We start from the raw sequence: 57,671 nt of genomic DNA on the forward strand, positions 1-57,671 counted from the left end.
CTGATAGCTGATAGCTGATAGCTGATAGCTGATAGCTGATAGCTGATAGCTTAAAACTATTGGGTTGAAACACCTAACAACAAACTGATATCTCTGGTTATTTCATCAATACGAGTAATATCTGTTGGTGCAATAAATATGGTGTCGTCACCTGCTAACGTACCTAAAATACCGGTTGATTCACCTAAACTATCTAGCATTCTTGAAATTAATGGTGCGCCACCAATCCCTGTTTTTAAAATAATCTGCATATTATTATGTTTGACACTCATCACCACAGATTGAATAGCTTGCTTTGATTTGGGTACGGCTAACTCATCTGGCAGAATATAGACCACTTGATCATTCGCATTTCGCATTTTCACTGCGCCAAGTTTAGATAACAAGCGCGAAATTTTCGCCTGCGACATGTTCTTAAAGCCTTGCTCGGCTAATGCCTCAGCAAGTTGACTTTGTGAGCCATAGCACTGTTCTTTTAGTAATGCTTTAAACGCGAGTACTAACTCTGCTTCATTTTTTTTACGGCTTGTGATCATTAATTAACTCGAAACGGAAATTGCTTTTGTCTATTGTATAAAATAAATATTTTTTCGGCTATTTTATTTTACACAAAAATTGTAAACGCTACTTATCTTCCAATAATATCTGTCGAAATAAGGCTTATGTTAAAACCTTTGTACGTTGTTCTGCTAAACCCATAGCGAGTATAAAGGGATCTTGTTTTTGCTGAGCGATAAAGTCAGCCTTACTTTGTAAGTTAAGCCAATGATGACTGATCAAGCTTTGCGCTACAGCGCCACCTAAGGTCGCACCAGGGCCTAAAATAATCAGCTTATCTGGCGCAAACTCTTTAATGGCCACTTCTATCGCTTTTGAAAAGTTATAAGGCTCAACCACTTGGGTAGCAAGCGTATAGTGATATAACTGCTCAGCATCACAACTATAAGGTTGCCATACCTGTCCTAAACCATCAATCAAGGGTATTTCAGGGGCATTAAACAGTTCAGCTGACATTAACGACATCGCACGTTTTGACACTTCATCAAGCAGCGGCGTATGAAAAGCCGCATGGTTAAACAAATGCATAGGGTAGCGGTCTTGCATCACAGGCAGTAAATTTTCTAAGGCTTTTAAACCCGCTTTATTACCACCAAAAACAAGGTAGCCACCGAGCTTAATTGACAGATAAACTTCACAATCACTTTGTTGATTGGCTTGTGCCAACCATTGCATTACTTTTTGCTCTTGCGCTGGATCAACTTGCCAATCTTCGTTAATGATCGGGTAAATCATTTGCCCGCCAATAAGCCCTTTTGTCATCATCGAGCCCATGGTATTAATTAACTCGATAGCTTTATCTGGCTTTAAAGCGCCGGCAACCGCTAACGCAATATACCAACCCATAGAGTTTCCTGTCACCGCAACAATATCAAACTGGTCTTTATTAATCGCTTGAAAGTCGGCTAGCGCACAAGCATAAATAAGCGCAGAGGCATTTTCGCCAGCCGTATGTGTACGCATGCTGTAATTTTCCATACCGTCAAGTTCAGCGACTTTTATTTGTCCTTGGCGCTCACGAAAATCATCAATCAATGAAATTATTTCAGTTTTATCACTATGTAAACGCTGCAAATAACCCAATTCTTCTTTATTGTAGGTACCACGGCCAGGACAAATAACTACCGCTCTTTGCTTGCTGTTATGCTTTTTTTTGACGCTTGTTTCAGCGCTATTTTTAACTGACGAACTCATTGGCAAATCTCCTTGGCAGCATCGACAATATTTTCCACCGACGGCAACACTTCATAAGCCGCCGCGCCAAGAGGAATAAAGCTGTCACTGGCGGTAACACGTTTAATTTTAGCGATCTTGCTTGCTTGTTCATGAATTAAGGTCACTAAGGCTTCGCTAATTGAGCCCGTTTGACGACATTCATCGACAATAAGCACATGCTCACAAGCATTTACTTGCGCCAAAATACCTTGTTCATCTAGCGGTGCTAACCAACGTAAATCAACCACGCGCGCTTCAATACCCTGCTTGGCTAGTTTTGCTTGTGCTTGGCGCGATAAATAATTGCCATTGCCATAAGTTAAAATACACACTTGCTTACCTGAGCCGGCAACCTTAACGCCTAAATCAATGCGCTTGTCTGCCAATGCTGGCGTTTGGTATTCAAAAGTCCATAAGCCATCACCTTCTTGATGTAGGTCTTTCGCCATGTATAAGGCTATCGGCTCTAAAAATATCACCATGCGTTGCTGCTCTTGCGCTAAGCGCACACTGGCGCGCATCATTTCAACCGCATCTGCGCCATTTGACGGACAAGCGATGATCAAGCCAGGAATATCGCGAAATACAGCAAAAGAGTTATCATTATGAAAATGACCACCAAAACCTTTTTGGTAAGCTAAACCCGCAATGCGGATCACCATAGGGTTAGTAAATTGGCCATTGGAGAAAAATGGCAAGGTGGCCGCTTCACCACGAATTTGATCTTCCGCGTTATGCACATAAGCCAAAAATTGAATTTCAGGGATAGGTAAAAACCCGTTATGCGCTAAACCAATCGCGGTACCTAAAATCGTTTGCTCATCTAATAGGGTATTGATCACTCGGTTCTTGCTAAAACGTTCGCATAGTTTAGCCGTCACGTTATAAACACCACCTTTTTTGCCAATATCTTCACCGCACATCACAATATTAGGGTATTCAGCCATCAAGTCCATCAAGGTCCAATTAATCAATTTTGCTAAATGCTGTTTTTTAGGCAGATTATGTTGTTCATGCTTAAAAATTTCTTTGCGCGTTTCCTCGCTCACCGCGATTGAACTTGGTGCTTTATGCACCTGAGGTACAATGCTCGCCATTATCGCCTCAGCGCTCGTCAGCTTGTCTTTGCTAGCGGCATTTTCAGCAATCACCGCAATACGACTTTCAACATCTTGGTAAATTTCAATCAGCTCTTCTGGATTTAACAGATTGTTTTCTAGAATAATACGCGCCGTGTGTAATAGCGGGTCTTGAAATTCTGTTGCGGTAATATCCGCCATATCACGGTAAACAAACTCAGCGTCAGACCCCGCATGGCCCAGTATACGCACGGTGCGAATATGTAAAAACACCGGTTTACGCAATTCTCGAGCAATACGTTCAGCTTTTTTGGCGGTTTGGTAAGTATCTAAAATATTCAAGCCATCACAATAGAGATAAGTTAAACCGGCTCTGTTTTCATAATTAGCCGCAATCCAACCTTCTGGGGTTGCGGTTGAAATACCAATGCCGTTATCTTCACAGACAAAAACAATCGGCATAGGAATCGACTGATAGGCTGCCCAAGCTGTGCTATTAATTGCCCCTTGTGTAGTGGAATGGTTCGATGATGCATCGCCAAAATTACAAATAATCACGCCATCGTTTGGAATTTCGCCTTGATGGGCTAAACGCTCGGCTAGCGGAATACTAAAAGCAGCACCCATAGCTTTGGGTAAATGTGAAGCTATGGTGCTAGTTTGTGGCGGAATAGCGAGTGCTTTACTACCAAGCACCTTATGACGACCACCAGAAATAGGGTCATCTTTTGAGGCCGCAAATGACAATAACATGTCATATAAAATGGTTTGTCCGGGCACTTGCTTACTACGCTGTATAACAAACGCGGCACTGCGATAATGTAAAAAAGCCATATCTGTTGGGCGAAATGCCTTGGCATAAGCGGCATTACCCTCATGGCCAGAGCTACCAATAGTATAAAAACTTTGACCTTTTTTCTGCATCACGCGTGACTGTAAATCAAGGTGGCGACTCATGACTTGCGTTTCAAATAAGTCAATCACTTCAGCTGAACTTAGTCCAACATCATTAGGGCTTAAAGCACAACTTGATTCAGGTAAAGTTCGTGCTCGAACAAAATTGATAAAATTTTCATTCACCAATTGATTGCGATCAGACATCATATCTCCACGGGGATAGTTATTATGGTTGTAGTTTAAAATTAGTGTTGCCAGACGATTTAAGCTATCAAACAAAAGCTAAAAAAAGGCATGCAAAACAAAGTACAAAAATAATAAGCAAAAATCAGCCAAAGTTAAAATATTCTTTTCCTTTATCTGCTATAGTTTTTTCCTATACCGCTTCTGATAACGTTACCTATGACAGTACCGATAACAACACTAAAGTAACCAAGATTATTATGGATTTAAAATCACTGAATTATTTTATTGCCGTCTACGAGTTAAAAAGCTTTAGTGCGGCGGCAAAAACCTGCTTCATTGCCCAACCGTCAATATCGGCAGCAATCGCACAATTAGAGCAACAACTTAGTGTGCAACTTTTTATTCGTCATGCACGTGGTGTAACGCCGTCAGAGCAAGGGGAAAAACTTTTTCCGTTAGCCAAGCAACTGCTAGGACAAGCGGGGGCAATCAAAAATGTGTTTTCAGAAAAAACCGATAAACAGCCGTTTAACTTAGGCGTAACCCGAGGTTTAGGTGTTGAGCGCATGAGCCTGCTATTAAAAGATTTTACCTCAGCCAATCCTTTGGTTGAGCTGACCTTAGTCCCTCATACCGATAAAGTTGATGCGCGTATTATTTTAAAAGACGAACTCCATGAGAGTGAACAATATATCAAGATGTGGCAAGAAGACTACTTGCTGGTATTGCCTTACGATCACGTATTAGCACTCAAGGATACCGTAACGTTAAAGCAACTCGATGGCTTACCTTTTATTCAACGCACACCTTGCAGTGCTTGGAATAACTTACAAGACACTTTAGCGCTGGCGGGTATTAGTCTTGATGTGCGAGCAAAAATTACCACCATAGATTATGCACTGGGTTTGGTACATGCCGGTTTAGGTTGTGCATTTTTACCGGCACATAGTGAAATTATTAAGCGCAGTGACGTAGTGTTTAGACCGATAGTTGGCTTACAACTGACCAGAGAAATTGTCCTCGCCTATACAAAATCATCTGAAGCTATCGATAATTTAAAGCGTTTAGCGCGAAAACATGCACACTAGCCTTGGTTACCTGTGTTTTTCTGCCTGTAAAAATAAAAAAACATCTCACAGGGAGAAAAGAATGAGAACTGCAGGAGGTAAAGCACGGCTAATATAAAGGCAATATCAATGCAAAAAGTTATCTGTCGCTAGCTTGGCCTCTTTTTTCTCAAACATTAATAGCAAAAGAACACTTTTCATCTTGGCGACTATCTCTTAATATGTCGATAACTTAACATTTCGACTGTTTATATGTCGAACGCTTAATATGTCGAACGCTTTATAGTGATAAGATTTCGCGTATTTATAGCGCCTTATTGTCAATAAAAAACATCCTATGACTTCAGCCTTACCGCATAAATTACTCGCACAGGTATTACCACAATTTGGTTATGCTATAGAAAATTGCAAAATCACTTTGCTCGGCAATGGCCTGATCAATAACACTTACCTAGTGCAAACGCTTGATAAAAATTTTGTTTTACAACATTTAAATCAACAAGTGTTTAATGTACCGCGGCAAGTAACTGATAATGCCGACCTGATTAGCGCACACTTAAAAATTAAGTCTGACAATAAGAGCTACCCTTTAACGCCGATTTATCAGCTGCGCAGCATAGATAATAAAAACCATGTTAAAGTACAAGGGCAATATTGGCGTAGCCTGCATTATATTCCTCAGTGTTATACCTTAGAGTCAATAACTAGCGTCGAGCAAGCCAGTGTAGTCGCCCGCGCCTTTGCACAGTTTACTGCCGCACTTAGTGATTTTAACAGTGCAGAATTAGCTGAAATCATTGCACATTTTCATGACTTATCCATACGAATAAAACAATTTCAACAAGCACTAGCAAGCGCGGCAGATACACTATTAGTAGCTGCTCAGCCAAGTATTGCCTTTATTCAATCTCAGCAAACTTTTATCGACAGTATCGCTGACATCACTAAAAAATTGCCCTTACGTGTTACCCATAACGACACTAAAATTAACAATCTACTTTTTAGCAAAGCAACCAACCAGCCTGTTGCGGTGATTGATCTAGATACCTGTATGCCAGGTTATGTGATGCATGATTTTGGCGATATGGTACGCAGCTGTTGTCCGTCAATTGCCGAAGATAGCCCTGAACTCGATAATATGAGCCTTAATTTTGAGATATTAACCGCGTTAACCAACGCCTACATTGAAGGTTTTAATGGCTCGCTCAGCGAAATTGAACGCAGAAGTTTAATCCTTGGCATTAAATTGATGCCGTTTATGCTCAGTATTCGATTTTTAACTGACTTTTTAAATGGTGATCAGTACTTTAAAACCACTTACGCCAGCCACAATTTAGTCCGAGCAAAAAATCAATTACAGCTTTATCGCTTGTTTTGCCAACAAGAAGCATTATTAACTAAAATAGTATTATCAGCGCCCACATCGAACACACCCGCATAATATAAAAAAGGCACCCTAGTGTTATAGAGGGTCCCTTTTTTATTTACAGGGCTATTTCAATACGCTTTAAAAAGCTCTTTCAAAAGCGCTAAGCAATAATAACCCCCCGACAGGTCAATACAACTTAGTTGTGATAAGTAATACCCAGATAAAGTGCGCGTTCTTGGCTGTTGAAGCTACTCGCTGTTTGATACGATTTATCTAATAAATTAGTAAGACGAGAAGAAACGCTAAAATTTTGAGATACATCGTAGTTCAGCCCTAGGTTAATTAATTGATAACTCGCTAAATCAACCTTACCAATGCCGAATACGGCATCTTCTCTTGCACCAACAAATTGATATTCTGCGTAAACGTCTACTGCACTCACTGTGGTGACAAATTTATAGTTGAATTTTTCTTTTGCGCGACGAATAAGCTGCTCATAGCTTAAGCGGCCAGTATTATCTGTTGTCGATTGATCTTCGGCATCCGTATAAGAAAGATTAACGTCATGCATACCACCAAAGCCAGCATAGTTGGCTGAGAGTTCAACACCATTAATTTCAACTTTTGCGAAATTTGCTGCCACACCATCTTTTTGACCAATTAGGTCATCAATTTTTGAACGGTATAAGCTAACACTGGTGTTAACTTCAGCAATTTTTGTTTCGAAAAACAACTCTACCGTTTCAGAAAGCTCTGAATCAAGTGTTGGCGTGCCAAAACCTGGGTAGAATAAATCATTATAAGTCGGCACTTTAAAGCCAGTACCATAATTAAGTACCACGCGAGTATCTTCATCAGCTCTATGACCGACGCCGAAATTATAAGTATTTTCTGAGTTAACATCTTCAACACTGTCGTGTCTTAATGTTGCTTCAAATGTCCATGCATTTTCAGTATATAAGCTATGGGCGAAAACACCTGTGGTGTCTCTTTCTTCTTTGTCAAAAACAATGCTACTTTTAGAGACATCGTCTTGATAATAATCAACACCAATATTAACTTGCAGATTATCAGAAAGTTGGCTGTTATTAACAATCGAGTATTGATTACGACGGGTTTCAAAAACCCCTTGTGAAAGGCCATCGCTTAAACTGTCGATACTGTCACGACTTTGCCCAACAGAAAAAACGGTGTTGTTATTTACACCTTTAATACGGGTAGCATAATTGGCACGAACTAACCACGCATGATTGTTAAAGTCAGAGCCATTATAATAACCATCATATTCATTGTCGCCGCTATCACTTGATAACAACCACTCTACTGAAAAATCTTCCGTAATTTTTTGCTGGCCCCTAATCGCAACTGAGGTAAAGTCGTAACCGTCGTCATCAGTTTCAGCGCCTTCTTGAACATCATAACCATCACTTTCTTCTTTACTGATGGTGATAGTCGTTTGGCCGTCACCATGGCTAATACCTGCGCCAGCTTTATATTTTTGATAGTTGTCAGTACCAAAACTAGCACCGGCAAACAACTCTCCCGCTGATAACTGACGAGTAAATATTTGAATAACACCGCCAATAGCGTCTGAGCCCCACAATGCTGCACGTGGGCCTTGCACGATTTCGATACGCTCAATCATCTCTGGCGAAATGGTATTTAAACTTGTGCCGCCCGATGTAGCAGAACTCACTCGCACGCCATCAATCAGTACTAAGGTATGATCTGAGTTAGTGCCACGCATAAAAATTGAGGCGTTTTGCCCTCTACCGCCATTAGTGGCAATATCAATACTGGGTACTGTAGATAATAAATCTAAAAATGAAATTGGGTTAGCTAGCTCGATATCTGCACGTGTAATAACCACTTGGCTAGTCAGCGCATCGTCAATATTTAGGTGTGTACGGGTTGCCGTTACGGTTAATACTTCAACATCTTTTGCCTTACTTTCGGTGCTTGCTGAAGCGACAAAAGCTGTTGACATAGCACTGATAACGGCAAGTGATAATAGTGATTTTTTGAAAAAATTGTTTTGTTTAATGTTCATATGACCTCATTAACGATGCCCTCCGCACCATTGGTATTACCGCGCTTAAGCGCAGTTTAATTATGCAAGTTAAAGTGCTCGGACTAACATGGCCAAGCTTTCTATCGATATATATTTATATAAATAAAACGCTTAACACTATGATTACCGTTGCGGGGGCAGTGAAAAAATTTCATTTTCTTCCCTCGAACTTACGATGTAAAACAGTCACTAAAGTGTTCAGTTACTGTCGCTTGTTTAAATTTTTCGTGTTACTGAGTTGACAGCTTATTACTCGGCGTATCGACACCTTGATTAATAATGTCGTAAATTTTATCCATAGCTAAATGCTGCTGACAGACATCAGCTAATCGCTCAAGTTGTATTTCTCGATGTTGATTAATATCAACCATGGCTTGTGCTATATCTTTTATACCCAGCCAATTCAGCACGAGTTGGGTCGGCGCTGGACAATCAAAAAAACCATGAATATAGGTGGCAATAATTTGTCCGTCATTGGAAATACAGCCCTCAGGCATGTTCTGTGCTTTATTTCTTGGCTGATAATGAATGTTAAGTAGTGGCGCATTTAACGCTGGGCCGGTAGAAACACCGCAATGTATTTCATAACCACTTAACTGACAGGTTTCGCCATTAAGCCTCATGGTGGCAGATACTTGGCTTAAGGATTTTTCTTGCGTTAGGGTCGTTGTGAAGTCTAATAAGCCTAAGCCAGAAATCTCTTCAATGTGCGATTCAATATGCTCAGGGTCAAAAATTTGCTTACCTAACATTTGATAACCACCACAAATACCGAGCAACTTTCCACCGTAACGTAAGTGCTGCTCAATTTCTTGCTGCCAACCCTGTTGCTTTAAAAACCTTAAATCAGAAATAACATTTTTACTGCCCGGTAAAATAATTAAATCAGCCCCTTGCAACGACTGACCTATTCTAATGTATTGTAAGTCGATATTCGGTTGTAAGCGCAGCGGATCAAAGTCGGTATGATTGCTCATATGTGGCAACAAGGGCACAAAAATCTTCACCTTGGCTTGCGTGACTTTATTATCAAGCGCTACGGCATCTTCGGCGTCTAACGCTAAGTCATGTAAATAAGGTAAAACCCCTAACACGGGTTTACCTGTGCGTTGTTCAAGCCAATCTAAGCCAGATTCAAGTAGGCTTATATCGCCGCGAAACCGGTTGATAATAAAACCTTTGATTCTGGCTTGTTCTGAATCAGACAATAACGCTAAGGTACCAACAAGGTGAGCAAAGACACCCCCACGGTCAATATCTGCCACTAAAACCACAGGACAGTCAACCGCTTCGGCATAACCCATGTTGGCAATATCATGGGCACGAAGATTAATTTCCGCCGGGCTGCCAGCACCTTCAACTAACAATACCGCATGATCATTGGCTAAACGTTGATGAGATTCGAGCACCGCTTGTATCGCCACTTTTTTGTAGTCGTGATATTTACTAGCTTCCATATTTGATATGGCTTTGCCATGCACAATAACTTGTGCGCCAGTGTCAGTATTAGGTTTTAATAAAATAGGGTTAAAGTCAAAGCGCGCCTCTACTTTTGCGGCAATAGCTTGTAAAGCCTGAGCACGGCCAATTTCGCCACCGTCTTTGGTTACCGCACTATTTAAGGCCATATTTTGTGGCTTAAATGGCGCGACATTATATCCAGCATTCACTAATACCCGACATAAACCGGCAACTAAGGTGCTTTTTCCTGCGTCTGACGTTGTCCCTTGCACCATGAGTGTTTTCACAATATAGCCTTGGGCTTAATTTTTTCAGGCCATTTTAATGTTAAAGATAGTGGTAAAGATAAGTTTGCCATCATAAACTCGACATTATTAACCATGCTAGCAATGCTTGGGTGTAGCCAGCCCGCTTGGTCAAAAGATAGATGAGAAAAATCAACCATTGGCACTATGGCTTGATGCATTGGGTTATTCATTTGCTTGGTAACTTTACTGGGCGCAATAGCAACACTTTCGCTAACAACACCTTAGTCATCAATAAAATGCTTGCTGACAAAGTGCTCGCCAGTAAAAACTTGCTGGCAAAAAGCATTAAATGAGTAGAGTTGAAGGGTAACTTCTGATGAAGATGATTAGGCGCATAACAAACCTTAACCGGTTGAATTTTTTCTGAGTGTTGGTGACTAACAGCTTTTATATCAAACATTTCAACGCCTAACTCGTACCAAACCAAACATCCGTTGGCCGATATATGTGATTAACGTCGATAAGGTTTAGCGATATAGCGAGCAAATTCATCTTCACCACTGAGGCGGTATAAATGAAAATAGATAAAATATCCAATGCCCGAGTAACCCGCTCGACGTGGTAACTAATGATCATAATTCACCTGGTATCCTGACTTACAGCATCTAGATATATCCCTTCCCAAATCACTTTTAGCCAAAAGATTTAGTGGTTAATATATCGCTCTGTTTACAGTTGCGGGTACAGTTGTGGACTTTCACCACATTCCCAGTTTCGTTTTATTACGCTTCCAAAACATAAAAAAGTAAAATTGAATATGACATTATTTAATTAATGACGCGATTATCGACAGCTAGAGCGAAATAGCAAGGTTTATTTTTTATTCACTTGGCTGTTAAGAATATAAATATCCTCACTTTTTCAGCATAATGTCACCGAAATATAACTGGGTTACTAAGCATAAAAGTTAACTTATTAGCTTTATTTCGTCTCCATGGCCGTTAAACTGAACAACTAACAACTTATCGTTAAAGCGTCAATTCAAGCTAAGTTTTACCCCATAATGCCGCAAAATATAGCAAACAAGCTTAGCGCATTAAGCACTTAATGATCAGGCGTAAACATCGAGTGTGCCAATAGGTTAATTAAAAAATTAATCATTGTGTCTCTGTTTTTGATAAAGTAAAAAACACTCAGCCTAATAACAACTAGCTCATGGCGAGACATAGTTCATAGCAAGACGAATACTAGTAACAAAATTGATAATAAGACCACAGCGAGTCAATAAGGAAAACACATGATGCCAGTTGCTGAACCTAAATGGCCAGAGCGAATTATCTGCTTAACAGAAGAAACCACCGAAGCACTTTATCTGATGGAAGAAGATCATCGCATTATTGGCATTTCAGCTTATACCATGCGCCCTGAACGTGCGCGAAAAGAAAAAACCAAAGTGAGTGCTTACATCACCGCAAGAACAGAAAAAATAGTCGCATTAAAACCAGATTTAGTCTTGGCCTTTTCTGATATGCAGGCCGATATTGTTGCCGATTTAATCAAACAAGGTATACAAGTGCATTGCTTTAATCATCGCAGTGTTAGTGAAATTTTTCAGATGATTCGCACCTTATCGGGCTTAATCGGTCAACCAGAAAAAGGCGCAAAGCTAGTCAGCGACTTACAAAATAATTTAAGCAAAATTAAACAACAAGCAGCCACATTGCCTGTGCGCCCAAAAGTTTATTTTGAAGAATGGTTTGACCCTATTATTACCGGCATTGGCTGGGTAAGTGAGCTAATAGAAATTGCCGGTGGCATAGACTGCTATCAAGAGTTTTCCGGCCAGTCCTTAGCCAAAAACCGCATTGTGGCAGACCCCAGTGATGTTATTGCCAAACAGCCTGATATCTACATTGCCTCTTGGTGTGGTCGTAAATTTGATCAAGAAAAAGTTACTTCTAGAGCGGGTTGGCAAGCAATACCCGCGATAAAAAATGGTGACATCTATGAGATAAACTCTACCGATATTTTACAGCCCGGACCCGCAGCATTAACTGACGGTGTTGAACAACTAGCCAACATTATTAAACAATGGGCCGAACGCGCGTAATATGTTAAATTTTTTCAGCATTAAAAACAGCTTAATCACCATAGTCTGTACCTTATCTTTCATGTTTAGTGGCCAAGGTTTAGGGCAAGAGCTGGATAAAGTGTCCATTCAACTCAACTGGCTGCATCAATTTCAATATGCCGGCTATTACGCAGCAAAAGAACAAGGCTTTTATCGAGCATTGGGCTTAGAGGTAGAATTAAGAGAATTCAAAGGTTCAAGCCCCATTGAAGATTATGTCATCGACGGCAGGGCCGATTATGGCATAAATGACTCAAGTTTAATTGTCGCGAAAAATAATGGCAAACCTGTTGTTATTGTCGCACAAATATTTCAACATTCACCAGCGACTATCGCCACATTAAGATCTTCGGGCATTGCCCGTCCATTTGATCTGCTGGGTAAGCGCATCATGATAGATACAAAATTGAAAAATTTTGCCCCTATTACTGCGATGCTTATGCAAGCAGAACAAGATATGTCAGCCTTTACTTGGCAAGAACAAAATGACAAATTTTCAGCGTTAATTTCGGGTAAAGCCGATGCTATTTTAATTTATGACACTAATGAACCCTTTGAATTTGACCAAGCCAATATTGATATATTAACCATTAGCCCAAGAGACTATGGTATTGATTTTTATGGCGACAATCTTTTCACCAGTGAGTCAGAGGTAAAAAACAACCCTCAACGTGTACAGGCAATGCGTCAGGCAACCATTAAAGGTTGGCAATATGCGCTCAACCATAAAGCAGAAATCATTAAATTAATTGCAGAGAAATATAATAGCCAAGACAAGTCTTATCGCCACTTAGCTTTTGAAGCTGACGAAATTAGTAAAATAATTTTAGCTAAATTTATTCCTCTTGGCTCAATCGCCCGCACCCGCATGGAAAAAATAACTGAGATTTATTATCAACTGGGCATGATAGATACGCCTTTCCTCCCCACCAATCTATTACTAGAAGATGCCTTAAGCAGCTTTGCTCCTAAACAACTTGCCATTGATAGCAGCACATCATTAATTTTTGTCATGGTATTAATATCACTGTTATTAATTTTTTCAACACTGCTGCTACCAAGATTAGTTAGCCAACAACACCTAGCCTCCTTTATGGCATCAAAAAAATTCCCCTTTATTGTCCATACCGTATCGATATTAAATATCGTCATTATTTTTAGTGTTATTTACTTATCCTTGCAAGACAATGAAAAAATCAGCCAAGCCAATATCAAAAAAAACCTCGAATTTGTCGTTGAAGCAACAAAAAATAGACTCAATGATTGGCTAAGTGAGCAAGAAAATCTATTAAAAAAAATCGCTAAAGATGAGACATTAGTTAACCTCACTAAAAGCTTACTGTTGCAATCTCAGTTGCACGACACACTCATCACAGCAAAATCACAGCCGAATATTCGCCAATACTTACGCCAAACGAGCATTGAAAGCCAAGGTTTTTCAGTTATTAATCAAAATCTTATAAATATTAGCGCTGATAATAATGACAGCCTAGGTAAAATTAACCTAATAGCCCAACAACACCCCGGTATTATCGCTGCTGTATTTGCTGGAAACAGTCGTTTTTTAACCTCGATAAACTCTGGTGTTAAGCACTCACTTAATAGCCACTCGGTCAATACGATAGATCAATACAATATGTATATGATCACGCCGATCCTCGATGAAAAAAAGCAGGTTATTGCGGCATTATCCATTAGCCTTCAAGTGAGTGGCCAAATCTCTACTATTATACAGCAAGGTCGCATTGGCGCCTCAGGCGAAAGCTACTTAGTCAGTCGATTAGGCCAAATGCTCTCAAAAAGTCGCTTTGATGCTGAATTATCATCACTAAACTATTTTCAAGAACACAGTAAAAACAAGCAACTGATCACCCTTAAAGACCCACAAGTTAATGTCATACAAAACCCTGATGCTGTGATTAACAGCGAGCAATTACCCTTTACTTTTATGGCAAATCAACTGGTCAATAATGCCCGTTCAGACAACATTAGCTTGATCACAGATCATAAAATTTCCAGCAATGTCTTGGGTTATAACGACTATCGCGGTGTCACTGTTTATGGTGCTTGGTTTTGGAACAATCAGTACGGCTTTGGTATTGCAACCGAAATCAATGCAGATGAAGCCATGGGGGGCGTCAGTTCACTGCGTAATGAATTACTGTTAATTGCTGTTATTACCTTACTATTAACCTTAACGTCTAACGTATTTACACTCACGGTTGGCCAACGTTCAACAAAATATATGCGCCACTCGAAAGCAGAATTAGAGCAACTCGTGGCACAACGTACCGCTGAATTACAGCAACGCGAGCGTGCAATGTGGCAGTTATATGAACATGCACCAGTGGCTTATGCGACCTTAAACGCTCAAGGTCAGTTTATTAAACACAATTTTGTCTTCGCTCAAATGTTTAAACGCCCAAGAGGCACGTTTTCCTCCTTAAATTGGCAAAGCTTTGTTGCGCCAGCACATTACGTGCACCAAATATTTCAGACTAAATCTCGGCTTTTAGAGTGTGAAGTTCCAGTCAAAATAAATGACAAAAAAACTATCGACACTATGATGTCTGCCCTGCCAGTTTATGATGAAGATAATAAATTAACCGAAGTGCGGTTAACGTTAATCGATGTTACGCAAAAAAATGCGGCTAAAGCACAATTTGCCGCCTTAATGGAGTCAGCACCTGATGCCATATTGATGTTAGATAAACATCGAGAACACAGCATTGTTAACTCGCAAGTATTAACCATGTTTGGCTACGAAAAAGCTGAGCTTATTGGCGAAAAAATTGAGCGATTATTACCGGAAGAAACCAGCTTACATATTTTTCACCACTTACTGCACGAACCTACCCTAGAGAAAAAGCTCATCGAGCTTAATGGTAGACGCAAAAACGGCAGTGAATTCTCTGCAGAAGTAACCGTCAGCGCCGTTGATATTCATAATGATCGCTTTATTGTTGCCATTATTCGCGACATCACCGAACGAAAAAACCGTGACGCTGCATTGGCTGAGCACACTCTTTTCCAGCAAGCACTGGCTGATACCATTCCATATCCCATTTTTGTTAAAGACCCAGACTCAAAATTTACTAATGTTAACAAAGCGTATGAACAAACCTTTAATGTTAAAAGAGCGGATATTATTGGTAAAACCGTACTAGACCTGGCCTATTTGCCATTAGCAGACCGAAAAGCCTACCAAACAGAAGATACCGCAGTTATTGCCTCAATGGGCATGGTGCGAAAAGAAATACCGCTGGTCTACGCCGATGGCTTAGAACATACCACCATGTATTGGGTAAAAAGCTTTGCAAAGGCTGATGGTAGCCCTGGCGGCTTATTAGGTACCTTTGTCGATATCAGTGAACAAAAAATGGCCGAAAAAACATTAGCCCATGCCAAAGCATTAGCAGAAGATGCGGTTGAAGCTAAGTCTAATTTTTTAGCCAATATGTCACATGAAATTCGCACGCCAATGAACGCCATTATTGGTATGTCAGCGTTAGCATTGAAAACAAACTTAACACCAGAGCAGAACAATCATATTACCAAGGTCAATCTCGCGGCCGAATCCTTGCTAGGTATCGTTAATGATATTTTAGACTTTTCAAAAATTGAAGCCAATAAACTCGACATTGAATCCATCCCCTTTTGCTTAGATGATATTCTCGATAACCTCAGTATGATGTTAGTAGATAAGCTTAACGAGACGCAAACTGAGTTGATTTTTGATGTTGAAAATACTGTCCCCATTAACCTTATTGGAGACCCACTGCGCCTGAGCCAAATATTAACTAACCTTGGCAGTAATGCCGCTAAGTTCACCGAACAAGGGCAAATAAAAATTCACTTATCATGCCTGAGTAAGCATGGCGATAATGTCACCTTAAAGTTCTCTGTTTGTGATACCGGCATAGGGATGAGTGCCCAGCAACAAGAAAAATTATTTCAATCCTTTAGTCAAGCAGATGCCTCAACAACACGAAGATATGGCGGAACCGGTTTAGGATTAGCGATATGTAAACGCCTTGTTGAATTATTGGGTGGTGAAATATGGCTAGACAGCGAAGAAAACAAGGGCAGCAAATTTCATTTCACCCTCAGCTATCAAAGCCAATCGTTAGAAAATATTAAGGCTAACAAACCGAACTTATCCTCGATTGAAGGTTTAAGAATTGCCTTAGTAACAGACAATGAAATTTACAAAGCTATTTTACAGCGGATGTTAAAATCATGGGGCTTTAAAGTCGAACATTATAGCTGTGTTGGAGCCGTACTACCTGAGCTAAAAGGCAAAAACAAGGTTTTTGACGCCTTAATATTCGATCTTATCCATTGCAGTGATAATCAACACTGTAGCGATTTAGGTTTAATTCGAGCGGCTAGCATGGGTTTACCCATATTACATATTCTGCCTAACAAACAAAAAATGTCAAAGCTAGCACTTAAAGGTGATGAAAAATATTCCACTCTTTGTAAACCGATAACTTCTTCTAATTTACTCGACAGCCTATTAATCGCTTTAGGTCACGAAAACCTGCGGAGTGTTAAGTATAATTTTTCTTTACATGATGCTCCCTTGGCAATAAATACCTTACAAGGTGCAAAAATATTACTGGTTGAAGATAATGAAATAAATCAAGAGTTAGCGACTGAGTTATTAACTCATCATGGTATTGAAGTGGTGGTCTCCAGTAACGGACAAGAAGCCATAGAGCGTCTTAATCATGAACATTTTGACTGTGTGTTAATGGACTGCCAAATGCCCATTAAAGACGGCTACACCACTACACGAGAATTGCGTCAAGACCCAAAATTTATCGATTTACCTATCATAGCTATGACCGCTAATGTCATGGCGGGCGATCGTCAAAAAGCCTTAGACTCAGGCATGAATGAACATATTGGCAAACCCATCAATACCGATGAATTATTTGTCAAATTGGCACAGTGGGTAACACCTAGCAAGCCAAATAAACTCAATACGCTAGATAAAGAAAAGCATAAAAACAACGCTAGAGCTCTGCCATTAGCGGATAAAAATCAGCACATTACTATTCCTGAACTCGACGGCATTGACATAAAAGCAGGCTTAGCAATAGCACAAAATAATCACGCACTGTATTTGCGCTTACTGCTTAAATTTAAAGCTAACTATGCCAATGCTATGGGACCCATTACCCTGGCATTAAACAACCATGATTTTGCTCACCTAGCATTACTGGCACATACCTTAAAAGGTGTCGCTGGCAATATTGGCGCAACAGCACTTTACGCGCTTTGCCAAAAGCTAGAAAACAACGCTGTCCAGCGTGATATAAAACCACTGCTTTTAACCCAGTGCCAAGATGAACTTAGTCGTATTGAACTTGCACTAGCACCACTAGCACATCAAGAACCCGCTGATATAAATTTCAATATGCCCGCCTGCAAAGCACTTATGGCGCAATTGATTATTGATGTAGAACATTGTGATGTGGCCGCTATTGATAGCATTCATACCTTGCTAGCAATGACCCAAGAGCAAAGCTATCACCAAGCACTAAAAGACATTATGGCAAAAATTGAAGTTTATGAATTTGACGATGCGGCGGAACTACTGAAGGAAATTAATATTTTTTCATAAACTAACAAACTAATAAACTAATAAACCAACAACACAGTAGGTATAACTTATTGAATTTTAGGTACTGTCAGTAAATTATCGGCTAAAAGTCGTCGTAAAAACGCATTTACTAATGAATAATTCAATCCAAACAGTGACAAGGAGAAGTAAATGATGGTTCGAAAGTTAAGACTTAAATGAGCATGGTCTCAAGAGCAACTAGCCCAGTTCAGTGGCTTAAATATCAGCACTATCCAACGCATTGAGCGTGGCCAAAAAGCAGGTTTGGAGTCACTAAAATCTCTTGCTGCTGTTTTTGAAATTGAACTTGATGAATTGCTGGAGAAAGAAAATATGAATAGCTCAGACAACTATAGTGCAGAAGAAAGTCGTATTATCGACCATGTTAGAGACATTAAAGGATTTTACAGTCACCTGATTAATTATACCGTGGTAATTCTAGCTTTATTTTTAGTTAACTTTTTAACTAGCCCTGGATATTATTGGGCTTGGTGGGCGGCGTTTGGCTAGGGTGTAGGGCTAATATCTCACGGCATTAGTGTCTTTGAGATATATAGCTTTTTTGGTGCTGATTGGGAAAAGAAACAAATTGAAAAAAGACTAGGTAAAAAACTCTAAAGCCCCTAAAAATCAAGTAATGCCCGTTTAGTTTGTGAACTTGTTGTGTGCAGAAATTTGGCTTATAAAAATTTGCCGCAGGTCTTGTGCTTTATCTTAAGTGTACAAAATATCATCTGATATCTGTTATTTAATCGCTCTCATGAGCGAGCGATTAAGCTGAATTCTAGCTTAAGCCAATTCGACTTAATCGGTTAACAACCATACGATTTAAGCTAATAGAGCCAAATCCTATGACTTAACTGTTATTGATTTATAGGCTAATTAGCTTTTATTAGTCAGTGATCAAACCCAGAGTTTATGCCGGATTTCTCACTAAAAATCAGCCGCGACTTCAAACACTAGCTTAGTCTCATTAATTGGATGACAAAATGACAAATACTCGGCATGTAAATGTAAGCGATTGGCTTTTAAACCATAATGGTCATCGCCAACAATGGGTCTATTCAAGCCCATTTTATGGGCGCAATGCACTCTAAGTTGATGCGTTCGCCCAGTTTTGGGGAACAAATGCAGTCGTGTGGTGTTGTTTTTTCGTTCAAGTACTCGCCAAGTGGTTAGCGCGTGTTTGCCGTGTTGATAACAGACCATTTGCCGTGGTTTATCATCAAAATCTAAGGTCAGAGGTAAGTCAATACTGCCACTTTCTGCGACAATATTTCCATCAACCAAAGCGACATAGCGTTTTTCTATGGTGCGTTCAATAAACTGTTTTTGTAGCGCTTTATGGGCTACTTTATTAAGCGCAATAATTAACAAACCTGAAGTCGACATATCTAAACGATGAACAATAATTGGCCCAGTGGCCTGCGGGAATTGGCTTTTAATACGTGAATAAACCGAGTCTTCAATGTTTCTACCTGGCACTGACAAAAATTCGGCTGGCTTATTAACTACTAACATATCTGTGTCTTGATAAACAATCGCTAGCTCTTTACCCAGTGCAGGGTTGATCAACAGCGGATTATCATCAACCTTTAAGCCTTGCAGCATATGAGTCAAAATTGGCTGACACTTACTGTAACAAGACGGATAATAATTTTTGTGTTGTCTAATAGCTGATTTTGGCGCAGCGCCCCACCAAAACTCAGCCATAGCGAGTGGTTTTAAGTTATGTTGATAAGCATATTGTAATAATTTAGGCGCAGCGCAATCGCCTGCGCCAGCCGGTGGTGTATGATCAGGTAGCTCAGCAAAAATGGCATTTAAGTCTTTAGCCTCGCCCTTAGCATTGAGAAATTGGTACTGAGCAAAAAGTTTTTTCTGTAAATTTTTCGAGCGTGATTTTCTCAGTTTTTTTAACTTGGAAATTTCACTGGTCATACTCGCTAGTGCTTGCTGCAATAAGTCGAGTTGGTCTTGCCAAGATTGCTTTAGCGCTTGTAGTTGCTTTTTTTCTTGAATGCTTTGCCCAGCTAAGGTTATTTTTAACTGTTCAAAGTCGTGCTCCGAGAGTCGAGCAATAGCTTCGCTGCGTTGTTGTTTTCTTTGCTGACGACTCGTTACCATTAAACTTTGCTGCGCTATTAACTCTTGCTGATAACTTGCTGTCGCCGCACTCAGTTGATTATTAATAACACTAAGCGATTCGCTATGCGCTAACTGCTCAATTTCGGCATTAATATTATTGATGATGCGATTTTCTGCCAAAAAGGCAGCGTCTTGCCATTGCATATTAGACACGGCGGGCACAAAGTTAATATCCGCAGTGTTGTCCTCAAGTTGCCCAGAATAAGCACTTAAAAAGCCTAACTCTTGCTGGTTGTTTTGCACAACTAACACACCAAACATTTTTCCAACATTGGTTTTTTTTGATTCAACAGACGCATTTTCTACTGTTTTTCCCAACCATTGTGGCAGTATTTCAAGCTGTTGCTGTAACTGCTCAACGGCTTTAACCGCTAAAGGTTGTGGTTGGTAATAAAAGGGGAAAGTAAACTTTTCTGGCAGCGTTATAGAGTCAACAGCTTGGGAGAATAACGTAAAGCAAGGGGCAAGATTTGTCATGGCAATATAATGATGAAATGTTCAATAAGGCAATTAATCAAGATAATAACATAATCAGCCTTATCTCACTCAATAACCTAATCTGGCGTAATCTGGATAAATTGATGTTAAAGACTATGCAGTGCATGGCCAAGTTCGATATTCCAAAGCCTAGCAAGCAGTTATAGCGATAAATGCTGGCTAAATCACTACTGATGCTGCCATAAAAAATTGACCTGTGGCAAAGAATTTTTTAAGTAAAAGGCTGAACACTAAAACCTACTACTGTAACGGCTATCGCAGCCATTAACTTGCAACAAATAGCTTTACCCTAACATGCTCTAACTCTTGCCATTACACACAGCAAACTGTTTTGATGATAATGAGATAGTTGTTGTCTTGGGCTTCATTGTTTTTGTCTGTAAGCTGCCTGCAGCGCTGATATAGGCTAACTTGTGCTGCTATAACTTAGCTTTAACTTAGCTGAAAATTGACTCTAACCGATTGCTGAGCCCTAAGTAAGAGCCGTGCTTTTAGCAATATCACCCTAGCGAACAGTTATCATAATTCACTATTGTTATTTTATTTTTTCCACACCCGCCACTTCTATCACCGTTTTTGCCTCTGCCCGTTCAATAACTTTTACTATAGTCGTTTGAATAGTTTCGTCTTTTCTGATGTCACCTTTGCTAGAAAAACCTTCTTCCTGAGCATCAGCACCGGCTTCTAAGATAAAACTAACCACCACTTGTGTCGCACAATCTTCAGCTTCGCCAAAATATGCCAAGGTAATTTGAGGATAGCCCTGAAAACCTGCCTTAACTTTTTTTGCTATACGTTTTGTTGATTTGTCTAAATTCATAATATCTATCCAGAAAAAATATAGCGCCATTAATGGGCTAATTGTGTTGACTAAAATATACAGCGAAATGAAAATAAGCTAGCAATTAACCAGTTCGCTTGAGTTACTGGCTAGTTTGCATTACTTTTCAGCCATTGACTAATAGAGTTTGTAATATAGTTAATTGATGTTTATCGCCGACTCGTTTTGGCCACAAATTTAAATTCAAGCCAATAGTTTTTTATCTGCCTTATTTAAGTGCATTGTTAAGTTACTATTTCAAACGGATTTAGCCGCGAAAAAACGACAGCAAGGAAAGTTAAATACAACTATGCAGGTCTACTGAATAGTTAAATAAGTGATTGCTAAAGTGGCTAAGTTGTTAATAAATAACTAACTACTAGCCTGACTCATTATTAGCATTCATTAACGCTTAGAAACACTTAACACTGTGTAGATAATACTTGGCCACTTTAGAAACATAGTTTTATATGTGCCATTAAATTGCACCCTCGCAATAAAGGTGTTACAAATTGTAATAGATTTAAAAAAGTATCATTATAATATTTTTTATTTTTAAATATTTGAAGTTATTACATAGTCGATTTTGTCGCATTAACCAAAAATACTATGCATTATAAATATGGGTTAAAGTTTATATTATATGAATACATCAGTTCCGAGTAATAACAAGCAGACTGAAAATAGCGAGAAGTTCTCTCATTTTTTGATGTCGCAATGCTTAAACGTTAGGCGTGGGGCTTTAATCGCTGGATTGTTCTTATACCTAGCATTTGCCATTATGGATGTAGTTAAATTTCCCAGTGAAATATACCTACTAACACTAACATCTAGGCTAGTTTTAGTGATACTGCCCTTATTGTATTTAAATTTCATTTATTGGTTCAACCCCCCGATAACGATACGTTCAAACATATTGTTAATGTTGTTTATCTATTTGGCTGTGGGCTTAAATCACACCCTCATCTATTATCTTTCTGACATACATGGTTTTTCATTTGCTCAGCTTGGTTTAGTGGTCATTATAATGTTTGGCTGCTTACTTATGGTGCTGCCGATTAAACCTACAGCGATAGCCACTGTGATTATTCTCTGCGTATTTGCCGCGGTAAATATTCACTTAAGCCACTCATTAACCGACTTAATATTCATGCTGATACTTTTTATTGTTGTTGCAGGTATTTGTCTTATGGTTAATCTAGCCGGCCAAAAAACGCTCTATAAAAATTATTTATTAATCAATCGCCTTTACAACGAGTCGATAACAGACGGATTAACCAAACTCAACAACAGAAGATCATTTCAAGAGCAAATAGAAAAATTAAACTCGATTGCCGTGCGTGACGATGTGGCACTTGGTTTAATTTTTATTGATGCAGATTATTTTAAAATAGTTAACGACTCTTGCGGACATAGCGTGGGTGATGAGGTTTTACAAAATCTAGCTCGCGTTATAAATGACAAATGTCGTCGTACTGAAGACATTGGCTTTCGCATAGGTGGCGATGAATTTGCAATGATTCTCTACGGTGTAAATAGAGAAAAAATCGAACAAACCTGTTTAGAAATAGTCGACAGTGTGGCAAATTTCAACTTGAATTATAATGGCAAAATTATTAAAACCTCAGTCTCTGTAGGAGCAGCGTTAAAAACTAAAAGTACTAAAATATCCAGTGATAAACTGGTTAAAATAGCTGACGAATATTTATATAAAGCAAAAGAAAATGGCAAAGATCAACACTGTTTAAAAGTTATTTAACAACTATTCCCTAGGCCTTAATGAATAACTTTTAGGTCGCTAGATAACCTATCATTGTAACCTAGGAATTTACTTACCTAGCCAAAGTAAAATCGTCATTAAACTTTACTAGCATAGTTAAGCCTTAGATTTTTTTGCATCAACGCTGCTTGTATTGTGTTGGGCAGTAACCTCTAGTTACATCGTCACTGCGAAGTTGCAGGTGTTTTGTCGTACGACCACCCACCCTTTTACGCCATAACCTAAAGCTTTTTGGCTTTAAGTGACTACGCATAAATTTGATTACTTCGGGCTCTCGTAAGTTGAACTGATGCTCTATCGCTTCAAAGGGAGTTCGGTCTTCCCAGGCCATTTCTATAATTCTTGATTCTTCGTCCATCAAAAATGCCATAAAAGCTATCCTAACATTGCTCAATAAGTTTTCTAGCTATACGGATAACAGATAAGAAAAGACCAATTCGCCGTTATTTATTTTGCCGGTTTGAAGTTGGAATAAGACCTAAGCGATACTGGTGGCAACTTTTTTTGCATTCACTAATATCAATTCACTAAAATAAGCTTAAGAAAACTTATAACGCTAGTGTTAACCCATAGCTTACAATATTTAAACAAATCAATGTGACAAGTGAAAAACAATGAAAGCACAGAGTGAAAATAAACATTAATCGCCCGCTTAACGGTTGACGGACTAAAGTCTGGCCTACAAAAATCGCCAAACGGTGTTGTAGAAAAAAGCGTTTAATTTATGTTACAGCTGCCTTGAAAAACACGGCTACTGAGCAATTCTATAACTTGTCTAAATCATTTAATAACTCGGCCGCTTTTTCTCTAATGGCAATTTTTTGCGCCGGTTCGACTTTATCCCAGTTACGAATAGGGAAGCTCATGCGATGGTTTGCGGCAAACTTGTCATAGTTTTGGTCGATAAAATTCCAATATAAACTATTTAATGGGCAAGCATTTGAGCTGACTTTTTCTTTCACTTTATAATGACAGTTTTTACAATAGTCACTCATTTTATTGACATAATTGCCGCTTGCCGCATAAGGTTTTGTTGCTATCCAACCACCGTCAGCAAAAAGCGCCATGCTGCGAGTATTGGGTAGTTCTACCCATTCAATCGCGTCTATGTAGATGCCTAAATACCAGTCATCAACTTGGCTAGGTGCTATACCGGCTAACAAAGCAAAATTCCCTGTGATCATTAAGCGTTGAATATGGTGAGCATAAGCATGCTCCAGTGATTGTGATATCGCGCTTTTTAAACACTGCATTTTAGTGTCAGCATTCCAGAAAAAAGCAGGTAAGTTGCGCTTAGCGGCTAAAAAATTTTGCTCTGCGTAGTTCGGCATATTAACCCAATACATGCCTCTGACATATTCGCGCCAGCCTAGAATTTGCCGAACAAAACCTTCAATTTGCGCCAGTGTGATCTTACCCTCAGAGTCTTGATAAGCGATAAGCGCGGTGTCGATTACCTCCATGGGGCTGAGCATTTTACAGTTAAGTGAAAAGCTTAGCCGCGAGTGATATAAACTCCAAGCGTAGGGCGAGGCTAGGGTCATTGCATCCTGAAAATTGCCAAAATTAGCCAGCTGATGTTGACAAAAATAATCCAGTAACACTAAGGATTGTTGCCGATTAATGGGGTAAGCCACATTGGCCGACTCATGCCCTATGGTATTAATATTATGCTGTTTTATACGCTGTAGGTATTCCTCTGCTGAGTTGTCAAATACCAAAGGTTTGGGAATAAGTTTGAGATCAGCTTGCTTAAATGATTGACGATTATTAGCGTCAAAATTCCATGCACCACCTGCTGGCTTTAAGCCCGCCATCAAAATAGAAAAGCGCTTACGCATCAAGCGATAAAAGTTCTCCATTCTGACGTGCGTTGCCGCTTTAAAATGATTAGGTAATTCGTCAAAGGGCAGTAAAAAATGTTCACTGTCTACTTCAACCACAGGTAAAGCTAACTGCGCTGACATGCCAGCTAATTGCGCCCGTAAGCGGTATTCGTCAGGCCGTTGAAAGCTAAAGCTTTGACAAGCATAACGTGCAACTAATGCTTTTATCAGCTGTGGAAGATCTTGATATGCTGCACTGTCATCTAAGGTGAGGTAACAAACCCGATGGCCTTTACTTTCAAGGTCTTGAGCAAAATTAGCCATAGCAGCAAAAAATGCAGTTATTTTTTGCACATGGTGCTTGGTATAGTTTGCCTCTTGGTGAAGCTCAGCGATGACATAAACTACATCAGCGTCGATATGTTCAAACCAAGTGTGCATAGGGTTGAGCTGATCACCCAATATAAGCCTGAGATGTTTTGCCGTCATGAATTTACCTTACCTTTATTTGAAAGCCGAGTAGAGCCAGGTTTTAGCGCTTTGCTTAGTTTAAATTTACGTTTAAGTTTAAGTTTAGCTCTTTTTTCGACTATCGATTGTGCTATCAAGTGAACTATTAATCGTGTTTTTATTGCGCCGACATCGCTCTGAGCAATACAACACCTGCGCCCAATTGGCTTGCCATTTTTTGCGCCATATAAAATCTTTTTTACAGGTGAGACAATTTTTATGGGCTAAGAATAATTTTTTATGCATCGTTGATCATATTAACTTTTCTAATGGTTTAGGCTTGCTTGCTTTCGTCGGTTTTTTAGTTGCTCTAACATGCTTTGCTATAATGCGCTGACCTTCTTTTTTACTGTCAAATCGTTTTCTAAAACCCCAGAGTAAATCGCGAGCAATCTTCCCTGTTTCGATGATATCCACTATAGGTAAAGGATAAGTCTCGTCTAATTGACATTGATAAAGCTGCTGCTCCATTGGCGATAATTGCCAAGGGGTATGAATAATTTCATTCGGCAACTCTGATAATTGTGGCAACCATGTTCTAATAAATAAGCCATCTTTATCTTTTTCCAATGACTGTTTCACTGGATTATAAACCCGAATGATATTAGTGCCGGTTACCCCTGACTGCATTTGAAATTGTGGATAGTGAATGCCTGGTTCAAAATCGAGAAATAATTTCGCTAAATACCTCACGCCTAAACGCCAATCTAGCAGTAAATGATGGCATAGAAAGCTGACTAACATGGCGCGCATACGAAAGTTGATATAACCGGTTTTTATTAAACAAAGCATGCAAGCATCAACTAGCGGATAGCCTGTTTGCGCCGTTTTCCATTTATTTAATCGCGTTTCAACACTCAAACCACAGTGAAGGTCAGGATAGCTAAAATCAATGTAAGCTCTATTTACCGGACGCCACTGCATTTGATGTTCGCTTTCAAATTTTTGTATAAAATGGCAATGCCAATGCAGGCGAGATGCCAGTGCATCTATTGGTCTTTTCCAACCACTTTGAGGTCTTTGTATTAGAATACTTTGATAGAACTGCCTTAAGCTTATATTGCCCCAAGCTAAATAAGGCGATAACCGTGAACAACTTTTACGACTTGCCTGCGGTTTAGATATGTCAAAATGATAGTTTTTACCTCGGCCATTCAAAAATGATTGCAGCATTTTTTGCGCCCAAAGCTCACCACCTTTTAACATGAACTCGTCAGGTGTTGACCACGACACAGGTAAAATAAACTCAGGCAACCGCTCTAAACATTGTTTATTGACCAGTGTGTTACAAGACAAGGCTGGCTGACACAACTCAGCTTTCATGATCTTACGCCAATCTTTATCCCAGTTATTTCTATTTTTTTTACCGCGACCTACCGCTCCTGATGCACTTTCATGCCAAACGATATTTTGTGCTTTACACCATTTGTTAACCGCTTTATCACGCTCAAAAGTAGACAACAAGCCGACTTCTTCATGGCTAAATAAACCGGTAATGTTAAAGCGCTGCTGAATTTCATTAAGGCCGGCAAGCGCATCACCAAAGTAAACATAAACCTCGGCATTAAAAGCGCTAAGCTGAGCGTTAATATCTTCAATGGATTGCCAAATAAAACGCCAATGTCGTTCGTCGTAATGAGGGTCAGCTATTAATAAAGGCTCAAAAACGTAATACAGCAGTGTTAAACCCGACTGAATGGATTCGCTCAGCGGCTGATGATCGCTAAGTCGCAGGTCACGCTTTAACCAAACAATATTGACCGCACTATCTGCCAGGCTATTAGTTGCTAGGATATTAGTTGACTCGAGATTAGCTGTAACCATATTAGCGGCCATTCTAGCTTACTCTAGCACCGGCCAATCAGAAGCATCTACAGAGTCTAGTGCTTGATTGGCTTGAATACTTTGCTGACTTTGATCACTCCATTTAGCTTGGTAATCACCATTAGGGTCATAAAGTGTGGTTTGTTTCTCAATATTGAAATGTCTGCCACCTCTAGGGTCAACACCTACGCCAGCGATGTATTGCCAATTACCCCAATTAACCGCAGCGTCATAATCAATTAACTGCTCTTCAAACCAAGCAGCACCGTAGCGCCAATCAACACTGAGTTCATTCACTAGGCAACTTGCCACAATTTGACGTCCTCGGTTACTTAAATAGCCGGTTTGTCTTAACTCATGCATAAAGGCATTAACCAAGGGATAAGGGGTATTGCCTAGACACCATTTATTAAAGCGTTCAGGATAGAATGTTGTTAGGGGTTTATGTTTAGCAAGGCCTTTAAATTGGTAGGTTTTAACGCCAACCTTACCATGTACCCATTGATAGTACTCTCGCCATAGTAATTCTAAATACAGGCATTCGGTTGAACTATTTTTGCCCTGCTGCTGTTCAAAATCAGTAAGGTAATTCATCACTTGGCGCACAGAAATACAGCCAGAATTTAACCACGGTGATAGCTTGCTGCTATTTTTCCAACCGTCTAAATTATTTCTGACTTGCTGATACTCTGCGGGGGAATTTGATGAAAAATATTGCCTAAGATGCGTTAAGCCCTGTTGTTCACCCCCTTCAAACTCAAAGCCCTGCTTGGCCTTTACAGCACTGACACTAGGAAGCCATTCAGGCTTAAAGCGAGTTGGCGCCGGTAAGGTGTCAAACATACTAGGCAGAGATTGCACGCTTGGCACTGGCTTGGAAATGCTGACTTCAGCCATTTTTTTGCGAAATTTAGAATAACTCACCGGTAATTGCTCTAGCTCAAAAGGCAAAGCGTTTTTAGTAAATAATGTAAATTGGTCTACCTGGTTAATGTTCAGCTCAGGCAGGCGCTCATTAAGCTGAGTAATAAGCCTATTTTCATAAGTGCCGGGGAATTTTGTGGTGATTACATCGGTAATTTGATAGTTTTCACAGAGCCGAGTTAAGGTCGATAAGGTATCGCCATAAACAATATACAGCTCTTGACCAAGCTTTGATAAGCTCTCATTAAAATCATCTAAACAGCCTTGTAAAAATTGCCACCTGATATCACCTAACGGTTTTGACTGAAAATTATTTGCTTCAAAACACTGTTTATCAACAATATATACACAAAGCAGATGCTCACTTTTACTGGCTAAATTAAGCGCGGCGTTGTCATTGATACGAAGATCTTTATTCAGCCAGTATAAAGTACGTTTCATGGATATAATTCAATTAATTAAAAAAAATTATACGCCTAAAGCTCGCACTTAGATCAAAATAATTCAGTTATCGCCGGCTTTAACTTACCGCCATTGAATTAAGCGCTGCAATGGCGGTAAGTTAACTATCAAACAAGCGGTTCAAAAGCCAACTCAAGCCTTCTACAACCGCATTGTTATTAAGCCTGTATTGCTGTTGTTAACTGTATCCACCCGACTTCAAGATACCGCTTTATGACTTATTAGGTTTTTCAGCGGTGGCTGATTTTACCTTATGATAATGTTTGATCAGATTCCAAGTAGAGCTGTCGTGATCGGGATTGTTTTTGTCACTGTGTAGATCATGTTCAATTTTATTAGCTAAACCTTTGCCTAATTCGACTCCCCACTGATCAAACGAACATATTTGTAAGAGAATCCCTTGGACAAATATTTTATGTTCATAAAGTGCAATTAAGCTGCCTAACGAACGGGGTGAAATACGGTTCATTAATATAGTGTTAGAGGGGCGATTTCCTTTATGTACCTTATGTGGCGCAACTTTATTAATATACTCATCTGTCCTGCCTTTGGCTTTTAAGTCATCTCTAACTTGTTGTTCATCTACTCCTTGCATTAATGCTTGAGTTTGAGCAAAAAAGTTCGCCATCAGTGTTTCATGATGTCCCTCAATAGGGGTATTACTTTCAATTGAACCAATAAAATCAGCCGGCACGACATTATTGCTTTGATGCAAATATTGATAAAAAGCATGTTGGCCATTAATGCCTAATTCGCCCCAAATTGACGGCACAGTTGAATAGCTAATGGTTTCGCCATGCCAGTTAACTGATTTTCCGTTACTTTCCATTTCTGCTTGTTGCAAATACGCAGATAACATATGTAAGGATTGATCATAAGGTAAAATAGCCTGTGATTGTGAACCGAGAAAAGTACAATTCCAGACACTGAGTAAGGCTAAAATCACTGGCGCGTTATGCTCAAGTTCAGTCTGACAAAAGTGCTGATCCATTTCGTGAGCACCTGCTAATAATTCAATAAACTTATCGAAACCTAAGTCTAAGGCTATTGGCAAGCCTATGGCTGACCATAATGAAAATCGACCGCCAACCCAATCCCACATCTCGAATATATTATCGGCTTCAACACCAAATTTCATCGCATTTTCTTTATTGGTGGTCACAGCGACAAAATGCTGAGCAACAGCACTTTTATCAAATGAAGCAGAGGTTAACCAATTCAGCGCCGTTTTAGCATTGATCATGGTTTCTGTGGTGGTAAAGGTTTTGCTAGAAACAATAAACAGGACTTTCTCTGGATTTAATGGCTTCAATACATCGGCAATTTGGGTGCCATCTACGTTAGAGACATAGTGAACATTGATACTGTCATCACTATATTTTTTTAATGCCTCAGTAACCGTTTGAGGGCCTAAGTTAGAGCCACCCACACCAATATTAACCACGTCAGTAATGCGCTTGCCAGAATAGCCTTTCCATCTTCCTTGACGCACTTGTTCGGTAAAGGCTTGCATTTTATCTAACGATTTTGCAACGCATGCATTGATGTTTTCGCCATCAAGAAATATGGGCGTTTGTTGCTGATCACGCAAGGCGGTATGCAAAACAGCTCTATCTTCTGTGCCATTAATACGCTCGCCTTTGAACATTTTGTCTCGCCAAGCCTCTACATCGCATGCTTTTGCGAGTGAAATTAACAGTGAGCGAGTTTCTTCTGTGATCAAATTTTTAGAATAATCTAATAGCATAGAAGGTAATAACAGAGAAAATTTATCAAATCGTTGTTTGTCTTCATTGAAAAAGTCGTTCATATGAGACTTTTTCATTTGTTGTGCATGAAGCGTTAGCTTTTTCCAACTGGCAAGGGAAGTTCTAGATTCCATATTTATTCTCGGACATTTGATAAAAAAACAATTAAAGCGCTAGCGCTTTAATTGACGGCAAGGCAGCAAATGCGCCCATTTTTTGGCAAGTTAAGGCGCCACATTTACTGGCGAATAATACCGCTAATGACACAAGCGTTTGGTTTTCTAATAAATTAAATAAACATGCTTGATTAATATCGGCATCTTGAGAAAGAGCAAATAAGAAGCTGGCAATAAAACTGTCACCGGCAGCCGTGGTATCTAGCGCGGTTATTTTAGGCACAGCAATCATCAGTGAGTAGCTAGCACAAGTTACTTGCACCTCGTTAGGGCCATCAGTAATAACGATCAGCTTAACGCCTAGCGTTAATAGATAGCTAACATAGCCTGGTAGGTCAACATTTTTAATGGCGGCTAAATAGCTGGCTTCATCTTTACTTAATTTTACAATGTCACTTTCATTGAGACAGGCTTCTACCCGAGCAGGTAATAAACTTAAATCAGCCCAAAGTTGCTGACGTAAATTAACATCAAAGCTAATTAATACCTTATTGGACTTAGCGCGCTTTAAGGCATAAAGCGTATTATCATGGTTTTTTTCATTGGTGAGGGTATTTGAGCAATAATGAAAAACAGCAATATCTTGCCAGTTTATTTTATCAACCTGGCTCTTGTCATAATACATATCTGCCGTATCGTTACGATAGAAATTAAAAGCACGTTCGCCACTCGCATCTAAGGTCACCAACACTATGGCTGTATTGGCATTTTCTACGGTATTTACGTAGCTTGTATCCACCCCTTGATCTTGTAATTGCTGCATTAACATAGTGCCAAAATCATCGCTACTGATACCGCCAGCAAAATAACTATTACCGCCTAATTTAGCATAGGCGACAGCGACATTTGCAGGAGCTCCGCCCGCTAACGGAGTGTAACTTGGGTTATGAGCTGAGCTTGGTAAAAAATCAACCAAAACTTCGCCATAACTGAGTAAAGAAAGCATAAAATCACCTTTGAATAAAAAAGCCCATATAAAATGGGCTTGTTATTATTTGTACTATTAGTTTAAAAAGTTATAGATTAAAAATCGTATTTAAGCGTCAGAGTCGCTGAACGACCTTGAATAGATCTTGCTCGTATAATAGTTTTAGCCGTTGCCGCTGTTGCATCTTCTGCTTCAGTAATACCCACAGTTTCAAATAAGTTATTAATGTTTAAAGAAACACTTAATGAATCTGAAAGGTTGTATTGAGCAAAGGCGTTAGTTTGAACATAACCGTCTAATATAAGTGCGTTAGGGTCGTTTTGGTCAAAGTTATCTTGAGCAAATGAATCAGTAGTACCAATTAAGTTAATACCCGCAGAACCTTGGTTAAAGTTGTAACGACCTGTTATTGAGTAAACAACATCGGCTTGTCTTCTTGGTGTGTTGCCAACTACAGCTGGATTAATGACATCTTTAGTTATTTCAGAATCAGTCCACGTTAAGTTAGCACGTAGATCAAAATCACCAATGTAGTATGTAGATTCTATTTCAATACCTTTTGACTCATATTCACGGTCAAAAAATTGTTGGCTAGTGGCTTCAAAGTTTTGCTCTTGAGTTTGTGCAAAGAAAGCCGTTGCAAAGACAGATATTTCATCTTGACGGAATTTAACACCCAGTTCTAACTGATCAACTTCATCAAAGATGTCTTCATCTTTGGCAACACCAGCAGCATCTATTTTACCAAAAGCTAAGCGGTCAGCATTAGCTGTAGCGCCTCTACTGATACGAGCAAATGCGGCTAAATCATCATTGATTTTGATGTTACCACCTAGTGAATAAGACACGTAGTTCCAATCATAATTTACGTTGTTAGCTGAAGCGTTATCAACATTTGAAACGCTGGTTTCGATTTGATGTATAGTACCGTCACCGTTCATGTCAACTGCAGATTGAGCTGCACCTGAGAAAGAACCTGTTGCAGAACCACTATCAAAACGAACACTACCGTCAATGTTTATGTTATCAAAGCTTGTGCTAAACGCAGCATAAGGCGCTGTAACTTCATATTGTAAATCGTAATTACGTGTACAGCAGTTGCCCCATGCAGGTACACCATAAGCAATTACACCATTTTGAGAAAATTCTGTACCGTCAGCGGCAGTTACATCAACAAGTGCAGCATCTTGGCCTTTTACTTCATATAAGTAAGAGTTCCATAACCATGATTGTTGAATAGTTTGAGACGAGTTATATAAACCAACAGTAAAGGTAGAGTCGTTAATCGTTTTTGTTAATTTGAAATCGTTAACCATAAAATCAAGATTGGTCATTTCAACATCAAACGAGTGAATACGCATGAGGTTATCAGCCGTATAAGCATTACCTGCTTGTGGACCATTTGCGTAAGTTAATGTTGCACCAGCACCCGCTATACTGTCAGCTAAGCCTTGGCTTCCTTGAATACTTTCAGGGAATGGGCCAGTAAAGCTACCTTTAGTGCGAGAAATTCTCATTCTGTTTTCAACAGACCAGTCATTGCCTAAATCAAATGCGGCTTCAAAACCAAAAGAATCCACTTTAGGGCTCATGCCATTACGCATGTCAGCAAGACGGCCATTACCAGCACCATCCGTTGTGATCATAGAGGTGTGATATGGAGTATGAGGAGTGCCAGTAGAGGCGTCAAAACCTTCAACTGAAGAACCGTCAGCGTGAACAGGCATAGGTAAATATGCTGTAGTGGTATCATCTAGGTGTTTAAAATAAAGTCTAACGTAACCATCGCTAAATTCTTTAGTGATGTTCGCTTTAATTTGACCACCTTTGTTACCCGTATAACCAGTATCACGTACGCCTTCACCTTGACGGTAGAAGCCACCAAGATGGAAATAGGTTGAGTCGTTAATCTCGCCGCCAAATTGAAAATCTGTACGAGTAGAGTCGTGATCTAAACCGAATGTTGTCGCTACGCTACCACCTTCAGCTTCACCCGTTTTACTAACGATATTAATGATGCCGCCAGGAGCATTTGTAGCCAATGTTGATGCAGAGCCACCACGAATAGCATCAATAGATGCCATTGTAGAGTCTATACGTAAGAAAATATCTGTGTTACCAAAAGCGATATCACCAAATTGTAGAATGGGTAAACCGTCTTCTTGAATTTGCATGAATTTAGCACCACCCGCTGCTACAGGAAGACCACGTACTGCAAGGTTAGCGTTACCGTCACCGCCTGATGCTTCGGCACGAACACCTGGGATGTTTCTGAATGCTTCAGCACTACTTCGTGGTGACGCTATTTCAATTTGATCTGCAGAGATGCTACTTACCGAGACACTTGATTCCATAACCGTTGTGCCTTTACCAACAGAGCCAGTAACGACGATTCGCTCAAAATCAATACCTTTGTGTTTTACTTCTTCTGTCACGTTTGTTTCTGCTGCGCTTAAGCTAGAGCATATAGCCATAGCTAATGCGCTTACGATAAATTTCTTATGAATAGCTTTTTTCATTGTCTCACCCCGTGTTCTGTTAATTTATTGTATTAATATTTTTATAGTTAATCGAAGTTGTTTACTATTAAAACAATAAACTTAATCGATTAAGTTGATTATTGTTAAAAATATAAATATTAGCAAGTCTTTTTTTTGTACAATAGGTTTTATTCAATTAATTACATGATAAATATAATTAATTAATTTTGTATATGTTGAGTAGGATCCACTTTTAGATTGTAGATTGCCGCGACAAACAGTAAGCCGGCGAAGCATGTTGCCAAATAAAATCCATAAGAAACATGGCCAAACAGATCACTCACAATCCCCATAAGTAAAGGCGATATAGCCGCTGATACCGCCGTGAAGAATAAGATCACCCCCGCAACTGCACCATGCTTTGACCTTTTAAAGCAACTGATACCTTTAGAGTTTAAGGTTGGGTAAATCACTGACATAAATAAACCAGACAAGGGTAATAATACAACGGCGACGTCAACCCCCATTAAAGCGGTACCTAAATAGCAAAGAAATACCGCTAATGAAAACCAAAACATCACTTTTTGCCAGCTAAAGTGCTTAAGCATCCAAACCCCTAAAAATCGACCACTTGCCCGTAAGACAAAGAAAATAGTTAAGGCATAAGTCGCTAACCAAACAAGAGAGCCGGTGTAGTCAGCAAGCAGTGTTGGCATCCAAACGTATATAGCCACTTCAGTAGCGACATAAAGCGCAATGGCTAATGAAAACCCCAAGGCATAAGGGTCTTTCATTAATTTAAACGAGCTTTTTAAATTAATTTTTTCTGCCGCATGTTGTTTGGTCACTGGGTATTTTGTTTTCATTGCCACCAAACACAGCAAAATACAAATAACTCCTGCAGCTATGTATAAATATTTCCAAGAAACACCCGAAATTAATAAGTAGCTGACAATCGCAGGGCCTACAATAGCGCCTATGCCAAAAAAGCCTTCCACTTTATTCATTGTCGCCGTATGCTCTTTACCTGACGAAGATATGTCGCCAATTAGTGCCAATGCGCCCGTTTTAAACAAACCAATAGCAATACCAATTAGCGCTAACAAAAATAAGAAGTAGTAAAATGATTCACCAACAGAAAACATAAAGCAGGCGACAGAAAAAATCATCAAACCGATAACAATCGTTAACTTTCTGCCCCATTTATCAGCAAGATAACCCAAAAACAAACCACTCAATGCGATAAAAATCATGGGAACATAATGGAATGCACTCGCTTGTGTTAAGTTTAAATTATAGGTTTCAATTAACTGAGGAATGATGACACCAACGGCATCTGAGGTCATCGCAAAAACAAAAAACATCATATAGGTTAAAAGCTTAATACGGGTTATCGATGCGTCCTCGATTGAAGATTTATCTACTGCTGAGTTACTCGTTGGATTCATTATTTTACCCTCTTATTATATTTATATATATTGGCTTTAGTTGCTTAATAACTAAAGTGATTTATTGACTATTCAACCTTAAAACATCTGCTGATACTTAATATTTTAAAGAAAAAGCAAAATTATTCTTGATTAAAACTGTGTTGTATATAAACATATACCTTAATCGATTAAGATTCAACTTGTACTTTAATGGTAAATTTATGAAAAATAATGTTCAGCTAATAACCTATGTTGATAGGCTAACCGGTTCGGGTGTCCAAGCACTCGATAATATTCTGCATAATCAGTTGTCAGGTTTATTTTCAGGTGTGCATTTATTACCCTTTTATTATCCCATAGATGGCAGTGATGCGGGTTTTGACCCTATTGACCATACTGAAGTTGATAGCCGACTTGGCGATTGGAAAAATGTGAAAACATTAGGGGAAAGCCATGAATTAATGGCAGATCTTATCGTAAACCATATGTCTGCTCAATCTAAAGAATTTTTAGATGTACTAGATAAAGGCAGTGATTCACCGTTTTGGCCGCTTTTCTTAACGAAAGATAAAGTTTTCCCCGCCGGCTTAAATGAAGAACAGCAAGCGAAAATATATCGTCCTAGACCCGGTAGCAGTTTTACCAATTATTTATTACCCAATAATCAATCCGCTGATTTTTGGACCACGTTTACCGATAGCCAAATTGATATCGATGTCACTTCAGACGTTGGACAAGCCTATTTAACGCGGATTCTAAAAACCTTTGCTGAAAATAATATTAATATTATTCGCCTTGATGCCGCGGGTTATGCGATTAAAAAGGCCGGTACCAGTTGCTTTATGCTTGAAGAAACCTTTGAGTTTATTGATCAGCTAACCCAGAAAGCTAACGCACAAGGTATTGATACCTTAGTAGAAATTCATTCTTATTATCAAACCCAAATTGAAATAGCTAAACGTGTTGATCAAGTTTACGATTTTGCCTTGCCGCCGTTAATTTTACACAGTATTTTTAGCCAAGACTTTAGCGCATTAATTAAGTGGCTGAACATTTCGCCTAGAAATTGCATCACGGTTTTAGACACCCACGACGGTATTGGCATTATTGATGTGGGTCCGATGAACGGCAAAAAAGGACTGCTTGATAACGCTGAAATAAATAACTTAGTTAAAAAAATTCATCTTAATAGCGCAGGCGAAAGCCAAAAAGCAACAGGTGCAGCGGCAAGTAATGTTGATTTATATCAGGTTAATTGTACTTACTACGATGCGTTAGCAGCCAATGATTATGATTATTTATTAGCCAGAGCCATACAGTTTTTCGCACCGGGCACGCCGCAAGTTTATTATGCCGGTTTATTCGCTGAAAAAAATGATATGACCTTGTTATCTACCACCAATGTCGGCAGAGATATAAATCGTCCTTATCTTAATCATGAAGACATTGAAAAATCACTCGAAAAACCTATCACTCAAGCTATCATTGAATTGATAAAATTACGTAATAACACTGAAGCTTTTAATGGTGACTTTACTATTGAAGGTCAGCACTCTAGGTTAGCAATGACTTGGACTCATGCTAAGAGCCAAGCCACTTTATTAGTCGACTTAACCGCCAGAAAAGCGTCTATTGAGCTTAATGACAAGGGTGAAAAACGTTTTATTCTCTTAGAAAGCCTTTTGAATTAGGCTTGAAAATAGCGAATAAAATAGCGAATAAAATTAAATTATATATTGATAAATAACAGTATACTATGTCAACAATAATGACAACAAACTGAATAGATCTGCGCGATCTTTATGCACAATAATAAAATAAGGTCAACATGACAGAGAAAAAAATATGGACACTAAAAAGCATTGCCAAAGAACTTGGTGTGTCAAATGCCACTGTCTCTAATGCTTTTAGCCGTCCAGATCAACTGTCTAAAAAGCGCAGAGATGACATCCTTGCATCATGTAAAAAGTTGGGTTATTCAGGGCCTAATAAAGCGGCGCAATCGTTAAGAAAAGGTCACTCTAATATTGTCGCTTTGGTATTACCCGATAGTGTCGAGTATATGATTTCTGATCCCGTCGCCAGCAATTTCGTCAAGGGTGTTTCATCCGTATTAGAAAAAAATCAGGTTAATTTATTATTGTTCTCTGGGGCTTCTGACAACATTAATGAGGTGGCTGACTTTGTTGATGGCTTTATTTGTTATGGCATCCCGCGCAACGCTAAGTTGGTTGAGCAGTTAAGAGCCACCACTAAAAAAGTGGTTACCGCAGATTTTGATATTGATCGTAATGCCTCGGTAGGCGTTGATAATGAACAAGCGGCATATGAAATAGCAAAACTCGCGATAAAGTCAGCCGATGATAATATCGCGATTCTTGGCTTAAGATTACTCGATTCAAACTTAACCTGTCGAGTGTACGAATTACCTGACTTTGATCTTCTGCCTTCAATTGCTCATCGTCGTTTAAATGGTTACAAAAAGGCGATTAATGAACTCGGTGTTAAGTTAAGAGATGACAGGATATGGAATATTCCAAAAAGCAGTCATGACGTCGCCTTAATAGCCGTTAGAGAAGCGCTAACCTCTATTCCTCGACCCAATGTTCTGCTTTGTATGAGTGACTTAATCGCTTTAGCGGCGTTAAAAGAAATTAATGCCATGGGCCTTAAAATACCAGAGGATATCAGCGTGGTGGGTTTTGATGGTATTGACGAAACAAACCGGTCGAATCCACCGTTAACCACTGTACACCAAAACAGTGAAGAAAAAGGTAGCAAAGCCGCTGAGCTTTTCATTAAGCGAGCTACAGATTCTGTTTTAATCCCCTATCATATCGAGCACAGACAAAGTTGTTAAACGGTTGAGCTTAATAAACACAAATAGATAGCCATAGCTTTATTATGGCTTATTTGTTGAGATCAAAGTTGCGAGTAAAAGCGCTTAACGACTTACTGGACAGTCAAGCGCTTGCTAACACTACTGAAAATAAAGTTACTGAAATAAAATGGCTGAGATAACACATAAGTCAGGATCGCAGTTATCTAGACAACGGCAATCCAAAGCTCAATTATTTAAGATTTATCAAGTAACAGTTTAGTGATCTCTTCTCGCTCAGATAACACCATGAGTAAGGCTAAATCATCGGCTTGCAGCTGCTCTATAATATATTTCGCCCCAGCAAAGGGACTCTTAAAAGTAAAAATATTATGCTGTTTTACACCATGAGCCAACGCGGTATCAATAATTAACTGCGGTACTTCTCCTAACGCCCTGCCGCGCAAATACGGCTCTACCTCAACAGCAATAATAAAGTCAGGCTGCATTTTTAATGCGGTTTTCGTCATGTTGATGATTTCACTGTCAGTTCTGTCACCAGCATGACTCAGCATTAAAAATTTACGCTGAGCTTTGATATTCGCCGTAGTGACTGCCATGGCCTGCATACTATGAACATTGTGGGCAAAGTCCATGATCACTTGCGCGTTATTAACGTTAAACTGATTGCCTCTACCGGGATTGTCTTCACTGTTGCTAGCAAATTTCGACAAAGCGTTTTTAATCGCTTTATTGTCAATATCTAAGCTCTTAGCTAAGCCAATCGCGCCCAGCGCATTTTGAATATTGTGTAGCGCCGCGCCATTTAGCGTCATAGGAATATCGTTAACACCGATAATGCTTGTTTCTTCATTAGCGTCTGCATAAACCAATTGCTGGCCTTTAACAAAACAAACCGCGCCACCTTTTTGTTTATGTTGTTGCAGTGTTGTGTTGTTTTCATCTAAAGAAAACCAACACTTATTCACCAACAATTCAGGCGCTAACGCCACTAAATACTCGTCATCGGCATTCAGTACTAAGATGCCTTTACTTTCGCCGTTATGCTGTAAGCCTTTGGCAACCACAGCTTTAGCTTGGGCAAGTGCGGCCACGGTATTAATGCCATATTGCCCTAAATGATCTTCGGCAATATTGGTGATTAAGGCGGCATCAACCTTATCTATGGGTAAACCCCGACGTAAAATACCGCCACGCGCTACCTCTAAAATAGCGGTTTCGGTATTAGGGTGGCGCAATAACATTCTTGCCCCGCCCGGACCTGAATAATCACCATGATCAATAATATTATCACCGACCCGAATAAAGTCTGTTGAGGTAACACCACAACATTTTCCCGCTTGCTCAATAATTTGCGACATAATGCGCACACTAGTCGATTTACCATTGGTGCCAGTTACATAGGCGAGCGGTATCGAGTGGTATTGTGACCAATTTATGCTGGCTAGTTCAGGCAGTGCCGATATCGGCCAACATTGCGCTGTGGTGCCATAACCCAATGAAAATTCATCATCATCAACCAAATAAACAATACCTTTAGCTTGTGATTGTTTAATTAATGCTAGCAGTTTTGGATTAACTTCTTCTGCTATCGCGGCTTTTAAACGCACGATGGCGGCACTCATTGGCTCTACATTTTCAGTATGGGTTAACTCTTCACAGGTCAACTGCCAGGCTATTTCATTTAAGTCACAGGCAGCATAAAGCGCATCGATGGGAGCACTGATGGCAATCGTGATGCCATCTTCGAAGATACGCGAGTATAGTTTTTCATTTGACCAATTAACCGCCTTCAGTAGCCGGTTAACGTAAATAGACCAAACATTAACCACAACAAGCTTATCAATACCCGAGACAAAAGCATCAATGATCGCGCCTGGCTGATCAGATAATAAATTTTTACCTGTCAGCCGACGATTATCATCTAAGCTCAGTGTTATATTTTTTATATTCATATATTACTACGCTTTTTGATGTTGGTTTTTCTTAGCAAGCTTAATCACTTTCTTCATCGTGTTCAGAGACCACACGCACACCGCGTTCATCAGAAACAATTCTCATGCCGGTTTCCAAGACAAAAGTATCAGGCTCGCTAGTTTCTAACATAGACACCACGGTTTGACGTGGCGTTTGCTCTGTTTCATGCTCAGGTTTATTAACGCCATTGAAATGAATAATTTGTTTCCAACAGCGTGTTATCGCATCACCAAAAACCATTAATAAGTCATCATTACTGGCAAGTTCTAGGCCTTTGTTTATCGCTTCTACTTCATCTGGAATACAATAAATTTTAGCTTCATCAATACCTTGAGCTTTTAATGTGGCGGCTAAAAGTTGAGGCACTTCATCTTCACCACGACCACGGCGATTATCATCAGCTTTACAAATATAAAGATCAAAATGTCCAGCCGCCGCTTTAGCAATATTCACGATATCTTCATCACGACGATCACCGGGTCCTGCCAAGACAGTAATACGCTTACCCTTAACTTCTAATTTGCTCGCCAACTCGCTCATACAACGCACACCATCAGCATTGTGAGCATAATCAAGTATCACTCTAAAATTGTGCTCATCAAACACGTTCATTCGACCCGGGGCTTGATAAAAGGTTGTTGTGAAGGTTCTTAAGCCTTGTTGAATGGCCTCTAATGGTTTGTCTAAACAATAAGCTAGGGCAGCAGCAAACATAGCATTTTGTACGTTGTGCAGTGCTTTACCTTCTAAGGTGGCTGGAATTAAATGCGTCCACAGCAGCGGGATATGAGTACCATTATCAAAAATGGTGATCATGTCACCGTTAATACCTTTCTCTAATACTACGGCTCGACCGCCAGCACGGATATGCTCGCGAACTAAACTATGGCCCGTATTCATGGTGACATAGCATAAATTTTTAGCTTTGGTATGATCAGCCATTTTTAAACACAGCGGATCATCCGCATTGAGTACCACACTGTCGGTAGCAACTTCAACCACAATACGTTTAATTTCAGCTAGTTGCTCAAGCGTATCTATGCCTCTTAGCCCTAAATGATCGGCTTGCACATTTAGACAAGCAGCGACGTCACATTCTAAGTAACCCAAACCTGAGCGAGCAATACCGCCTCGCGCTGTTTCTAATACCGCAATATCAACCGAGGGATCACGTAAAACAATTTGCGATGAGACCGGACCTGTCATATCACCTTTAACCGATAATTGGCCATCAACATAAACCCCATCGGTAGACGTCATGCCAACAACATGCCCAGCACTTTTTAATATATGCGAGAGCATTCTAGAAGTGGTGGTTTTGCCGTTGGTGCCCGTAATACCGGCAATAGGAATACGTGTAGGTAGTGCTGGCGGAAACAACATATCAATGACTTTGCCCGCAACATCTCTAGGCTTACCTTCACTGGGCGCTACGTGCATTCTAAAACCAGGTGCGGCATTAATTTCGACAATACCGCCACCAATATCTTTATAAGATTGAGTGATATCTGCGGTTAAAAAATCAACACCACCCACATCTAAACCAACCGCTTGTACCGCACGTTCAGCCATGGTTTTATTGTCAGGATGTACCACATCTGTCATATCAATTGCCGTTCCACCGGTAGATAAATTTGCGGTTGAACGTAGGTAAAATATTTCACCTTGGGGGAGTACGGTTTGCTCAGTAAAGCCCGCCTCACCGAGTAAACGTATGGCTTGAGTATCTATCTCTAATTGCGTTAATACTTTTTCATGGCCAACACCTCGACGTGGGTCTTCATTAATAATATCCACTAATTGGCTAATACTATTAACGCCATCACCCATGACATGACCGGGTACACGTTTGGCCACCGCGACTAATTCACCATTAACCACCAACATACGGTGATCTAAACCGGTTAAAAACGACTCAACTAAAACCGCTCGGCTGGTACCATGTTCACGAGCAAAGGCAAAAGCGGTGATCACTTGTTCTTCAGTCGTTAAATCAATAGATACGCCACGGCCATGATTAGCATTTAACGGTTTTAGTACCACCGGATAGCCAATATTTTTTGCCATTCTTACCGCTTGGGTATCTGAATACGCCATACGCTGTTGAGGAACAGGTAAGCCAAGATCGTTTAATAAATTATGTGTGTCTTCTTTATCACAAGAAATTTCAACTGCAATGTGCCTAGTTTCACTAGTAATAGTCGCTTGAATACGCTGTTGATATTTACCATGACCAAATTGCACCAAACTATATTCGTTTAATCTTAACCAAGGAATATTACGTTTTTCTGCGGCATCAACCAGTGATTGCGTACTAGGACCAAATTCTTTGCGTTGTGCAAAGCGAATAAAATCAGCCATTTCTTGCTGAAAATCAAAATCGTCTTCAATCGGGGTTTTCAATTCGGCTTTAATGTTTTCGGGCATTAATGAAATTAATAATTTTCGAGCTAACAAAGCTGCTTCAAGGCCTACATTTCGTTGCTTATACTGGAAAACCATATTGTATTCGCCAGTTTTACCTGTACTTCGAGTTTTACCAAAGGTTACCTCAGTACCTGCTATACATTGCAGTTCGAGCGTAACATGCTCCCAAATATGAGCAATCCAAGTACCTTCATCTTCTTTTAAACGTCTAAGAAATCCGCCGGGTTCACCATAGGAGCAACCGTGTTGATCTAAACTGGGCAAGTTAGTGATTAAGCCATCGATAAATTCATGGCCTAGCTTAACTGATGGATATTGTTCCAAAATCCCTATATCCACTATGTGGCGAATCACTGGAAAATGAGCATAAACATTAGGGCCAACATAAACGTTGGAAGATAGCATTTTCATCGTGATTTCCTTTTATTACTCTCAGAGCATTTTTTATTATTTATATCTGCCTACGCTAGACGCGATATAGAAAAGATAACACGCTTTGAATAGTGAGCATACTACTTGCTAAAAATATTATTCAGCGGGGAGTGGGGATATCAAGGAAGGATTTAGGTCATTGTAATAAAACAAAAAACTCACCTGAAATGAGGTGAGCTTTTTAAAAATTTAGCTTAACTTGCGGGTGTCGCTATTCTTTCGTTGATGCAGTAAGTCGCACCTGGACCCAGCACATGCAACTTAAGACCGATTAAGGTAATAGCTTCGCCTCTATTAGCCTCTGCCATTGAGCTGTGCGACACGTCTGACGGGTCAACTACCGTGATGCTGCCATGACCTACTACCTCTAAAAGCCCAGAGGAGTCAATAAAGGCGGCAGTATTTTCACAAATACCCAGGCCTGAAGCAAAAGGGTTATATGAAATAGCTGATAACAAACGTCCCAAGCGATTTCTTTGGCTAAAGTGCTGGTCAATAATCACTTTATTAATTAAGCCCATGCCCGGTGCAAAAGTCACCCCTTCTTCATTAGGTAAAGCACCCGTGCGCCCGCCAGCAATCATGTGCTCTGGCATAATGGCTGCACCCGCAGATGTACCTGCAATGTGAACGCCCTCAGCATTACGTTTACGAATACTTTGCGCTACCGGCGTACCGCCTAGAATAGTAGACAAACGTAATTGATTACCGCCGGTAATAAAGATACCGGTGGCATTGTCCAATTCAGCGAGGTATTCATCGCTATTCGCTTGTTCACGATCATTAATCGGCAAAGAAATGGCTTTTTGCACGCCTAATTCATGAAAAACCTCTTCGTAATTAGATCCTGTATCATCAAGTTGTGAAGCGGTTGGAATAATAACGATATACGCATTTTCGCCACCACACAGCTCAACAAAACGTTGTAAAATTATTGGATCCTTTACACGTTCTTCTGCCCCCCCGATTGGAATTACAAATCCCCGTTTTTGACCATCAGTTGTTTTAGCTGGACACATATCTACCTCTATTCAAATGTACCTTTAATAATTGTCTGATTGTTTTGCTTGTGCCATACACCTTGCGCCATCACATCAGTAATTACATATTTTTCATTCATCACCAATAAATCAGCATCAAAACCAACGGCAATTTGCCCTTTGCTTTTAAAGCGTAAAATATTAGCGACATTGCTCGTTAACATCGGGAGTACGGTTTCAAGTGCTAAACCTTTATGTAATGTTTCCACCAAAGTTTCTCCTAGCGTACTCGCTCGACCAAAATCCATATGCAGTAATTCACCTTGTGGGTCAAAACAAGGCAAGCAACCCCCGCCATCCGAGCTAAGGGTTATTTGTGCTAAGGGCAGTTGTCTTTCAACCGCCATTTCAATGGCGTCACAAGCTTCCCAGCCGGGTTGAGCTGTGCCGGCCGGAAATGCCGTCAGATCAATATGACACCCTTGAGTAAGTAATTTACAACTATCTTCAAACAAAGCTTTGTTACGATTAACATGGGTGGGATTAAATACCCGCGCTGGCAACTCAGTGTCTCTAATCGCTTGTTCAATTAAGGCCAAACGTTTTTCGCCATCACCCAAATGAAAATGAATAACGCCGGCTTTACCTGTGATCAAACCCGCCACATGGGTTTCACTGGCAAGGCGGATCACTTCTTCAAATGTGGGTTGACTAGAGCGGTGATCACTAATCGCAAACTCACCAATACCGATCACGGGCTCAAGAAAAACGATATCTGACTTAGCGCTGCCCGTAATAGTGGTTAAAGGATAATGATATCCTCCGGTCCAACAGTAAGCAGACAAGCCTTCTTCACGCAGGCCATAAACTCGACTTAATAAATTTTCAGTACTACGGGTGGTATCATCAGTGCCAAGTAGGCCCACCACGGTAGTCACACCCGCATGGGTAAATTCAGTGAGGCCAACAGGCGGTACTTGCGTTGCAAAACCTGCTTCGCCACCGCCACCGGTAATATGGGCATGGCTATCAATAAAACCTGGCGTTAAGGTCGCACCATCAAAATTAATGACCTTAACGTGCCACTGCTTAGGAATATCGATTTGCCCTTTTCCAGGCTCATAGATAGCGGCAATTTTATTACCGGCAATCAACACATCTTTAATGCCGAGGCGCGCAGGTGCGTAAATATTTACATTACGTAATAATGTCAGCATTGTTTGATTATTTTTCATGATATATACAGTGACGTTGTATTTAGCTTGCTAATATTATTTATGTTAAACAATAAATAATATTAGCAAGCAAACTAAAGCAACAGTGAGAACAGTAAGAAAGAGTATCAATAATTGTAACACACTTGATATTTTACCACCAAGCATACCTTGCAAAGACCCTAACAATGTAAAGCCAACACGCTTAAAAATCTTAAATATGCTTTTTTCAATTTAATCATTGTTATTTTTTAAGCCACATAGCAGGCAAGAATATTTTATTTCATGAGCCGTGTAATGTCGTGTAATGGTTATCCACCTCCCCTATTAGCTACGATACCGGTAGCGCTTAAAACAGATAACGAATGACTCAATTATTAACCAACATCTAATCATTTATATCGTCAGCTGCCCGCGCTAACTAAGCGCGTTGCAAAGTAATAGCGACTGGATTTAGAGCAACTAACAATCACTGCTAAAACAATATAAACCATTAAAAATAAATAATTTAAAAAGGAAGTTTTAAATTGGAGAGCATAATGAGCGTACCAAAAACATTCATTGAATACATGAAAATTATGCGTGAATACTATAAGTCTGGCGCATCTAATCCTGATGAACTATTTATAGATTTTAACTTCGATGATATAGAAATTGACGCTAGATCATACGGTTTCATCAACAATGATGACATCCGTAGTCACGAAACAGGCAACGACATTAATAATAAAAGCCATGAATTAGTGCACACGCAAGTAATGGCTAAAGCTGACCAGCAAACAAGGCTAAAACCTACCGAGATTATTACCATAAAACTATTTGAACAAGACCACGTATTGATGAATGGAAACAACAAATTACCGGTACAGCCTAAACAACACTTTACGCTTGCTGATAAAATCAAAGCAGTTTTTTCAAATTTGACTAAATAATAACAATTAAATTATTGCCCATTTGTGCGGGTTAAAACATGCCATGTCAGCGTTGCCCACATGGATGTGAGTACTTAAGTGCTGTCGGAACTAAAATACCTGTACCCTCAATCCCAATAGAACGTTATTGCTCAATTGAGCGTCTTACCCGCTACACTTTCCCTCCACACGACAAGAGCAAAAGCTTAATGGAAGTCGTATAAATGGCCTTATTTTTAATAAACTGACAAACATGCCCTCAAAGATATAACCTAAAATAGCTCGCCTGACTTTCGCATTTTTTGATAAAAAATATGCAATATTAATATCTGCTACTAATCCGATAACTAATATGAACCAAGGATCAAAAATATGATCACTGCGCAAACTGCTAACGAAACAGCACCTGAAAATATCGCCTTTTATGTCAATATGGATTTCAGCAAACTGGCTAACGATATTAATAACGGCGCCCTAGCGCACCAATTTAATGGCAAAGGCCGAAAAATCACTTATATTACTGCAGAACAAGAAATCGATTATTTTTATTATTCTTCCGATAGCGCAGGTGAACATAAAATAGATCCACCATTTGAAATCACTGATGGGGATACTGTGATCTGTACACTACAACCGAAAATAGGTGCTAATAACAACAAAGCGAAATTTAAATGGAAAAGCATTTTACAAAATCGTTTTGACTTACATCGAGTATCGACAGAGAGTAAAGCGCAGGTGAGCTATAAAGCAGTAATAACTGAAGGCGCAGTAGAAATGGACAAGGTTATTATTAATATTCACTTTAAGCTTAACGGTGACAAGTTCTCAATCGCTTGGGATCCTAGAGTAAAAATAAAAAGAGGTTAATATACTCGCTTTAGTTGTTATCAATTAATTGTTGAAATGCCAGCTCACTTTTCAGGTTATTAAGCAAAGGAGAGTTGGTAATTTCAGCAATAGAATAATTATTATTAATCGCCAAAACTAAGTAATCTAAAGCCGCTTCGACCATATTTACACGGGCATAAGCGGCGGCAATAAAAAATTGATCTTCGCCGAGATCTTTGTCACTAATTTTTCTGGCATAAAAATTAGTTTTTTCAATATTATCTAAATTCGCATAATAATAGGCTAATGATGAAATCGCCTCTTTGTTATAAGGGTTGAGTCGCAATGCTTGCTCTGCTAGTAATATGGCCTGTTTAAAACTTTCAAAATATTTGTCATTATTGGCAAAACGATAAGCGTCAGCTAAGTTTCCCCAGTTGATGTAATCACTATCATTTAACGCGATCATCTGTTCATAAGCCGCCACAGATTTTTCATAGTCGCTTAAGATGAAATAATAAGTGCCTAGATTAGCGTAGCCATCGGAATTTTTTTGAATCACCAAGGATTGTTGCGCCGCTAAAATTGCTTTTTGTATATCGCCATTGAGGTAATGACAAGCGCTAAGATTAAGATAAGAAATATAGTTATTAGGCGTTTGTTTTGCTAGCAAGGCAAAGTATTCTATGGCCCTATGATAGTCACCACTTTCAAAATAATAAGCCCCTAAATCTGTCAACACCATAATATTATTCGGCATTAAATCATAAGCCTGCATTAATATCCGCTCAGCTTCGAGTAACTCGCCCAATTGAATAAATGACAATGAAAGGCTGGTATATGCCTTTAAAAAATTTGGATTTAACTCAAGGCTATGAGTAAATAACTTAACCGCATTACTATAATCCCCTTGCTTCAGTTTAAGTTCGCCTTGTAAATAGCTCAGCATAGGATGATTAATATTGATCTGCTGCAATTGTTCAATTGTGCGTCGCATGGGTACTAACCAACTAACGTCTTTGGACTCTATAAAATTACGTAGCTGTACTTCTGCCAAGCCAACATAAGCATCAGCATATTTAGGGTCAAGCTCAATAGCCGCCTGAAATGATGTCAGGGCTTGATTAATATTATCACCATGGTCAAAGCGATACAGATAGCCCTGTCCTTGCAAGTAATATTTATAAGCACCGTCAAAAACCGGTTGTTGCGCGGCGAATTGTTGGCTTAACGTTGCCGGTATTTGCCAGCCGAGTAAGTCCATCACTTGCTGGCGAATTTGACTTTGTGCGGCGAACAACTGATTGGCATCAATGGTTAATTGCAGCGACTTTAACTGCCGACCATCGGCGCCATTGACCAAGCTTAAATGAATATTACGGGTCGACCCCATATGCTGAATGCTACCTGTGATAACCACATCAACGCCATATTTGTTATAAATACTGGTCACGCTAGGATCTTCAAGCTGCCTAATTTCACTGGCGGGTAATACCCAAGTACTTGCGTCCCCTTGTTGATAACCCACTTCTGCTAAATCACTACTGAGCATAGTAGCGATACCATCACTGAATATTTGCAACACCGGATCGCCGCTAATATTATCGAACGGTAAAAAAGCTATTTTTTTCGACTCGACTAATTGTCGAGCAATCAGCTCTTGAGTACTTGGTGGAAATAAAACCCCACGCACACTCCAAGCAAGTGTCGCGCTTACTGTGATGATTAATAAGCTTTGTGTTAGCCAGTGTTGTTGCTGCCACCAATTCTTTTTATGGTTAATTTTTTCATCAATAGCAGCAATATCTTGTGCCAGGGCCTCTGCGCTTTGATAACGTGCTGATGGCGCTGTTGCTAGTAGCTTGTCAACCAAGGCAATGAGCTCAGCAGGCAGTTTTTCCTTATGTTCAGTTTCACGCTCAGCCTTACGTTCCGCTTCAAGCTCGGCTAGAGAGGTATATTCGCCATCAGTAATAGCTTGCCTAATTTGTGGTAAATTCAAGCCTAAAAATGGTTTAACGCCAGTCAACATTTCGTACAAAACAATACCCAAAGAAAACAAGTCAGAGCGTGCATCGCTCGCTTGACCTTGAATTTGCTCCGGCGCCATATATTGTGGCGAACCTTCAATACTTGTTGGCAACGTTTGCGACCTTGCTTCTTCAGCTACCGGCTCTTGCGCTGCTAAAGGTTCTTGCCCTGCCAAAGCTTTATCAGGGTCGATAAGCGAGGCAATGCCAAAGTCAAGTATTTTAATGCGGTCGTTAACATCGACCATAATATTTTGTGGCTTAATATCACGATGAATAATCTGTTGCTGATGAGCACAAGCAAGGGCTGCCACCATTTGCTTGGCATAATCGATAACAATATTTAACGCCAAGCCTTGTGGAGGAATAACCCTATCTAACGGACGCCCGTTAACCCACTCCATAACAATAAAATTAGCGTCACCATCACGGGCAATATCATAAACCGTCACGATATTGGGATGATTAAGTTGAGAAATAATTTTAGCTTCAGCCAGTATTAATGGCTGCTGAGCATCACTGATACCCAGCATTTTAATTGCAACAAAGCGCGCTAAAGCTAGATCTTTAGCTTTATACACCGCCCCCATGCCGCCCTTACCTAAAATATCGATAATTTTAAAGTGCGCCATACTACTGTGTTTCAGCTGTTTTTCCTGTCCCGCTTGTTCATCATCAGAAAGTAAAACTTGCTGGCTACACTGCGTATCCGCAATCGAGATAGTAAGTGTTTCATTCTCTTGATTAAGCTGATTAACCTGTTCGGTTTGTTTCACTTTTTGACCATATCAAATCAATACCATGCTTGACTGCGTTTTATTATTATAAGGCAATAATCATATGACAATGCCGCTATATCGAGCTTAGCTTTTATTTATTGCTATAACCAAGTAGCGCTTAATTTACGTCAAAACAAGCGCCAGACAATATTAATTGAATGGCTTGACGGACAAATGGCTTTAGTGGTTCACGTATTGGCTAACGTGCTGGTTAGACTCTTGATGCGTAAATTGGCGAGTATCACATTCAATTTTATCGCCTTTAGTAATACAAAAGAACTTACTTGCCAAGCGTAATTTTCCGGCGTTGCGTTCAATAATGTTACTGGATTCGCAAGAATTATTTAGTGCGTCGACAAATTGTTTACGCATACGGTAAATTTGAATATTTAAGTGACTAGCATCAAAGCCTAAATCTTTCGCTAGTAATTCAGCATACACCCAACCTTGTTCACTGTCGTCGACACCTGCTTGCATATCTTTAGCACGTTGACGCGCTAAACAAAGGCTTAGGTAATGGTGACTACGCGTGAATAAATCAATATGTTCTTCACCATTTTGCATAACAACATGGGTGCTCTCTTCATCTAAACTGGTTTGAAACAAAAAGGTTAATTCATCGAGCGAGGTAACATTGGGTCTGAGTAGTTGGGTATCTTCTATTGTGCGGTTTATTTGTAATTGCCATGTTAAACCATCAATATCTAAGCATTCTTGATCATTCAATTCAGCCGCCCTTGTGGACTGACTAAGGTTATCATCAAGGGTTTCTTGCCACCAAGAGTAGGTTTGGCTGTTATAGCTTAGCACACGATTGTGAGACTTTTTACTCGGTAATAAATGGAAATATTCTAATTCAATGGCCGCACTATTATGCTCAACAGGGATAAGGCAATCGCAAGGAGGATTTACGTCATGCACTTCAAAGGCATAACCTGACTTACTAGCAAAAGCGATCACATCACCAACATTAAGTTGAGCCACTTGATCATGTGCTAATCTTTGGCCATTAACCCAAGTGCCATTACTACTAACATCGCGCAGCAACCAATGTTGATCGTTCCATTCAATAAAGGCATGAATTTTAGAAACAAAAACATCCGAAATAAAAGTATTCACCGAGCTTTTAAGTCGACCAAAGCTATGGTGTGATTGTAATAAACAATTTTGTTGAGTTTGATTATTCAGTAAAGCGGCCATCACTTCCTCTCATTTTGATATCGGTGCTCATCAAATATGATTAACAGCTGATAAATGACGAATGATCAATATACCTATTTATCTCAACTAAAAACACCTCAGGTGTTTATTCTGCCTTATCTAGCGGAGCAAGTAAGTACATTTATCTAATGATCGTAATGTTTTTCTGCAGTTAGTATCAAAAATAGGAATAGCGACCTTGTTATTACAACTTTAAACTGGCCTCATGATGATTGTATCTATCGCAGAAGGGGAAATATGGACTTCCCTGGTTTCACTAGACGGTAAATCGCTGAATAACTACTAGTCGCCCTGAAAGGTCAGCTTTAAACATAACATGTAACTTAACGCATCAAACCTTATTCAACCCCATTTAGAAGCTTAATCCAGTAACTTAAATTATTGTGCGAAGTTAATATATGTACACTCCCAAAATTGCTATGACGAGTTTCAAATAAACAAGAATCTCATTTATATCAAAATTAACTTTTCATTGTCTGCCTGATACAGAAAGCCCACTACAATATTTTCATGTTGGTATCAGCCGATATAATATTTTTCATTATTGAGTGTTAATTTTAATTGAAAAACACTCCATTTGGCGTGTTACAGGTTCAACTATAACGGTCAAATAAATTATTTTTTATTCAAATGAGAATACAAGCGTAAAAAGTAAACGCTTAATTTCTTTGATAAGAACTCACTTTATAGAGCATCTAGATTAGCTATTGTCCAAAGTGTAAAACCTATCAAGATCACATTACCCGTAAGCTGCTACCTAAAGCATGCTCAATGAAGAAGCTTCAGGTGCACGCAGCACTATAGTTGTTGCACAGTTATCGACAAGGTAATAACACTATTGGTGATATTCATATTACGGGTAAATATATTCAACTCTTATTAAAATATTCTATTTTCACAGCTAAAAAACCACAAAACCGCTCTATAACAATTTTAAGAAAGTCGCTTGTTGGTCTTTAGCTACTTATACTTTGACGGTTCCATAAATTTATTTCTATGCAAATAAGATGTTGATTTTGGCTTTTATGTCTAGTTATGATTACTTTACTTAGCTTTACAGATGTTAAATTTATTAACATCAAATACATTCTATGGTGAGATGGTATTTTAGCGCTATTTTAAATGGCTTAAAAACAAAATTTAACTAGCACATACGGTTAAGTTTTAATTAGAATGCACAATTAAAATTAATGTAACTATCGCTAACTAGTACCACGCTACTACTTAGTTATTTTGAGGAAAAACCTATGCTTTTTAATGATTCATTTATCACCGATTGCCCAATTCGTCAGAAAATTCGTGAATTTTATCGTATTGATGAAAATACAGCGGTAGATCATATTTTGCCACTAGCAGAAGTGAATGTTAGTGCTCGAAGTCGTGCTTGGGAAAGAGCGCGTAAAATGGTGTTAAAAATTCGCCAAGACCAATCGGGTACTGGCGCAATAGATGCTTTATTAAAGGAATACTCTCTATCAAGCGAAGAAGGTGTGGTATTAATGTGTTTGGCTGAAGCCTTACTACGTGTACCTGATAAGCATACGCAAGATGCCTTAATTCGTGACAAAATTTCTCAAGGACAATGGAGCAGTCATCTTGGTAGCAGTGACTCACTATTTGTAAATGCTTCATCATGGGGCTTGTTAATTACCGGCACTATGGTTAATTATGCTGATAAGCGCAAAAAAGATAGCTTTGGTTTATTGAAAAAAGTTATTGGCCGTTTAGGTGAGCCTGTTATTCGTAAGTCAATGAACTACGCCATGAAAATTATGGGTAAGCAGTTTGTGATGGGCGAAACGATCAAAGCAGCCACTGAGCGTGCTGCGACAAAAGAACAGCAAGGTTATGTTTACTCTTACGATATGCTAGGTGAAGGCGCTCGCACAATGGACGACGCTAACCGCTATTTTAAAGCTTATCAAGATGCGATAGAAACTATTGGTAAAGTGGCTCGTGCTACAGGTAAAAACGACCCACGCAGAGTACCAGGTATTTCAGTAAAACTTTCGGCTATTCATCCTCGTTATGAGTTTAGCCACCAAGCACGTGTCATGGCTGAAATTGTACCAAAACTAAAAGCGCTTTGCCTGCAAGCAAAAAGTTATAACATTGGCTTGACCGTAGATGCAGAAGAGTCTGAGCGCTTAGATATATCGCTTGATGTTATTGAAGCGGTATTTAGTGACAGTGAATTAGCCGGTTGGGATGGTTTTGGTATGGCATTACAGGCCTATCAAAAACGCGCTATTTTTGTTGTTGAATGGTTACGAGACTTAACCGTACGTGTTGACCGAAAAATGATGGTGCGCTTAGTCAAAGGTGCATATTGGGATACAGAAATAAAGAACACTCAAAAAGAGGGTCTTAACCACTTTCCAGTCTTCACGCGTAAGTCTTCTACCGATGTTTCTTACCATGCCTGTGCCAATAAATTATTAGAATATAGAGATTCTATTTACCCACAGTTTGCCACACATAACGCTTACACCGCAGCAACGATTGTTGAACTTGCCGGTGATGATAAAGAAGGTTTTGAATTTCAATGCTTACATGGCATGGGAGATTCTTTGTACGACCAAATTGTGTCACTTGAGAACATTCAATGTCGCATCTACGCACCGGTTGGCCATCATGAAGAATTATTAGCTTATTTGGTCCGTCGCTTATTAGAAAATGGCGCTAACTCTTCTTTTGTCAATGCCATTGTTGATGAGTCGCAACCGGTCGAGTCTTTACTTGAAGACCCAGTTGAAAGAACTCAACGCTTAAAAGATAAGTATAACAACCAAATACTTAGACCTATTGCCTTATATCATGACGCCAAAGGTCTTGGCCGTGATAATTCTAAAGGCTTAGATTTAACCGACATTAGTGTCATCACGCCGTTAAAAGCCTCGTTAGATTACTGGTTTGTTGAGCACCTGCTTAATAAAAATGATATCCCCGAAGGGGCTATTGCGGTTAAGAACCCAGCTAACCATAGTGAAATCATTGGCTTTCATCATCTGCACGACAAAGCCGCCATGCTTGAGATGATCGATACGGCAGAAACAGCATTTACTACATGGTCAAAAACGCCAGTATCTGAACGCGCTGATTTATTATGCCGCGTGGCTGATATTCTTGAACGTCATACCGACGAGCTCATTGCCTTGTGTATTAAAGAAGCGGGTAAAATAGCCCAAGACGGTATTGATGAAGTGCGTGAAGCCGTTGATTTTTGTCGTTATTACGCACAGCAAGCGGTTGAAGTTGCCGCCGATGAACGCTTAGAAGCGCGTGGGGTTGTCTTATGTATCAGCCCTTGGAACTTCCCATTAGCTATATTTTTAGGTCAAGTGGCTGCCGCTATTGCCACAGGTAATACGGTATTAGCAAAACCTGCCGAACAAACCAGTTTAATTGCCTTACGCACCATTGAATTAATGAAGTCAGTTGGCTTACCTGAAGGCGTTGTACAAGCGGTTATTGCTCGAGGCAGTCAAGTGGGCAGCGTTATTGTTCCTGATGCTCGTATTCAAACCGTTATGTTTACCGGCTCTACTGAAACCGGCACTATTATTTCACAAACTTTGGCTGACCGAGGTGGCGATCAAGTCCCCTTTATCGCAGAAACCGGTGGCCAAAACTGCATGATAGTTGACTCTACCGCCCTACCTGAGCAAGTGGTTGATGATGTTATTTCTTCAGGATTTCAGTCTGCAGGTCAACGCTGTTCGGCGCTGCGAGTGTTATTTTTACAAGAAGATATTGCTGATGACGTTATTACTATGCTCAAAGGTGCATTAGCAGAATTACATGTGGGTAACCCAGAAAAATTAAGCACAGACATAGGTCCAGTGATAGATCAAAAAGCATTAGATGCCCTCAATGCTCACAGCGACTATATGAAAACTCATGGCAAACTGCTGTACCAATGCCCTATTGCCAGTGAGATAACAGATGAAGTAGCACAGAACGAACATTTCTTTTTTGCGCCACGACTTTATGAAATTAAAGACATTAGCGTGCTAGAGAAGGAAGTATTTGGTCCTTGTGTACATGTTGTGCGCTTTAAAGGCAATGACGTAGAAGCGGTTGTAGATAAAATTAATGGTACAGGTTTTGGTTTAACTATGGGTATTCATACCCGTATTGAACACCGTGCCTTTGATTTAGCCAAGTTATCACGTGCTGGCAATGTTTATATCAATCGTAATATGATTGGCGCTATTGTCGGTGTACAACCATTTGGTGGTCGTGGCCTGTCAGGTACTGGACCAAAAGCAGGTGGGCCAAATTACCTCACGCGTTTAGTGATAGAAAAAGCCACACCCGATGCTGAGCAATTTAAATTACTACCATGGCAAGTAGAAGCTTTAGACGGTGGTGAACAAGCGGAAAAAGAAGCCGTATTGTTTATGGACAAGGCTAATGCAGCAGAAAAAGGCTGGCGCTTAACTGAGTTAAATACTCGCCTTTCTTCTGTACGTCAATTGTTAGCAAAAATTGCCCATGTTGAAATTGTTGAAGATTTAGCTGACGATTTAAACCGCACCTTAAAATCAGCTCGTTCACAATTAATTAGTATTGAAAAGCGTTTGAAAAAGCCAACGTTTTTACCTGGGCCAACGGGTGAGTCTAATGTGCTTTATTTGGAAAACCGCGGCAATATCATTTGTTTTGCCGATAAAAATGTTAGCTTTCATTTTTGGTTACTTTCTATTGTAACGGCATTGGCAACGGGCAATACCGTTATTACTGTGGTCTCTGATTTGTATTATGATGAAGCGATTGCCTTTAGAGATAAGTTCATTGCTACCGGCCAAGATGCAGATGTTTTCCAAGTGGCTAAGTTATGTCACTTAACGACTATGCTGGCGCATCCTGCATTATCAGGTATTGTTGTAGACAGTCATTGTGATCGTAAGCACTTTATCAGTGAGAAATTAGCTGAACGTTCAGGGGCAATATTACCTGTGATCAGTTCTGAATATTTTGATCACTTGATTCAGCGTTTATTAACAGAAAAAACCATTAGCATTGACACGACAGCCTCTGGTGGCAACACGTCACTAATGACTTTAGTTGAAGAAGATTAATCGTTAATGAGAGATAGTTAATACCAAACGAATAGGTATTAACTATTAGGTATTAGGTATTAGGTATTAAGTGTAAACTGAAAACGGGCGTCTGATGATGCCCGTTTTTTTTAACTACTAAATGATATATGGGTGAAGAGTTATGGCTTATTCGCTGTCAGCTATCAGTTTAATCGACACCTTAAATCGCCCGGTATTTTTAGCAAGCCGCTTGCTCTGCTTAGCCAATCAAGCGGTATCTACAATCGCTAGACAAGGATAAAAAACCATCGCGGGTGTTATTTAACATCCTTCATGGCAAAAACTTTATTATGCTCAAGAATATATTCATCAAATCTCAATTGTAACCTAGGGTGCATGCGAGCTATAGCTAGCTCTAACCCCTTTTCAATACTGATACTTTTTAATAAAGCTAGATCCAGGCTATGGGCAATTTTGATAATATAGCGCATTCTTTGTTTCTCAAAAGTAATTAAATGCTTAGCGAATAACTTATCAACATGAGAGCATAATAAAATGCCATTTACGCCATCTAACCTTTGCTTATTGTCTTCACATTTTGCCCACGGAATAATATGAGAAGCGACTAACATTTCAGCAATATTTATACCTGTCAGTGCACATGTCTCGCCATTACCCCAAATATCAATAACGTTTTTTCTAAATTGCCCTTGTCCAACTCGGCACATGATTAATTTTTCTTTTTCTGTTTTTTCGATAGCTAAATTGGCTATCTCTAACAGATCTACCGCCTCTTTTTCAATAGGTTTTGCGCTATATTCAGGCTTGTGTGCACCTTCTGCGTACCATTTATCATCAGTGAAGTTTAGGGTCATATCCGTTAAGGTTTGTATAAACTCTTTGATGCTGGTTTTGCCGCTATCCGTGGCATCTACATAGTCCACATCTTCAATTATTGGAAAGGTTTTTAGTTGATAACCTTCCTCTGCAACTAATCTAATATGCTCTAGCGCTTGAATATAACCAGCTTGCTTTCTACCTTTTTTATTTTGCTCCCAATCCTTATCAAGGATTAAGCTCCGTCCCTCTTGAGTATGAGTATCCCAAGCCCCAAAAATAACAAACTTAGCTGCATGGTTTACAAATGAAAAATCAGTTCTCCAATTATTCGCTGTACCACCATGAGACTCGATAAATTTTTTCCTAGACAACTGACGTACTCCTTTCAAAAGTGATTTATAAAATTACATAGCTTATAAAGCCATTACAATTGATTCTGCACTAAAGTGAGTTAAATCAGTACAAATAAATTAAAAATTACTGATATAGGTAAAAATAACAGTCGCTGAATAAATTACTGCCTAGCGCTCATCACTATAAAGTATGGCGATGAGATTAACTTTATAGCTTAACTGGATTATTTATTAGCGCTGCAAGCGCTAACTTAAACAATTGGGTCAACGTGCAACTAGATCAACGCGAAAAATAATATTAACACCTTGTTTTAGTTTGTCATTTAA

The 57,671-nt window shown here is 39.5% G+C and carries 36 protein-coding genes, 1 pseudogene and 2 riboswitches; of the genes and pseudogenes, 11 read left to right on the forward strand and 26 right to left on the reverse strand.

Features of this window, described 5'->3' with window-relative positions:
• Positions 1-56: 56 nt before the first annotated feature.
• From argR to H4J54_RS14520, 3 genes are all read right to left on the reverse strand, one after another.
• On the reverse strand, positions 57-536 hold the full coding sequence (gene argR / locus H4J54_RS14510; RefSeq protein WP_220464113.1) for a transcriptional regulator ArgR: 480 nt from the start codon (positions 534-536) through the stop codon (positions 57-59).
• Between the two features lie 124 nt (positions 537-660).
• Positions 661-1,752 carry an ACP S-malonyltransferase gene (locus tag H4J54_RS14515; protein ID WP_182191728.1) on the reverse strand — a complete coding sequence of 364 codons (1,092 nt, stop codon included), beginning with the start codon at positions 1,750-1,752 and terminating at the stop codon, positions 661-663.
• A complete protein-coding gene (locus H4J54_RS14520) occupies positions 1,749-3,953 on the reverse strand; it encodes an alpha-ketoacid dehydrogenase subunit alpha/beta (protein ID WP_182191729.1) in 2,205 nt (734 codons plus the stop codon). The genes H4J54_RS14515 and H4J54_RS14520 overlap by 4 nt, the downstream gene beginning before the upstream one ends.
• Positions 3,954-4,192: 239 nt before the next feature.
• On the opposite strand from H4J54_RS14520, the gene H4J54_RS14525 reads away from it, so the two are divergent.
• Together H4J54_RS14525 and H4J54_RS14530 are read left to right on the forward strand one after the other, a co-directional pair.
• Positions 4,193-5,023 carry a LysR family transcriptional regulator gene (locus tag H4J54_RS14525; RefSeq protein WP_182191730.1) on the forward strand — a complete coding sequence of 277 codons (831 nt, stop codon included), beginning with the start codon at positions 4,193-4,195 and terminating at the stop codon, positions 5,021-5,023.
• 316 nt (positions 5,024-5,339) lie between these two features.
• Positions 5,340-6,443, forward strand: coding sequence for a phosphotransferase enzyme family protein (locus tag H4J54_RS14530; protein WP_182191731.1), 1,104 nt, complete (start codon positions 5,340-5,342; stop codon positions 6,441-6,443).
• 124 nt (positions 6,444-6,567) lie between these two features.
• Here the strand turns inward: H4J54_RS14530 and H4J54_RS14535 are convergent, their stop codons facing one another.
• From H4J54_RS14535 to H4J54_RS14555, 5 genes are all read right to left on the reverse strand, one after another.
• The gene (locus H4J54_RS14535; protein ID WP_182191732.1) at positions 6,568-8,421 is read right to left on the reverse strand and encodes a TonB-dependent receptor domain-containing protein; all 1,854 of its coding nucleotides are present in this window, start codon (positions 8,419-8,421) and stop codon (positions 6,568-6,570) included.
• Between the two features lie 55 nt (positions 8,422-8,476).
• A riboswitch (cobalamin riboswitch) is annotated at positions 8,477-8,651 on the reverse strand.
• Positions 8,652-8,672: 21 nt separating this feature from the next.
• Positions 8,673-10,190, reverse strand: a complete 1,518-nt coding sequence (locus tag H4J54_RS14540; RefSeq protein ID WP_182191733.1) for a cobyric acid synthase — start codon at positions 10,188-10,190, stop codon at positions 8,673-8,675.
• The gene (locus H4J54_RS14545; protein WP_182191734.1) at positions 10,187-10,381 is read right to left on the reverse strand and encodes a hypothetical protein; all 195 of its coding nucleotides are present in this window, start codon (positions 10,379-10,381) and stop codon (positions 10,187-10,189) included. Before H4J54_RS14545 ends, H4J54_RS14540 begins: the two co-directional genes overlap by 4 nt.
• Complete coding sequence (locus tag H4J54_RS14550; protein WP_182191735.1) at positions 10,378-10,611, reverse strand: hypothetical protein; 234 nt, start codon at positions 10,609-10,611, stop codon at positions 10,378-10,380. Before H4J54_RS14550 ends, H4J54_RS14545 begins: the two co-directional genes overlap by 4 nt.
• Before the next feature lie 8 nt (positions 10,612-10,619).
• Complete coding sequence (locus H4J54_RS14555) at positions 10,620-10,787, reverse strand: hypothetical protein (protein WP_182191736.1); 168 nt, start codon at positions 10,785-10,787, stop codon at positions 10,620-10,622.
• A riboswitch (cobalamin riboswitch) is annotated at positions 10,774-10,969 on the reverse strand. It overlaps the preceding gene by 14 nt.
• A 479-nt stretch (positions 10,970-11,448) precedes the next feature.
• Here H4J54_RS14555 and H4J54_RS14560 point away from each other — a divergent pair.
• The 3 genes and pseudogenes from H4J54_RS14560 (at position 11,449) to H4J54_RS14570 (ending at position 18,532) form a co-directional block, all read left to right on the forward strand.
• A complete protein-coding gene (locus H4J54_RS14560) occupies positions 11,449-12,261 on the forward strand; it encodes a cobalamin-binding protein (RefSeq protein ID WP_259366928.1) in 813 nt (270 codons plus the stop codon).
• 1 nt (position 12,262) lies between these two features.
• Positions 12,263-17,914, forward strand: coding sequence for an ABC transporter substrate-binding protein (locus H4J54_RS14565; RefSeq protein ID WP_182191737.1), 5,652 nt, complete (start codon positions 12,263-12,265; stop codon positions 17,912-17,914).
• Positions 17,915-18,154: 240 nt separating this feature from the next.
• Positions 18,155-18,532, forward strand: a pseudogene (locus tag H4J54_RS14570) (2TM domain-containing protein).
• A gap of 315 nt (positions 18,533-18,847) precedes the next feature.
• On the opposite strand, the gene H4J54_RS14575 reads toward H4J54_RS14570, so the two are convergent.
• A complete protein-coding gene (locus H4J54_RS14575) occupies positions 18,848-20,539 on the reverse strand; it encodes an RluA family pseudouridine synthase (RefSeq protein ID WP_182191738.1) in 1,692 nt (563 codons plus the stop codon).
• Between the two features lie 556 nt (positions 20,540-21,095).
• Entirely contained in the window at positions 21,096-21,380 is a 285-nt protein-coding gene (locus H4J54_RS14580; RefSeq protein ID WP_182191739.1) for a hypothetical protein, read from the reverse strand.
• Between the two features lie 643 nt (positions 21,381-22,023).
• Here H4J54_RS14580 and H4J54_RS14585 point away from each other — a divergent pair.
• Positions 22,024-23,139: a GGDEF domain-containing protein gene (locus H4J54_RS14585; protein WP_182191740.1), complete on the forward strand. Its 1,116-nt coding sequence runs from the start codon at positions 22,024-22,026 to the stop codon at positions 23,137-23,139.
• 139 nt (positions 23,140-23,278) lie between these two features.
• Here H4J54_RS14585 and H4J54_RS14590 read toward each other — a convergent pair whose 3' ends face one another.
• The 9 genes from H4J54_RS14590 to H4J54_RS14630 all read right to left on the reverse strand — a co-directional run bounded on the left by H4J54_RS14590 (position 23,279) and on the right by H4J54_RS14630 (position 35,486).
• Positions 23,279-23,530, reverse strand: a complete 252-nt coding sequence (locus H4J54_RS14590; protein ID WP_182191741.1) for a TIGR03643 family protein — start codon at positions 23,528-23,530, stop codon at positions 23,279-23,281.
• A 394-nt stretch (positions 23,531-23,924) separates the two neighbouring features.
• On the reverse strand, positions 23,925-25,475 hold the full coding sequence (locus H4J54_RS14595) for a cryptochrome/photolyase family protein (protein WP_182191742.1): 1,551 nt from the start codon (positions 25,473-25,475) through the stop codon (positions 23,925-23,927).
• Between the two features lie 84 nt (positions 25,476-25,559).
• Entirely contained in the window at positions 25,560-25,742 is a 183-nt protein-coding gene (locus tag H4J54_RS14600) for a DUF2256 domain-containing protein (protein ID WP_182191743.1), read from the reverse strand.
• 6 nt (positions 25,743-25,748) lie between these two features.
• On the reverse strand, positions 25,749-27,332 hold the full coding sequence (locus tag H4J54_RS14605) for a cryptochrome/deoxyribodipyrimidine photo-lyase family protein (protein ID WP_259366929.1): 1,584 nt from the start codon (positions 27,330-27,332) through the stop codon (positions 25,749-25,751).
• 6 nt (positions 27,333-27,338) lie between these two features.
• On the reverse strand, positions 27,339-28,685 hold the full coding sequence (locus H4J54_RS14610) for a DASH family cryptochrome (RefSeq protein WP_182191744.1): 1,347 nt from the start codon (positions 28,683-28,685) through the stop codon (positions 27,339-27,341).
• 232 nt (positions 28,686-28,917) lie between these two features.
• Entirely contained in the window at positions 28,918-30,588 is a 1,671-nt protein-coding gene (pgi, locus tag H4J54_RS14615; protein WP_182191745.1) for a glucose-6-phosphate isomerase, read from the reverse strand.
• A gap of 31 nt (positions 30,589-30,619) precedes the next feature.
• On the reverse strand, positions 30,620-31,576 hold the full coding sequence (locus tag H4J54_RS14620; protein WP_182191746.1) for a carbohydrate kinase: 957 nt from the start codon (positions 31,574-31,576) through the stop codon (positions 30,620-30,622).
• A 77-nt stretch (positions 31,577-31,653) separates the two neighbouring features.
• Positions 31,654-34,077 (reverse strand): TonB-dependent receptor domain-containing protein, encoded by a 2,424-nt coding sequence (locus H4J54_RS14625; RefSeq protein ID WP_182191747.1) that lies wholly within the window; start codon positions 34,075-34,077, stop codon positions 31,654-31,656.
• A gap of 182 nt (positions 34,078-34,259) precedes the next feature.
• Positions 34,260-35,486 carry a sugar MFS transporter gene (locus H4J54_RS14630; RefSeq protein ID WP_259366957.1) on the reverse strand — a complete coding sequence of 409 codons (1,227 nt, stop codon included), beginning with the start codon at positions 35,484-35,486 and terminating at the stop codon, positions 34,260-34,262.
• 203 nt (positions 35,487-35,689) lie between these two features.
• Here H4J54_RS14630 and gtfA point away from each other — a divergent pair, with 203 nt between their 5' ends.
• On the forward strand, positions 35,690-37,159 hold the full coding sequence (gene gtfA, locus H4J54_RS14635; RefSeq protein ID WP_182191748.1) for a sucrose phosphorylase: 1,470 nt from the start codon (positions 35,690-35,692) through the stop codon (positions 37,157-37,159).
• 137 nt (positions 37,160-37,296) lie between these two features.
• Positions 37,297-38,328 (forward strand): LacI family DNA-binding transcriptional regulator, encoded by a 1,032-nt coding sequence (locus H4J54_RS14640; protein ID WP_182191749.1) that lies wholly within the window; start codon positions 37,297-37,299, stop codon positions 38,326-38,328.
• A 215-nt stretch (positions 38,329-38,543) separates the two neighbouring features.
• Here H4J54_RS14640 and H4J54_RS14645 read toward each other — a convergent pair whose 3' ends face one another.
• From H4J54_RS14645 to iadA, 4 genes are all read right to left on the reverse strand, one after another.
• A complete protein-coding gene (locus H4J54_RS14645; RefSeq protein WP_220464133.1) occupies positions 38,544-40,262 on the reverse strand; it encodes a Mur ligase family protein in 1,719 nt (572 codons plus the stop codon).
• Between the two features lie 40 nt (positions 40,263-40,302).
• Positions 40,303-43,122: a cyanophycin synthetase gene (gene cphA, locus H4J54_RS14650; protein ID WP_182191750.1), complete on the reverse strand. Its 2,820-nt coding sequence runs from the start codon at positions 43,120-43,122 to the stop codon at positions 40,303-40,305.
• A 215-nt stretch (positions 43,123-43,337) separates the two neighbouring features.
• Positions 43,338-44,162, reverse strand: coding sequence for a cyanophycinase (locus tag H4J54_RS14655; RefSeq protein ID WP_182191751.1), 825 nt, complete (start codon positions 44,160-44,162; stop codon positions 43,338-43,340).
• Positions 44,163-44,170: 8 nt separating this feature from the next.
• Positions 44,171-45,358: a beta-aspartyl-peptidase gene (gene iadA / locus H4J54_RS14660; protein ID WP_182191752.1), complete on the reverse strand. Its 1,188-nt coding sequence runs from the start codon at positions 45,356-45,358 to the stop codon at positions 44,171-44,173.
• Between the two features lie 518 nt (positions 45,359-45,876).
• Here iadA and H4J54_RS14665 point away from each other — a divergent pair.
• Positions 45,877-46,269: a hypothetical protein gene (locus H4J54_RS14665; RefSeq protein ID WP_182191753.1), complete on the forward strand. Its 393-nt coding sequence runs from the start codon at positions 45,877-45,879 to the stop codon at positions 46,267-46,269.
• Between the two features lie 351 nt (positions 46,270-46,620).
• Positions 46,621-47,115 carry a hypothetical protein gene (locus tag H4J54_RS14670; RefSeq protein WP_182191754.1) on the forward strand — a complete coding sequence of 165 codons (495 nt, stop codon included), beginning with the start codon at positions 46,621-46,623 and terminating at the stop codon, positions 47,113-47,115.
• 10 nt (positions 47,116-47,125) lie between these two features.
• Here the strand turns inward: H4J54_RS14670 and H4J54_RS14675 are convergent, their stop codons facing one another.
• Complete coding sequence (locus H4J54_RS14675) at positions 47,126-49,882, reverse strand: serine/threonine-protein kinase (RefSeq protein ID WP_182191755.1); 2,757 nt, start codon at positions 49,880-49,882, stop codon at positions 47,126-47,128.
• Positions 49,883-50,065: 183 nt separating this feature from the next.
• The gene (locus tag H4J54_RS14680) at positions 50,066-51,085 is read right to left on the reverse strand and encodes an FHA domain-containing protein (protein WP_182191756.1); all 1,020 of its coding nucleotides are present in this window, start codon (positions 51,083-51,085) and stop codon (positions 50,066-50,068) included.
• Positions 51,086-52,353: 1,268 nt separating this feature from the next.
• On the opposite strand from H4J54_RS14680, the gene putA reads away from it, so the two are divergent.
• Entirely contained in the window at positions 52,354-56,190 is a 3,837-nt protein-coding gene (gene putA / locus H4J54_RS14685) for a bifunctional proline dehydrogenase/L-glutamate gamma-semialdehyde dehydrogenase PutA (RefSeq protein WP_182191757.1), read from the forward strand.
• 278 nt (positions 56,191-56,468) lie between these two features.
• Here the strand turns inward: putA and H4J54_RS14690 are convergent, their stop codons facing one another.
• On the reverse strand, positions 56,469-57,362 hold the full coding sequence (locus H4J54_RS14690) for an HNH endonuclease (protein WP_182191758.1): 894 nt from the start codon (positions 57,360-57,362) through the stop codon (positions 56,469-56,471).
• Positions 57,363-57,671: the final 309 nt, after the last annotated feature.

This window comes from Colwellia sp. MB3u-8 (assembly GCF_014076985.1).
Lineage (GTDB): Bacteria > Pseudomonadota > Gammaproteobacteria > Enterobacterales > Alteromonadaceae > Cognaticolwellia.

Excerpts from the sequence above, each read along its gene's own strand:
- H4J54_RS14680 (WP_182191756.1), bottom strand. The coding sequence starts at position 51,085 with ATGGCCGCTTTACTGAATAATCAAACTCAACAAAATTGTTTATTACAA.
- H4J54_RS14515 (WP_182191728.1), bottom strand. The coding sequence starts at position 1,752 with ATGAGTTCGTCAGTTAAAAATAGCGCTGAAACAAGCGTCAAAAAAAAG.
- H4J54_RS14585 (WP_182191740.1), top strand. The coding sequence starts at position 22,024 with ATGAATACATCAGTTCCGAGTAATAACAAGCAGACTGAAAATAGCGAG.
- H4J54_RS14590 (WP_182191741.1), bottom strand. The coding sequence starts at position 23,530 with ATGGCATTTTTGATGGACGAAGAATCAAGAATTATAGAAATGGCCTGG.
- H4J54_RS14520 (WP_182191729.1), bottom strand. The coding sequence starts at position 3,953 with ATGTCTGATCGCAATCAATTGGTGAATGAAAATTTTATCAATTTTGTT.
- H4J54_RS14555 (WP_182191736.1), bottom strand. The coding sequence starts at position 10,787 with ATGATCATTAGTTACCACGTCGAGCGGGTTACTCGGGCATTGGATATT.
- H4J54_RS14575 (WP_182191738.1), bottom strand. The coding sequence starts at position 20,539 with ATGACAAATCTTGCCCCTTGCTTTACGTTATTCTCCCAAGCTGTTGAC.
- H4J54_RS14655 (WP_182191751.1), bottom strand. The coding sequence starts at position 44,162 with ATGTGTCCAGCTAAAACAACTGATGGTCAAAAACGGGGATTTGTAATT.
- H4J54_RS14670 (WP_182191754.1), top strand. The coding sequence starts at position 46,621 with ATGATCACTGCGCAAACTGCTAACGAAACAGCACCTGAAAATATCGCC.
- H4J54_RS14530 (WP_182191731.1), top strand. The coding sequence starts at position 5,340 with ATGACTTCAGCCTTACCGCATAAATTACTCGCACAGGTATTACCACAA.
- H4J54_RS14665 (WP_182191753.1), top strand. The coding sequence starts at position 45,877 with ATGAGCGTACCAAAAACATTCATTGAATACATGAAAATTATGCGTGAA.
- H4J54_RS14640 (WP_182191749.1), top strand. The coding sequence starts at position 37,297 with ATGACAGAGAAAAAAATATGGACACTAAAAAGCATTGCCAAAGAACTT.
- H4J54_RS14525 (WP_182191730.1), top strand. The coding sequence starts at position 4,193 with ATGGATTTAAAATCACTGAATTATTTTATTGCCGTCTACGAGTTAAAA.
- H4J54_RS14625 (WP_182191747.1), bottom strand. The coding sequence starts at position 34,077 with ATGAAAAAAGCTATTCATAAGAAATTTATCGTAAGCGCATTAGCTATG.
- H4J54_RS14535 (WP_182191732.1), bottom strand. The coding sequence starts at position 8,421 with ATGAACATTAAACAAAACAATTTTTTCAAAAAATCACTATTATCACTT.
- iadA (WP_182191752.1), bottom strand. The coding sequence starts at position 45,358 with ATGAAAAATAATCAAACAATGCTGACATTATTACGTAATGTAAATATT.
- H4J54_RS14610 (WP_182191744.1), bottom strand. The coding sequence starts at position 28,685 with ATGAAACGTACTTTATACTGGCTGAATAAAGATCTTCGTATCAATGAC.
- pgi (WP_182191745.1), bottom strand. The coding sequence starts at position 30,588 with ATGGAATCTAGAACTTCCCTTGCCAGTTGGAAAAAGCTAACGCTTCAT.
- cphA (WP_182191750.1), bottom strand. The coding sequence starts at position 43,122 with ATGAAAATGCTATCTTCCAACGTTTATGTTGGCCCTAATGTTTATGCT.
- H4J54_RS14595 (WP_182191742.1), bottom strand. The coding sequence starts at position 25,475 with ATGACGGCAAAACATCTCAGGCTTATATTGGGTGATCAGCTCAACCCT.
- H4J54_RS14560 (WP_259366928.1), top strand. The coding sequence starts at position 11,449 with ATGATGCCAGTTGCTGAACCTAAATGGCCAGAGCGAATTATCTGCTTA.
- H4J54_RS14645 (WP_220464133.1), bottom strand. The coding sequence starts at position 40,262 with ATGAATATAAAAAATATAACACTGAGCTTAGATGATAATCGTCGGCTG.
- H4J54_RS14620 (WP_182191746.1), bottom strand. The coding sequence starts at position 31,576 with ATGCTTTCTTTACTCAGTTATGGCGAAGTTTTGGTTGATTTTTTACCA.
- H4J54_RS14605 (WP_259366929.1), bottom strand. The coding sequence starts at position 27,332 with ATGGCCGCTAATATGGTTACAGCTAATCTCGAGTCAACTAATATCCTA.
- H4J54_RS14630 (WP_259366957.1), bottom strand. The coding sequence starts at position 35,486 with ATGAATCCAACGAGTAACTCAGCAGTAGATAAATCTTCAATCGAGGAC.
- putA (WP_182191757.1), top strand. The coding sequence starts at position 52,354 with ATGCTTTTTAATGATTCATTTATCACCGATTGCCCAATTCGTCAGAAA.
- argR (WP_220464113.1), bottom strand. The coding sequence starts at position 536 with ATGATCACAAGCCGTAAAAAAAATGAAGCAGAGTTAGTACTCGCGTTT.
- H4J54_RS14545 (WP_182191734.1), bottom strand. The coding sequence starts at position 10,381 with ATGAATAACCCAATGCATCAAGCCATAGTGCCAATGGTTGATTTTTCT.
- H4J54_RS14600 (WP_182191743.1), bottom strand. The coding sequence starts at position 25,742 with ATGCATAAAAAATTATTCTTAGCCCATAAAAATTGTCTCACCTGTAAA.
- H4J54_RS14550 (WP_182191735.1), bottom strand. The coding sequence starts at position 10,611 with ATGTTTGATATAAAAGCTGTTAGTCACCAACACTCAGAAAAAATTCAA.
- gtfA (WP_182191748.1), top strand. The coding sequence starts at position 35,690 with ATGAAAAATAATGTTCAGCTAATAACCTATGTTGATAGGCTAACCGGT.
- H4J54_RS14565 (WP_182191737.1), top strand. The coding sequence starts at position 12,263 with ATGTTAAATTTTTTCAGCATTAAAAACAGCTTAATCACCATAGTCTGT.
- H4J54_RS14580 (WP_182191739.1), bottom strand. The coding sequence starts at position 21,380 with ATGAATTTAGACAAATCAACAAAACGTATAGCAAAAAAAGTTAAGGCA.